This is a genomic window from Pseudomonas sp. P4795, from assembly GCF_048822895.1.
Classification (GTDB): Bacteria; Pseudomonadota; Gammaproteobacteria; order Pseudomonadales; family Pseudomonadaceae; genus Aquipseudomonas.
Genome location: NZ_JBMFBT010000001.1, coordinates 346,030 through 401,563, shown reverse-complemented (window position 1 = coordinate 401,563; position 55,534 = coordinate 346,030). Strand labels below are relative to the sequence as shown.

54 protein-coding genes (2 of these 54 running past the window's edge) are annotated in these 55,534 nt (G+C 59.4%); 26 read left to right on the top strand and 28 right to left on the bottom strand.

Going from position 1 to position 55,534, the window contains the following annotated elements; translation table 11 throughout:
* Window positions 1-2,351: the 3' portion of an FAD-binding and (Fe-S)-binding domain-containing protein gene (locus ACOI8A_RS01720; RefSeq protein ID WP_420649682.1), read on the top strand. Its footprint begins 673 nt before the window's first position; 2,351 of the gene's 3,024 nt are visible here — the last part of the coding sequence; its start codon lies beyond the left edge, outside the window; it ends in the stop codon at window positions 2,349-2,351.
* Here the strand turns inward: ACOI8A_RS01720 and ACOI8A_RS01715 are convergent, their stop codons facing one another.
* Entirely contained in the window at window positions 2,352-3,743 is a 1,392-nt protein-coding gene (locus ACOI8A_RS01715; protein ID WP_420649683.1) for an aldehyde dehydrogenase family protein, read from the bottom strand. It abuts the gene before it with no gap.
* Between the two features lie 103 nt (window positions 3,744-3,846).
* On the opposite strand from ACOI8A_RS01715, the gene ptrR reads away from it, so the two are divergent.
* Window positions 3,847-4,728, top strand: a complete 882-nt coding sequence (gene ptrR, locus ACOI8A_RS01710) for a putrescine utilization regulator PtrR (protein WP_420649777.1) — start codon at window positions 3,847-3,849, stop codon at window positions 4,726-4,728.
* A gap of 85 nt (window positions 4,729-4,813) precedes the next feature.
* Complete coding sequence (locus ACOI8A_RS01705) at window positions 4,814-5,158, top strand: gamma-glutamylcyclotransferase family protein (protein WP_420649684.1); 345 nt, start codon at window positions 4,814-4,816, stop codon at window positions 5,156-5,158.
* A gap of 119 nt (window positions 5,159-5,277) precedes the next feature.
* Here ACOI8A_RS01705 and ACOI8A_RS01700 read toward each other — a convergent pair whose 3' ends face one another.
* The gene (locus ACOI8A_RS01700; protein WP_420649685.1) at window positions 5,278-6,096 is read right to left on the bottom strand and encodes an alpha/beta fold hydrolase; all 819 of its coding nucleotides are present in this window, start codon (window positions 6,094-6,096) and stop codon (window positions 5,278-5,280) included.
* Window positions 6,097-6,883: 787 nt separating this feature from the next.
* On the opposite strand from ACOI8A_RS01700, the gene ACOI8A_RS01695 reads away from it, so the two are divergent.
* The 3 genes from ACOI8A_RS01695 to ACOI8A_RS01685 all read left to right on the top strand — a co-directional run bounded on the left by ACOI8A_RS01695 (window position 6,884) and on the right by ACOI8A_RS01685 (window position 8,280).
* The gene (locus ACOI8A_RS01695) at window positions 6,884-7,225 is read left to right on the top strand and encodes a hypothetical protein (protein WP_420649686.1); all 342 of its coding nucleotides are present in this window, start codon (window positions 6,884-6,886) and stop codon (window positions 7,223-7,225) included.
* A gap of 38 nt (window positions 7,226-7,263) precedes the next feature.
* Window positions 7,264-7,620 (top strand): hypothetical protein, encoded by a 357-nt coding sequence (locus tag ACOI8A_RS01690; RefSeq protein WP_420651252.1) that lies wholly within the window; start codon window positions 7,264-7,266, stop codon window positions 7,618-7,620.
* 189 nt (window positions 7,621-7,809) lie between these two features.
* Window positions 7,810-8,280, top strand: a complete 471-nt coding sequence (locus ACOI8A_RS01685) for a hypothetical protein (protein ID WP_420649688.1) — start codon at window positions 7,810-7,812, stop codon at window positions 8,278-8,280.
* 45 nt (window positions 8,281-8,325) lie between these two features.
* Here ACOI8A_RS01685 and ACOI8A_RS01680 read toward each other — a convergent pair whose 3' ends face one another.
* Together ACOI8A_RS01680 and ACOI8A_RS01675 are read right to left on the bottom strand one after the other, a co-directional pair.
* Window positions 8,326-9,369, bottom strand: coding sequence for an LLM class flavin-dependent oxidoreductase (locus ACOI8A_RS01680; RefSeq protein WP_420649689.1), 1,044 nt, complete (start codon window positions 9,367-9,369; stop codon window positions 8,326-8,328).
* Window positions 9,370-9,437: 68 nt separating this feature from the next.
* On the bottom strand, window positions 9,438-9,923 hold the full coding sequence (locus ACOI8A_RS01675; protein ID WP_420649690.1) for a flavin reductase family protein: 486 nt from the start codon (window positions 9,921-9,923) through the stop codon (window positions 9,438-9,440).
* Between the two features lie 325 nt (window positions 9,924-10,248).
* Between ACOI8A_RS01675 and ACOI8A_RS01670 the strand changes: the two genes are divergently transcribed.
* On the top strand, window positions 10,249-11,349 hold the full coding sequence (locus ACOI8A_RS01670; RefSeq protein WP_420649691.1) for a polyamine ABC transporter substrate-binding protein: 1,101 nt from the start codon (window positions 10,249-10,251) through the stop codon (window positions 11,347-11,349).
* A gap of 17 nt (window positions 11,350-11,366) precedes the next feature.
* On the opposite strand, the gene ACOI8A_RS01665 is transcribed toward ACOI8A_RS01670, so the two are convergent.
* The 3 genes from ACOI8A_RS01665 to ACOI8A_RS01655 form a co-directional block, all read right to left on the bottom strand.
* Entirely contained in the window at window positions 11,367-12,335 is a 969-nt protein-coding gene (locus tag ACOI8A_RS01665) for a TerC family protein (RefSeq protein WP_420649692.1), read from the bottom strand.
* Window positions 12,336-12,470: 135 nt separating this feature from the next.
* Window positions 12,471-14,177, bottom strand: a complete 1,707-nt coding sequence (locus ACOI8A_RS01660) for an amidase (protein ID WP_420649693.1) — start codon at window positions 14,175-14,177, stop codon at window positions 12,471-12,473.
* A gap of 126 nt (window positions 14,178-14,303) precedes the next feature.
* Window positions 14,304-15,092: an AraC family transcriptional regulator gene (locus ACOI8A_RS01655; RefSeq protein WP_420649694.1), complete on the bottom strand. Its 789-nt coding sequence runs from the start codon at window positions 15,090-15,092 to the stop codon at window positions 14,304-14,306.
* 84 nt (window positions 15,093-15,176) lie between these two features.
* Here ACOI8A_RS01655 and ACOI8A_RS01650 point away from each other — a divergent pair, with 84 nt between their 5' ends.
* Entirely contained in the window at window positions 15,177-16,175 is a 999-nt protein-coding gene (locus tag ACOI8A_RS01650; protein ID WP_420649695.1) for a bile acid:sodium symporter family protein, read from the top strand.
* An 11-nt stretch (window positions 16,176-16,186) separates the two neighbouring features.
* On the opposite strand, the gene ACOI8A_RS01645 is transcribed toward ACOI8A_RS01650, so the two are convergent.
* Window positions 16,187-17,116, bottom strand: coding sequence for a LysR family transcriptional regulator (locus ACOI8A_RS01645; protein ID WP_420649696.1), 930 nt, complete (start codon window positions 17,114-17,116; stop codon window positions 16,187-16,189).
* A gap of 131 nt (window positions 17,117-17,247) precedes the next feature.
* On the opposite strand from ACOI8A_RS01645, the gene ACOI8A_RS01640 reads away from it, so the two are divergent.
* Window positions 17,248-17,523 carry a DUF2798 domain-containing protein gene (locus tag ACOI8A_RS01640; RefSeq protein ID WP_420649697.1) on the top strand — a complete coding sequence of 92 codons (276 nt, stop codon included), beginning with the start codon at window positions 17,248-17,250 and terminating at the stop codon, window positions 17,521-17,523.
* A gap of 363 nt (window positions 17,524-17,886) precedes the next feature.
* On the opposite strand, the gene ACOI8A_RS01635 is transcribed toward ACOI8A_RS01640, so the two are convergent.
* Both ACOI8A_RS01635 and ACOI8A_RS01630 read right to left on the bottom strand, forming a co-directional pair.
* Window positions 17,887-19,065 carry a cystathionine gamma-synthase gene (locus ACOI8A_RS01635; RefSeq protein WP_420649698.1) on the bottom strand — a complete coding sequence of 393 codons (1,179 nt, stop codon included), beginning with the start codon at window positions 19,063-19,065 and terminating at the stop codon, window positions 17,887-17,889.
* Window positions 19,062-20,438: a pyridoxal-phosphate dependent enzyme gene (locus ACOI8A_RS01630; protein ID WP_420651251.1), complete on the bottom strand. Its 1,377-nt coding sequence runs from the start codon at window positions 20,436-20,438 to the stop codon at window positions 19,062-19,064. Before ACOI8A_RS01630 ends, ACOI8A_RS01635 begins: the two co-directional genes overlap by 4 nt.
* A gap of 226 nt (window positions 20,439-20,664) precedes the next feature.
* Between ACOI8A_RS01630 and ACOI8A_RS01625 the strand changes: the two genes are divergently transcribed.
* Complete coding sequence (locus ACOI8A_RS01625; protein ID WP_420649700.1) at window positions 20,665-20,925, top strand: ParD-like family protein; 261 nt, start codon at window positions 20,665-20,667, stop codon at window positions 20,923-20,925.
* Window positions 20,922-21,713, top strand: coding sequence for a type I methionyl aminopeptidase (gene map / locus ACOI8A_RS01620; protein ID WP_420649701.1), 792 nt, complete (start codon window positions 20,922-20,924; stop codon window positions 21,711-21,713). The genes ACOI8A_RS01625 and map overlap by 4 nt, the downstream gene beginning before the upstream one ends.
* Window positions 21,714-21,839: 126 nt before the next feature.
* Here map and ACOI8A_RS01615 read toward each other — a convergent pair whose 3' ends face one another.
* The 5 genes from ACOI8A_RS01615 to ribBA all read right to left on the bottom strand — a co-directional run bounded on the left by ACOI8A_RS01615 (window position 21,840) and on the right by ribBA (window position 27,096).
* Window positions 21,840-22,994: an ABC transporter ATP-binding protein gene (locus ACOI8A_RS01615; protein ID WP_420649702.1), complete on the bottom strand. Its 1,155-nt coding sequence runs from the start codon at window positions 22,992-22,994 to the stop codon at window positions 21,840-21,842.
* A 17-nt stretch (window positions 22,995-23,011) separates the two neighbouring features.
* Window positions 23,012-23,821: an ABC transporter permease gene (locus tag ACOI8A_RS01610; RefSeq protein WP_420649703.1), complete on the bottom strand. Its 810-nt coding sequence runs from the start codon at window positions 23,819-23,821 to the stop codon at window positions 23,012-23,014.
* 6 nt (window positions 23,822-23,827) lie between these two features.
* A complete protein-coding gene (locus tag ACOI8A_RS01605; RefSeq protein WP_420649778.1) occupies window positions 23,828-24,772 on the bottom strand; it encodes an ABC transporter permease in 945 nt (314 codons plus the stop codon).
* Window positions 24,769-25,794 (bottom strand): ABC transporter substrate-binding protein, encoded by a 1,026-nt coding sequence (locus ACOI8A_RS01600; protein WP_420649704.1) that lies wholly within the window; start codon window positions 25,792-25,794, stop codon window positions 24,769-24,771. The genes ACOI8A_RS01605 and ACOI8A_RS01600 overlap by 4 nt, the downstream gene beginning before the upstream one ends.
* A 192-nt stretch (window positions 25,795-25,986) precedes the next feature.
* Window positions 25,987-27,096: a bifunctional 3,4-dihydroxy-2-butanone-4-phosphate synthase/GTP cyclohydrolase II gene (gene ribBA / locus ACOI8A_RS01595; RefSeq protein WP_420649705.1), complete on the bottom strand. Its 1,110-nt coding sequence runs from the start codon at window positions 27,094-27,096 to the stop codon at window positions 25,987-25,989.
* Window positions 27,097-27,161: 65 nt separating this feature from the next.
* Here ribBA and ACOI8A_RS01590 point away from each other — a divergent pair, with 65 nt between their 5' ends.
* Window positions 27,162-27,455, top strand: a complete 294-nt coding sequence (locus tag ACOI8A_RS01590; protein WP_420649706.1) for a DUF1330 domain-containing protein — start codon at window positions 27,162-27,164, stop codon at window positions 27,453-27,455.
* An 18-nt stretch (window positions 27,456-27,473) separates the two neighbouring features.
* On the opposite strand, the gene ACOI8A_RS01585 is transcribed toward ACOI8A_RS01590, so the two are convergent.
* From ACOI8A_RS01585 to ACOI8A_RS01555, 7 genes are all read right to left on the bottom strand, one after another.
* On the bottom strand, window positions 27,474-28,037 hold the full coding sequence (locus tag ACOI8A_RS01585; RefSeq protein ID WP_420649707.1) for an NUDIX hydrolase: 564 nt from the start codon (window positions 28,035-28,037) through the stop codon (window positions 27,474-27,476).
* A gap of 1 nt (window position 28,038) precedes the next feature.
* On the bottom strand, window positions 28,039-28,803 hold the full coding sequence (locus ACOI8A_RS01580; RefSeq protein WP_420649708.1) for a GntR family transcriptional regulator: 765 nt from the start codon (window positions 28,801-28,803) through the stop codon (window positions 28,039-28,041).
* A gap of 57 nt (window positions 28,804-28,860) precedes the next feature.
* Entirely contained in the window at window positions 28,861-29,250 is a 390-nt protein-coding gene (locus ACOI8A_RS01575) for a carboxymuconolactone decarboxylase family protein (protein WP_420651250.1), read from the bottom strand.
* Window positions 29,251-29,387: 137 nt separating this feature from the next.
* Entirely contained in the window at window positions 29,388-29,873 is a 486-nt protein-coding gene (locus ACOI8A_RS01570) for a flavin reductase family protein (protein WP_420649710.1), read from the bottom strand.
* A 12-nt stretch (window positions 29,874-29,885) separates the two neighbouring features.
* Window positions 29,886-31,367 (bottom strand): aldehyde dehydrogenase, encoded by a 1,482-nt coding sequence (locus ACOI8A_RS01565; protein WP_420649711.1) that lies wholly within the window; start codon window positions 31,365-31,367, stop codon window positions 29,886-29,888.
* Window positions 31,364-32,197 (bottom strand): alpha/beta fold hydrolase, encoded by an 834-nt coding sequence (locus tag ACOI8A_RS01560; RefSeq protein ID WP_420649712.1) that lies wholly within the window; start codon window positions 32,195-32,197, stop codon window positions 31,364-31,366. Before ACOI8A_RS01560 ends, ACOI8A_RS01565 begins: the two co-directional genes overlap by 4 nt.
* 31 nt (window positions 32,198-32,228) lie before the next feature.
* Window positions 32,229-32,819, bottom strand: coding sequence for an amino acid synthesis family protein (locus ACOI8A_RS01555; protein ID WP_420649713.1), 591 nt, complete (start codon window positions 32,817-32,819; stop codon window positions 32,229-32,231).
* A gap of 326 nt (window positions 32,820-33,145) precedes the next feature.
* Here ACOI8A_RS01555 and ACOI8A_RS01550 point away from each other — a divergent pair, with 326 nt between their 5' ends.
* Together ACOI8A_RS01550 and ACOI8A_RS01545 are read left to right on the top strand one after the other, a co-directional pair.
* A complete protein-coding gene (locus ACOI8A_RS01550; RefSeq protein ID WP_420649714.1) occupies window positions 33,146-34,189 on the top strand; it encodes a WD40/YVTN/BNR-like repeat-containing protein in 1,044 nt (347 codons plus the stop codon).
* On the top strand, window positions 34,186-36,570 hold the full coding sequence (locus tag ACOI8A_RS01545) for an efflux RND transporter permease subunit (protein WP_420649715.1): 2,385 nt from the start codon (window positions 34,186-34,188) through the stop codon (window positions 36,568-36,570). The genes ACOI8A_RS01550 and ACOI8A_RS01545 overlap by 4 nt, the downstream gene beginning before the upstream one ends.
* A gap of 173 nt (window positions 36,571-36,743) precedes the next feature.
* On the opposite strand, the gene ACOI8A_RS01540 is transcribed toward ACOI8A_RS01545, so the two are convergent.
* Together ACOI8A_RS01540 and ACOI8A_RS01535 are read right to left on the bottom strand one after the other, a co-directional pair.
* The gene (locus ACOI8A_RS01540) at window positions 36,744-37,463 is read right to left on the bottom strand and encodes a FadR/GntR family transcriptional regulator (protein ID WP_420649716.1); all 720 of its coding nucleotides are present in this window, start codon (window positions 37,461-37,463) and stop codon (window positions 36,744-36,746) included.
* Window positions 37,464-37,664: 201 nt separating this feature from the next.
* A complete protein-coding gene (locus tag ACOI8A_RS01535; protein ID WP_420651249.1) occupies window positions 37,665-39,401 on the bottom strand; it encodes an IlvD/Edd family dehydratase in 1,737 nt (578 codons plus the stop codon).
* A 194-nt stretch (window positions 39,402-39,595) separates the two neighbouring features.
* Here ACOI8A_RS01535 and ACOI8A_RS01530 point away from each other — a divergent pair, with 194 nt between their 5' ends.
* The 8 genes from ACOI8A_RS01530 (at window position 39,596) to ACOI8A_RS01495 (ending at window position 46,241) form a co-directional block, all read left to right on the top strand.
* The gene (locus ACOI8A_RS01530; protein WP_420649718.1) at window positions 39,596-40,918 is read left to right on the top strand and encodes an MFS transporter; all 1,323 of its coding nucleotides are present in this window, start codon (window positions 39,596-39,598) and stop codon (window positions 40,916-40,918) included.
* A gap of 58 nt (window positions 40,919-40,976) precedes the next feature.
* Window positions 40,977-41,969, top strand: a complete 993-nt coding sequence (gene araD1 / locus ACOI8A_RS01525) for an AraD1 family protein (RefSeq protein WP_420649719.1) — start codon at window positions 40,977-40,979, stop codon at window positions 41,967-41,969.
* A 9-nt stretch (window positions 41,970-41,978) separates the two neighbouring features.
* Window positions 41,979-43,559 (top strand): aldehyde dehydrogenase (NADP(+)), encoded by a 1,581-nt coding sequence (locus tag ACOI8A_RS01520; protein ID WP_420649720.1) that lies wholly within the window; start codon window positions 41,979-41,981, stop codon window positions 43,557-43,559.
* A 154-nt stretch (window positions 43,560-43,713) separates the two neighbouring features.
* Window positions 43,714-44,007 carry a DUF5629 family protein gene (locus ACOI8A_RS01515; RefSeq protein WP_420649721.1) on the top strand — a complete coding sequence of 98 codons (294 nt, stop codon included), beginning with the start codon at window positions 43,714-43,716 and terminating at the stop codon, window positions 44,005-44,007.
* Window positions 43,994-45,169, top strand: a complete 1,176-nt coding sequence (locus ACOI8A_RS01510) for a lactonase family protein (protein ID WP_420649722.1) — start codon at window positions 43,994-43,996, stop codon at window positions 45,167-45,169. Before ACOI8A_RS01515 ends, ACOI8A_RS01510 begins: the two co-directional genes overlap by 14 nt.
* Before the next feature lie 156 nt (window positions 45,170-45,325).
* The gene (locus ACOI8A_RS01505) at window positions 45,326-45,505 is read left to right on the top strand and encodes a hypothetical protein (protein WP_420649723.1); all 180 of its coding nucleotides are present in this window, start codon (window positions 45,326-45,328) and stop codon (window positions 45,503-45,505) included.
* A 269-nt stretch (window positions 45,506-45,774) separates the two neighbouring features.
* Window positions 45,775-45,987 carry a hypothetical protein gene (locus ACOI8A_RS01500; protein WP_420649724.1) on the top strand — a complete coding sequence of 71 codons (213 nt, stop codon included), beginning with the start codon at window positions 45,775-45,777 and terminating at the stop codon, window positions 45,985-45,987.
* The gene (locus tag ACOI8A_RS01495) at window positions 45,984-46,241 is read left to right on the top strand and encodes a hypothetical protein (protein WP_420649725.1); all 258 of its coding nucleotides are present in this window, start codon (window positions 45,984-45,986) and stop codon (window positions 46,239-46,241) included. The genes ACOI8A_RS01500 and ACOI8A_RS01495 overlap by 4 nt, the downstream gene beginning before the upstream one ends.
* A gap of 1 nt (window position 46,242) precedes the next feature.
* On the opposite strand, the gene ACOI8A_RS01490 is transcribed toward ACOI8A_RS01495, so the two are convergent.
* From ACOI8A_RS01490 to ACOI8A_RS01480, 3 genes are read right to left on the bottom strand one after another with little or no spacing between them, the layout of a single operon-like run.
* A complete protein-coding gene (locus ACOI8A_RS01490) occupies window positions 46,243-46,839 on the bottom strand; it encodes a glutathione S-transferase (RefSeq protein ID WP_420649726.1) in 597 nt (198 codons plus the stop codon).
* Entirely contained in the window at window positions 46,836-50,477 is a 3,642-nt protein-coding gene (locus ACOI8A_RS01485; protein WP_420649727.1) for an AAA family ATPase, read from the bottom strand. The genes ACOI8A_RS01490 and ACOI8A_RS01485 overlap by 4 nt, the downstream gene beginning before the upstream one ends.
* Window positions 50,474-51,718 carry an exonuclease SbcCD subunit D C-terminal domain-containing protein gene (locus ACOI8A_RS01480; protein ID WP_420649728.1) on the bottom strand — a complete coding sequence of 415 codons (1,245 nt, stop codon included), beginning with the start codon at window positions 51,716-51,718 and terminating at the stop codon, window positions 50,474-50,476. The genes ACOI8A_RS01485 and ACOI8A_RS01480 overlap by 4 nt, the downstream gene beginning before the upstream one ends.
* A 251-nt stretch (window positions 51,719-51,969) precedes the next feature.
* Between ACOI8A_RS01480 and ACOI8A_RS01475 the strand changes: the two genes are divergently transcribed.
* From ACOI8A_RS01475 to ACOI8A_RS01460, 4 genes are all read left to right on the top strand, one after another.
* Window positions 51,970-52,386, top strand: coding sequence for a hypothetical protein (locus ACOI8A_RS01475; protein ID WP_420649729.1), 417 nt, complete (start codon window positions 51,970-51,972; stop codon window positions 52,384-52,386).
* A 51-nt stretch (window positions 52,387-52,437) separates the two neighbouring features.
* Entirely contained in the window at window positions 52,438-52,785 is a 348-nt protein-coding gene (locus ACOI8A_RS01470; protein WP_420649730.1) for a hypothetical protein, read from the top strand.
* Window positions 52,786-53,305: 520 nt separating this feature from the next.
* Window positions 53,306-53,509 carry a hypothetical protein gene (locus tag ACOI8A_RS01465; RefSeq protein ID WP_420649731.1) on the top strand — a complete coding sequence of 68 codons (204 nt, stop codon included), beginning with the start codon at window positions 53,306-53,308 and terminating at the stop codon, window positions 53,507-53,509.
* Complete coding sequence (locus tag ACOI8A_RS01460; RefSeq protein WP_420649732.1) at window positions 53,506-53,958, top strand: hypothetical protein; 453 nt, start codon at window positions 53,506-53,508, stop codon at window positions 53,956-53,958. Before ACOI8A_RS01465 ends, ACOI8A_RS01460 begins: the two co-directional genes overlap by 4 nt.
* Before the next feature lie 190 nt (window positions 53,959-54,148).
* Here ACOI8A_RS01460 and ACOI8A_RS01455 read toward each other — a convergent pair whose 3' ends face one another.
* On the bottom strand, window positions 54,149-55,534 hold the 3' portion of the coding sequence (locus tag ACOI8A_RS01455; protein ID WP_420649733.1) for a BatD family protein. 258 nt of this gene lie beyond the right edge of the window; 1,386 of the gene's 1,644 nt are visible here — the last part of the coding sequence; the start codon falls outside the window, past its right edge — the gene reads right to left on this strand; its stop codon occupies window positions 54,149-54,151.

Genomic DNA, 55,534 nt, shown 5'->3' with positions numbered 1-55,534 from the left:
GCGAGCTGATCAAACAGACCTTCCCCGATCTCAACCGTTGCCTGACTGGCTACGACCTGGCGCACCTGCGCGAGGCTGACCAGCGCTTCAACATCAACAGCGTGCTGTGCGGCGCCGAAGGTTCGCTGGGCTTCGTGGTCGAGGCGAAACTCAACGTGCTGCCGATCCCCAAGCACACGATGCTGGTGAACATCCGCTACGCCGGTTTCATGGACGCGCTGCGCGACGCACGCGCGCTGATGGCGCTCAAACCGCTGTCGATCGAGACCGTCGATTCGAAAGTGCTGCTGCTGGCGATGCAGGACATCGTCTGGCACGGCGTTGCCGAGTATTTCCCCGAGAGCGCTGAACGACCGACGCTGGGCATCAATCTGGTGGAATTCTGTGGCGACGACCCTGAAGAACTGCAACAGCGGGTCGCAGACTTTATCGAGCATTTGTGCAGCGACAACACTGTCGAGCGGTTGGGGCATACGCTGGCGGTCGGTCACGCGGCGGTGAACAAGGTCTACGGCATGCGCAAGCGCGCGGTAGGGCTGCTCGGCAACGTCGCTGGTGAGGCGCGGCCGCAGCCGTTTGTCGAAGACACTGCCGTGCCGCCGCAGCACCTGGCCGAGTACATCGCCGAGCTGCGCGAGCTGCTCGACAGCCACGGTTTGCAGTACGGCATGTTTGGCCACGTCGATGCCGGCGTGTTGCACGTACGGCCGATTCTCGACATGAAAGATCCGCAGCAAGCGGCGCTGGTGCGGCCGGTGTCCGATGGCGTGGCGGCGCTGACTCAACGTTATGGCGGCCTGCTGTGGGGCGAGCATGGCAAAGGTCTGCGCTCGGAATACGTGCCGGCATTCTTCGGCGAACTGTATCCGGCGTTGCAGGCGCTGAAGGCTGCGTTCGACCCATTCAACCAGTTCAACCCCGGCAAGATCGCTACACCGAATGTCCCCGGTGCAGCGTTGCTGAAGATCGACGAAGTAACCCTGCGTGGCGAACTGGATCGGCAGATCGACGAGAAAGTCTGGCAGGACTATGGCGCGGCCATGCACTGCAACGGCAATGGCGCCTGCTACAACTTCGATCCCGACGACGCGATGTGCCCGTCATGGAAAGCCACCCGCCAGCGCGCGCAATCGCCCAAGGGCCGCGCTTCGCTGATCCGCGAATGGCTGCGCTTGCAGGGTGCGGCGGGGGTGGATGTATTGTCCGTAGCCGTGCGCCGACCGGCGTTTTTCTCATCCCTGGTGCAGCGCTGGCGCAACAGCCGTGGGCCAGGCGCTGACTTTTCCCATGAAGTGTATGACGCGATGGCCGGGTGTCTGGCGTGCAAATCCTGCGCGGGGCAATGCCCGGTAAAGGTCAACGTCCCGGATTTTCGTTCGCGCTTTCTCGAGCTGTATCACACACGCTATCTGCGACCGCTGCGCGATTACTTGATCGCCTCGCTGGAATTCACCATCCCGCACATGGCGCGGGTGCCGCTGCTTTATAACGGCTTGATGGGCGCTGCGCTGGTTCGCCGAATACTTGAGCGTGTCGGAGGCATGGTCGATGTGCCGCTGCTCAGCCGCTTCGATTTTCACGCGTCCATACGCCGCTGGCAGGTCCAGCCGGCTTCAGTGGCGCGGCTGTCGGCGCTGACTGCGGCGCAACGCGAACGCAGCGTGGTGCTGGTGCAGGATGCGTTCACCCGCTACTTCGAAGCGCCGCTACTGGCGGACTTGATCGAGCTGATTTCGCGTCTCGGCTATCAGGTGTATCTGGCGCCGTTCAGCGCCAATGGCAAGCCGCTGCATGTGCAGGGTTTCCTCTCGGCATTCAATCGCGCGGCGTTGCGCAATGCCGGGCAACTGCGGGAACTGGCTGAGATTGGGGTGCCGCTGGTAGGGCTGGATCCGGCGATGACGCTGGTCTATCGCCAGGAATATCTGAAGGTGCCGGGCATGCAGGATTGCCCGGAAGTGGCGCTGGTGCAGGAATGGTTGCTGAAGGTCATGCCGGAGCGCGCCGGCAACCAACAAACCTTCCGTCTGTTGGCGCACTGCACCGAGAAAACCAACGCGCCGGCTGCGACGCGTCAGTGGGAGCAGGTGTTCGAACGGGTTGGGTTGAAGCTGGCGACTCAGGCGACCGGTTGCTGCGGCATGTCCGGCACCTACGGACATGAAGCACGCAACCGCGAAACCTCGGCGCTGATCTTCGAGCAATCCTGGGCCAAACACGTCGCGGTACCGGTGGAGCAGGGTGAGGCATTGGCCACCGGCTATTCGTGCCGCAGTCAGGTCAAGCGTGAGGCGCAGCAAACGCTGCGCCATCCGTTGCAGGTATTGCTGCAAGTCCTGCGCAGCGCTTGATCAGCGGCGATCCAGCCACACCGTCTGCGCGTTGCAGAACTCGCGCACGCCGAAGTGCGATAGCTCGCGGCCGAAGCCACTTTTCTTCACGCCGCCAAAGGTCACGCGCGGATCGCTGGCCGAGTAGCCATTGATGAACACGCCACCGGTTTCCAGTTCGCTGGTCAGTTGCTGCGCCAGTTCGACGTTGGCGGTGTAGATCGTTGCGGTCAGGCCGAAATCGCTGTCGTTGGCCAGGGCCACGGCATGCGCGCAATCGCGGGCGGTGATGATCGAGGCGACCGGGCCGAACAGTTCCTGTTTGAACGAGGTCATCTGATCGGTGACATCGGCCAGCACGGTTGGCTCGTAGTAGTTGCCCGGGCCTTGCGCCTTGCCGCCGCCGAGCAGCAGGGTCGCACCTTCTTCCAAGGTATCGCGCACTTGCTGATCCAGCTCGTCACGCAGGTCGAAACGTGCCATCGGGCCGATGTAGGTGTCGGTGGACAATGGATCGCCAACCACCAGTTTGCGCGTGGCTTCGACAAACTTGCGGGTGAATTCTTCTACCACGCCTTGTTCGATGATCAGCCGCTTGGCAGCGGCGCAGACCTGACCGGAGTTCTGATAGCGACCGATCACGGCGGCTTGCACCGCTTCGTCGAGATTGGCGTCATTGAGCACGATAAATGGATCGGAACCACCGAGTTCCAGCACACATTTCTTCAGCGCGGCACCGGCCTGCGAACCGATGGCCATGCCGGCGCGCACGCTGCCGGTCAGGGTGACAGCGGCGATGCGTGGGTCAGCGATGGCGCTGGATACGCCGTCCGGGGTGACGTTGATCACTTCAAATACGCCATCGGCGAAACCGGCGCGGATGAAGGCGTCGCGCAGCAAATAAGCGCTGCCCATCACGTTCGGCGCATGCTTGAGCACGTACGTGTTGCCGGCCAGCAGGGTCGGCACTGCGCCGCGCAGCACTTGCCAGATCGGGAAATTCCACGGCATCACCGCCAGGATCGGCCCGAGCGGGCGATATTCGATGCGCGCCTTGCCGCCTTCAACCTGGGTCGGTTCGGCGTCGAGCATGGCCGGGCCGTGTTCGGCGTACCACTCGCAGAGCTTGGCGCATTTCTCGACTTCGCCACGCGCCTGGGCGATCGGCTTGCCCATTTCCTCGGTGATCATGGTGGCCATGGCTTCGGCGCCATCGCGCAACGCACCGGCGAGGGCGGTCAGCAGGCGCGAGCGATCCTGCAGTGGCTTGCGTTTCCACTTGTTGAAGCCATAAGCGGCGCGGGTCAGCGCGGCGTCCAAGGCTTCGGCAGATTCGAATGCGTAGTGGCCGATCTGCTCGCCGTTAGTCGGGTTGATCGAGATAGCGTGGGTCTGGCTGGAGATCGGGCTCATGGCATGGTCCTGCAATGTGAGTTGATGGGCCCAGAGTAGGCTGGTGTTTGTTTTCTGGAAACTGAATAATAAAGATCGTTTCTTTCACGTTTGGAGAATGACTGTGGATCTGGTGCAGCTGGAAATCTTCAAAGCCGTTGCCGAATACGGCAGCATCAGCGCGGCGGCGCAGCAGATTCATCGCGTGCCGTCGAACCTGACCACGCGGATCAAACAGCTCGAAGAAGACTTGGGCGTCGATCTGTTCATTCGCGAGAAAAGCCGACTGCGCTTGTCGCCGGCCGGTTGGAGTTTTCTCGAATACACCCGGCGCATTCTCGATCTGGTGCAGGAAGCGCGAGCGACGGTGGCGGGGGAGGAACCGCAGGGTGCATTTCCTTTGGGCTCGCTGGAGAGCACGGCGGCGGTGCGTATCCCTGGCCTGCTCGCGGCGTACAACCAGAAGCATCCGAAGGTTGATCTGGATCTGTCGACCGGACCTTCCGGAACGATGATCGACGGCGTGCTTTCCGGCCGGCTGGCGGCGGCATTCGTCGACGGTCCGGTGCTGCATCCGGCGCTCGAAGGTGTGCCGGCATTCGAAGAGGAAATGGTCATCATCGCGCCGCTGCATCACGCGTCGGTGCAGCGCGCCAGTGACGTCAACGGCGAGAATATCTACGCCTTCCGCTCCAACTGCTCGTACCGTCATCACTTCGAAAAATGGTTCAGCAGCGACGCCGCGGTGCCCGGCAAGATCTTTGAGATGGAGTCCTACCACGGCATGCTCGCCTGCGTCAGCGCCGGTGCCGGTCTGGCACTGATGCCACGCAGCATGCTGCAAAGCATGCCCGGTTGCGCGACGGTCAGCGTCTGGCCGCTGGCGGCGGATTTCCGTTTTCTGACGACCTGGCTGGTGTGGCGCCGGGGCACGGTGTCGCGCAGTCTGAGCAGTTTTGTGCGCTTGCTTGAAGAGCGCGGAGTGGTGCGCGAAAAAGCTGATTGACACTTTGTGTCATGGCTCGGTTAGTATCGCCATATACAAACGTATACAGCGTATGAATCGCGCCATTTGATTTCGGGAATCACTCATGACCAACCACACCGTGCTGCTGTTCTCCTACGGCACGCTTCAAGACACCGCTGTGCAACTCTCGAACTTCGGACGTGAGTTACACGGCCGCGCCGACAGCCTGCCGGGCTATAAGCAGACCATGGTGGAGATCACCGACCCTGCGGTGCTCGCCACCAGCGGCAAAACCCATCACCCGATTGTGCAGGCCAGTGGCGACATCAAGGACGAGATTGCCGGCACGGTGTTCGAGGTCAGCGAACAGGAACTGGCCGCCGCCGATGACTACGAAGTGTCCGACTACAAACGCGTGAGTGTTGTACTGAAGTCCGGCAGCAACGCCTGGGTTTACGTGCAGGCGTGAGGCGCTGTAGTTGTTGCTTCCAGCAGCGGTGAATCCACGTATTCAGCCGACGAAGAAAAGGGGCGCCGACATCGCAGTCGGCGCCCCTTTTCTTCGTAGCGATCAAGCTCAGATCGAACTCAGCGATTGAGGAACGCCAGCAAGTCCTCGTTCAATTCCTGCGCGTGGGTTACGGCGAAACCGTGGGGTGCGCCGGCATAGACTTTCAGCTCGGCGCCCTGGATCTGTTCAGCGGCCAGTTTGCCGGTGGTGGCGAACGGCACGATCTGATCGCCGTCACCGTGGATCACCAGTGTCGGCACGTCGATCTTGGCCATGTCCGGGCGGAAGTCGGTTTCCGAGAATGCGGTGACACAATCAACGGTGCCTTTGAGCGAGGCGAGCAGGGCGATGTTCAGAGTCTGGGTCAGCACGCCGTCGGAGACTTTCTGGCCCTGGTTAGTGCCATAGAACGGCGCGTTGAAATCGGCGATGAATTGCGCGCGATCCTTGAGCAGGCCAGCCTTGATCCCGTCGAAAACCGCTTTTGGAACACCTTCGGCAAAATCGGGTTTCTGGCCGAACAGCGGCGTTACCGCGCCCAGCAACACCAGGCCGGCAACCCGCTCGCTGCCATGGCGCGCGATATAACGGCTGACATCGCCACCACCCATCGAGAATCCAACCAGCGTCACGTCACGCAGATCCAGATGCTCGATCAGTTGCGCGATGTCATCGGCGAAGGTGTCGTAGTCATAACCGGTCCACGGCTGCTCGGACCGCCCGAAGCCGCGACGGTCGAACGCGATCGTGCGAAAGCCGCGGCTGCTCAGGTATTCCATCTGGTATTCCCACATGTCGGCATCCAGCGGCCAGCCATGGCTGAACAGGACGGGCTTACCGCTGCCCCAGTCCTTGAAGTAGATTTCGGTGCCGTCTTGGGTCTGGAAGGTGCTCATGGAAACTCCTTGCGTAGGGAATGCTCGAGGGGCGTGCGTGGCTGCCGTGAGGGCAGGGTTGACTATCGCTGTAATCCGCATCGGTAACTTGTACGCAAGTGCTAAGTTTTCACTGACTGAAGCGAGCGTGTCGGCTCCACGCCATTTCGCGATACCACGTAAGTCTTTTCGACAGGCAGTCGCTTGAGTGCTTTTATCCAAGTCATCCTGTCCATCTACAAAGGTGATGACACAAAAGTGCCCAGATGCAGAGCAACACGTCAGGGGCTCTGGTCTCCGGCTTTGAGAGGGTATCGGCTACAGAAAATGCTATAGCGGCCGATGCATGGCGCGAGAGCTAAGACATAAGCCTCTCAACTGGATCGAAACCACTATGGGAATATTTAAATGAGGTTCATACATGCGTTTCGCCGGTTAGTCATATGTTTGAGTCTTGTCCTCGGCGCCCTGTCGGTGTTTGTCATGATTTCGCTCGTGTTAGTGTCGTTAGTGATGTTTGTTCTGTTTTTGTTTTGTGAGCCGGATTTTGTAGTTATTTTCAAGTGGGCGGGCATGCCGGTAGCATGTTTGTTGACGATTCGATGGGTTTATAAAAGCACAACGATGCTTAAGGCGGTTTTGAGAGGCGATTTCTAGAGCGCAGGTGTGTGGGAGTAGCGTCTAGCCTTTTGTTTAAAGCAGCGATGGTCGAGGGTTTGATTTTTGATTCGAATCCGAGCGCGAATTACGGGCGCAACTAGGGGATTTCGAAATCGACTTCAGGGAGCATGACTAAAGGGGGCTTTAAATGATGAAGGCTACTTCCTATTATTGCTCTCTTCCAGGAAAAAAATGGGCAGATTTATTTTGCGGAAATGGCAAGGTTTCATTGGCGGAGTTAAAGGTGGCGTCCGTGCAGCTTGAAAAAATAATTGAATGTTTTTTTACATACGCAAATGAACAGGGAAAGCCCTATAAGGAATTTCCCTTGGGTACCGAAATAGAGGAATTCGGTGCGCCCTATATTGAGATTTCTGCGTCAGGCAAGCTAGCCCTCGTTGCGAGAGATCGCGGTACGGAGCAGCTCAGGAAAGAAACGATGTCGCCAGAAGTTATGGCCAAGTGGGTATTTGAGCTTTTTAGCTACTAGGCTTCGCCGGCGATGGGCGAAAGACGGAGTGCGCGGTAATGAAATTAAATATCGACTTTCCCGAAAGTATGATTACGGATGACTTGCTAAAACAGCAACGAATCCCGTGCTTTTGTAAAGTTTCTACTCAGTTTGAGATCTTCTTTTCGGATACCGTTCCGGAATCATCTGGCGTTGTATCTGATTGGGATCGCAGAGAATTGGAGTTGCGAGCCATTGCGGGCGCAGGCGGTCATTATACCCACTTCGCTAATGGGTTGATTACATTGAAGAAAATAGGTGATAGCGTTTTCGAAATCGTTGATCTCGAAATATTTTATAGAGCTTTCGGTTGGTGCGCGGTATTGCGTAACGGAAACTACGCCCCTCTTGGGAGTTTCTGGGATGAAGAATAGGCTCCTCACGGATACTGAAATCCGTATTCAATATTGCGAGAGAAGATGGGGACGTGAAAAGAGTCTCGCCGCGCGGCAGATCCGGACCAGCGCATGGAGGTGGTGGGTGCCGTTGTCGATTCAGGCCGGATCGACATATTGCGGTAGTAAACGTGCCGCACTGATATTGATTGCCGGGAAACAACAAGCATGAGCATGAACAAAGCAGCCTATCCACGTTTGAAAGTGTTTCTGATCTTCCTTTTCTCCCCCGCGGTTCCGGGCTTTATCGCTGGCATCGTCAAGACATTTGCGACGATCGCTCACATCACTATGAATCCAAGGCTTATCGGTGAGGTCGCAGGCGCCCAATTGATGTTGATGCCGTTTCTCGCACCGGTACTCGCCGTTCTGATATTTCTGATCCCGTTTCTGTTTTTCTCGGCGGTGATCGCGTTGACTAAGGTCATGATGACCCCACGAGCGTGCATGGCGATTGCACTGTCAGGTGCTTCGTTAGCCACATTGTGGGTGATGCCGTTTATCCTGGCAGTGGTACGCGATCACGACGGCGCAGCAGTCTCGGATCATGCTTGGGAAATTGTTGTACTGTTTCTGACATCGATGGCGACCTGTTGGCTGACCGCACGTTTGGCTCTGCCGGAAACGCAAACGCCCTGAACAGATCAGGGCGCTTCGGTTTGTCAGGTTCGATAGGCGGAACTGTTATCTGAACGCCGGCACCACATGCTTGATAAACAACGCCAGCGACTTCTTCTTCTCCGCATGCGGCAAGCTGTTGTCACACCAGAAACTGAACTCATCCACCCCCAGTTCCTGGTAGTACTTGATGCGCGGAATGATCTCTTCCGGCGTACCAATCATCGCAGTCTTGTGCAGGCTCTCCAGCTCAAACTCCGGCCTTGCAGCAAACTTTTCTTCCGGGCTCGGCGCGAGGAAGCCGTTGACCGGCACTTCCTTGTTGCCAAACCACGCATCGAACGTGCGGTAAAACCGTGAGATCGCTTTCGCGCCAACCTTCCAGCCTTCCGGATCATCAACCCCGTGCACATGCGTGTGACGCAGCACCATCAATTGCGGGCGCGGCACATCAGGATTGTTGTCCAGCGCGGTCTGGAATTTGTTTTTCAGGTCGAGGACTTCTTCGTCGCCCTTCATCAATGGCGTAACCATCACGTTGCAGCCGTTGGCCACCGCAAAATTGTGCGAGTCCGGGTCGCGGGCGGCGATCCACATGGGTGGATTGGGCTTCTGAATCGGTTTCGGCACGCTGGTGGAAGTGGGGAATTTCCAGATGTCGCCGTCGTGCGCGTAGTCGCCCTGCCACAGAGCGCGTACCACCGGGACCATTTCGCGCAGGGCCTGGCCGCCGCTTGAAGCAGGCATGCCGCCGGCCATGCGGTCGAATTCAACCTGATAAGCGCCGCGCGCGAGGCCGACTTCCATCCGGCCGTTGCTGATCACGTCGAGCAACGCACATTCACCGGCGACCCGCAGCGGATGCCAGAACGGCGCGATGATGGTGCCGGCGCCGAGGTGGATGGTGGTGGTCTTGGCGGCGAGGTACGCCAGCAGCGGCATCGGGCTCGGCGAGATGGTGTACTCCATGGCGTGGTGTTCGCCGATCCACACGGTGCTGAAACCGCCGGCCTCGGCCATCAGCGTCAGTTCGGTCAGGTCTTCGAACAGTTGGCGGTGGCTGACGCTTTCGTCCCAGCGTTCCATGTGTACGAACAGGGAAAATTTCATGACGCTACCTCAAATCTTTTGTTATCGGCCGGTCGTGTGCGGGCCTGGTTGTCTGGCAATCGCTTGGATCAGGCAACGAGGGGCAGGGCGCCCATCTTGCCGTGGCAATACACCAGCGGGCCGTGGCTCTGCTGAGGCACGATCAGGTTCTTCACGGCGCCGACCATGATGGCGTGGTCGCCGCCTTCATATTCACGCCACAACTCACACTCGATGATAGCCGTCGCATTGGCGAGGATCGGATTGCCCAGATCGCTCAGCGTCCACTCGATGCCCTGCGCCTTGTCTTTTCCTTTACGCGCGAAGGCATAGGCTTCGCCTTGCTGACTGCCGGACAGCACGTGAATGGCAAAGCGTTTGTTCTTGATCAGGACCGGGTAGGAGTCGGAGCTGTAGTTGGGGCAGAACAGCACCAGCGCCGGGTCCATCGACAGCGAACTGAACGCGCTGGCGGTGAGGCCGACGATCTGACCGTCGTCATCCAGGGTGGTGATGACGGTTACGCCGGACGGGAACGAACCCATGACTTGTTTGTAGACGGCAGCATCGATCATTGAGCAATCCTCGAGTGCGTTGAAACGGGTTTTTATGAGATTTGTAGGTCTGATGGTATACCGTAATACATCGATTGCAAGGGCTTTTTCGATGAAGCGATCAGCGTCGTTTGCGTATCCCGACGGTCACGCAGATTGGCCATTTCGATCCCCTTTTGGCCAACCAACCACTGTGATCGAACCCCGACGTCGGCAAGAATCGAAACTACCGCAACACACTAAAAATATTTGACGCTTGCGCGCTTTGCCCTTGGCTACCGTTACAGCCACTGCCGTGTACAGAACATAAAAACCATCGAACTCACGTCGCATTCGGGGAAACACCATGGTCACGATGAAACGCATTCTGGGCGCCACTGTCTGTGGGCTGACGCTGCTGGCCAGCACCGTACAGGCCGAACAGCGCGAACTGCGGGTGTACAACTGGGCCGATTACATTCTGCCGGCGGTGCCCAAGGACTTCGCGGCGAAAAGCGACATCAAAGTGACTTGGGACACCTTCGACACCAACGAATCCCTGGAAGCCAAGCTGCTGACCGGTAACTCCGGCTACGACTTGGTGGTGCCGTCGAACCAGTTCCTCGACACGCAGATCAAGGCCGGCGTGTTCCAGAAACTCGACAAATCCAAACTGCCAAACTGGAGTCACCAGGATCCGGCGCTGCTCAAACTGCTCGACACCAACGACCCCGGCAACCAGTACGGCGTGCCGTACATGTACGGCACCGTGCTGATTGGCTTCAACCCGGCCAAGGTCAAGGCTGTGCTGGGCGAGAATGCGCCGGTGGACAGTTGGGATCTGGTGTTTAAACCGGAGAACATGGAGAAGCTCAAATCCTGCGGCGTGGCGATGCTTGATTCGCCGTCGGAAATCCTGCCGCTGGCCCTGCATTATCTGGGACTCGACCCGAACAGCCAGAACCCCGCTGACTACGAGAAGGCCAAAGCGCTGATGCTCAAAGTCCGCCCGTACGTGACTTACTTCAACTCGGCGAAATACATGACTGACATCGCCAACGGTGATATCTGCGTGGCCATCGGTTACTCCGGCAGCTTCTACCAATTCGCCAACCGCGCCAAAGAGGCGGGCAATGGCGTGGTGGTCGACTGGCGTTTGCCGAAAGAAGGCGCGCCGATCTGGTTCGATACGTTTGCCATTCCCAAGAGTGCGAAGAACGTGACCGAGGCGCATGAATTCCTCAACAACCTGCTCGATCCGAAGGTCATCGCTTCGATCAGTGACTTCCTTGGCTACCCGAACGCGAACAAGGATTCGATGGGTCTGATCAACAAGGAAATCACCGGCAACCCGAACCTGACGCCGACCAGTGAGGCGCTGAAAACCTTGTACGTGGTGCAGCCGCTGCCGCAGAAAATGGAACGCGTAAGGACGCGGGTCTGGACCAGTATCAAATCCGGTAACTGAGCAGCGCGCCTTTCGGGTTAATCGGACTGTGCCTGGTCTTTGCGGGTGAGGATCAGGCTCAGCGCCACTGACAACAAAATCACCCCGCCGACCACCGCCAGAGACCATTCCACCGGCATGTGAAACCACGGCATCAGTGTCATTTTCCCGCCAATAAATACCAGCACCAGCGCCAGCCCATATTTGAGCAGGTGAAACCGGTCTGCCATGTCCGCCAGCAGAAAATACAGCGCGCGCAGGCCCATGATCGCGAAGATGTTCGAGGTGAAAACAATGAACGGGTCAGTGGTGACGGCGAAGATCGCCGGGATGCTGTCAACCGCGAACATCAAGTCACTGGCCTCGATCAGCACCAGCACCAGAAACATCGGCGTGGCCCAGCGCACGCCGTTCTGACGCACAAAAAACCGTTCACCATGAAAGCCCTTGGTGATGCGCAGATGCCCACGCACCCAGCGCAATAACGGGTTGTTATCCAGATCCGGTTGCTGGTCAGCGAACACCAGCATCTTGATCCCGGTGATGATCAAAAACGCACCGAACACATACAACAACCACGCAAACTGCGAGACCAGCCAGACCCCGGCGAAGATCATTGCCGCGCGCATCACGATCGCCCCGAGCACGCCGTACAGCAGCACCCGGCGTTGCAGCTCCGGTGGCACGGCGAAATAGCCGAAGATCATCACGAAGACGAACATGTTGTCGATCGACAGCGATTGCTCGATCAAATAACCGGTGAGGAATTCCAGGGTTTTCTGTTGTGCAATTTCAGGACCGAATTCGCTATTCAGATACCACCAGAGCAACCCGGCGAAGGCCAGCGCAAGCATGCACCATGCGATGACCCAGCTCGACGCTTCGCGCACTGACACGCGGTGGGCTTTGCGGCCGCCGAAGACGAACAAGTCCACGGCGAGCATGGCGAGGATGAAAATGATGAAGGCACACCACATCCATGGTTCGCCGATGTTGATGGGCTGCATGGCGTTCTCCCGGTTTTTGTTTTGGGGTAGACGGGGCCATGCTAGCCGCGAGTTTGCTGCAAGGAAAAATCGTTTATTTTTGCCCGACTCTTCGTAAAAAACGAAGTATCGCCGTCGGGACTTCCTGTAGGTGCTTTACGTTCTCAGCGGTGGTGTACGCGGGGGCACCAGGCGTTTCGAGCCGGTAGATTCGAACGCCGAAGCCAAACGCAGCAACTCCGAATCATCATAAGCGCGCCCGGCAAACGTCAGCCCGACCGGCATGCCGATATCGGCCATCACGCCCATTGGCACGGTCACGGTTGGCACGCCGAGGTGGCGAATCGCGAGGTTGCCGTTGGCCACCCAGACGCCGTTGCTCCAGGCGATGTCTGCCGAGGCCGGATTCACATCGGCGTCCGCCGGGCCGACGTCGGCGTTGGTCGGGAACAGCACGGCGTCGAGGCCGAGGCGATCTATCCAGTCTTCGAGGTCGATCTTGCGCGTGTGTTCGAGGCCGCGCAGGCCGTCGGGCAGCGTCGGGATCTGGTCCCACGGCGTAATGCCGCGCTCGGCCATGCGCACATATTCGTCCATGCCGGCGGCCAGATCGCCTTCACGGTTGGGCAGGGTGCCAGGGTCGTGCGGGAAGATTTTCGGCCCGTCGACATCCACCAGACGATTGAGCTGCGGATCACCGTTGGCTTGCAGGAATTCATCGAACGCCCATGCCGACAGATCCCAAAGTTCATGGTGCATAAACTCTTTGGAGACGATGCCGCGATTGAACACGGTCGGTGCACCGGGACGATCGCCTTCGCAGTTGGAAACCAGCGGGAAATCGACTTCGATGACTTCGGCGCCGGCAGCTTCCAATGCTGCGCGAGCCTGTTTCCACAGATCGATCACCGAGGCGCGGGTGTTGATGCGCTGCCCGGTCGGGCCACCAATGCCCGGTTCCTCACTAGTGCCAGCCTCGGGGTCAGCGTTGATGTACATGCGCGGCACGCCCAGGCGCTTGCCGGCCAGGGATTCGCTGCTGACCGCCAGCGCGGCGTATGAAGCCGGGCGCACTGACGCAACGCTCGGGATCGGCACCCATGGTTGCAGGCGCCACAGATCGCCCCGAGTGTCGGGGTCTTCCGCGACGACCACGTCGAGCACTTCGAGCAAATCCGCCATGGTGCGCGCGTACGGCACGACCACGTCCATGGTGGGCGTCAGCGGCCAGTTGCCGCGCACCGAGATCACCCCGCGTGACGGCGTGTAGGCGCACAAGCCGTTGTTAGACGCCGGACCGCGACCGCTGGACCAGGTTTCTTCGGCCAGACCAAATGCCGAGAAACTCGCCGCAGTGGCAGTGCCGGCGCCATTCGACGAGCCGGAGGCAAACGGTGCAGTCAGGTAGTCAGCGTTGTACGGGCTCTCGGCCCGGCCATAGACGCCGCGCTGCATGCCGCCATTTGCCATCGGTGGCATGTTGGTCTTGCCCAGACAGATCGCTCCGGCCGCGCGCAGGCGCTCGATGGTGAAGGCGTCACGCTGAGCCACAAGATCGACAAATGCCGGGCTTCCGGACGCAGCGGTCAGGCCTTTGACCAGGTAGCTATCCTTGGCGGTGTAGGGAATGCCGTCCAGCGGACCGAGGGTTTTACCTTTGGCGCGACGAGCATCCGAGGCCTGCGCTTCTTGCAACGCTTCGGGGTTACGCACGACCACCGCGTTCAACGCAGTGGCGGTGTCTGCGCCGTCGTAGGCGTCGATTCTGGCGAGGTAAGCCTGCACCAGCTCGACCGCCGTGGTCTGGCCGGATTCGAGCGCTGAGCGCAGTTGGGCAATGGAAACTTCAGTGACTTCAATCATGTGATTACCGCCGAAGGGTTCTCAAAGGGTTAATCAATGGCAAACGATGTAAAAAATTATTGATGGTAAGACTCTACCCGGAACTCTGCCGAATGGCATGTGCAAAGTCGATAAATATCGGTAATTTCATCGGAAAAATTCTCCGGGTGTCTCACCGAACTGCTGGCGGAACGCGGCGATGAATGCCGAAGTTGAATCGTAACCGCAGGCCAGAGCCACGTCGGTGACGCGTTCACCTTTTTCCAGTGGCGTCAGTGCGCCGAGCAAACGCAAGCGCTGGCGCCATGCGCGGAAGGTCAGACCGGTGTCACGCAGGAACAACCGGCTGAGGGTTTTCTCTGTCACGTCAAACTTTTGCGCCCAATGGCTGAGCGTGGTCGGTTGTTCCGGATGCTGCTCCAGGCTCTGATAGATCTGCCGCAAACGCGCATCTTGCGGCAGCGGCAACATCAGATCGATCTGCGGAGCGTCGGCCAGTTGATCGAGAATCACCTGCGCCAGACGCCCGTGCGGGCCGTTTTGCTCGTACTCCACCGGCACCTGACTGAAGGCTCGGATCAACTCGCGCAACAGGTCACTGACCCCCAGTACATGGCAACGCTCGAGCGCCCATCCCGACACGCTGCAATCGATGTACAGGCTGCGCATTTCAGTGTGCGGCGAGCTGAACACCCGGTGCGGCATGCCCGCCGGAATCCACACCGCACGCTCCGGCGGCGCGACGAAGCGGCCGGCGGCGGTCTGCACTTCGAGCACACCTTGAATCGCATAAGACAACTGCACCCACGGATGACTATGACGGCGGGTCAGGGCGCGATTGGGCAGCGATTCGGTGCGCCCATACAGTGGACGCGGCAGGCTTGGCAACCCGGGAATGCTGCGTCTGACGCTCTTGTCGTGTCCTTTAGGCGGCATCTGCGGGCTCTTCGGCGTTAGTCGGTAATTCTCAAGCACGTTAGAGTCGCTTTCACGTACTGGCAACCCCCGGATGAGCAAACCATGAACCGCCCCAGATTCCTGCCCGACAACTTCACCCTGACCCTGATCGGCGTGGTGCTGCTGGCCAGCTTCCTGCCGGCCAGCGGCCAGGTCGCGGTCGGCTTCGGCTGGCTGACCAACCTCGCCATCGCGCTATTGTTTTTCCTGCACGGCGCGAAGCTGTCGCGCGAATCGATCATCGCCGGCGCCGGTCACTGGCGTCTGCATTTGCTGGTGTTCAGCCTGACCTTCGTCCTGTTTCCGCTGCTGGGGCTGGCGCTCAAACCGCTGCTCGCGCCGATGGTCGGCGACAACCTGTATATGGGCATGCTTTATCTGTGCGCGCTGCCGGCTACGGTGCAATCGGCTATCGCGTTCACTTCGCTGGCGCGCGGCAATATTCCGGCGGCGATTTGCAGTGCGGCGGCATCGAGTCTGTTCGGGATTTTCCTCACGCCGTTGCTGGTGACCTTGCTGCTGGACGTACACGGTGACGGCGGTTCGACCCTCGATGCGATCCTGAAAATCAGCGTGCAATTACTGCTGCCATTCATTGTCGGCCAGATCGCCCGGCGCTGGATCGGCGCGTGGGTCGGGCGCAACAAGAACTGGCTGAAATTCGTCGATCAGGGTTCGATTCTGCTGGTGGTATACGGCGCATTCAGCGAGGCGGTAAACGAAGGCATCTGGCATCAGATTCCTGTTCTGGAATTGCTCGGGTTGGTGCTCGCGTGCTGCATTCTGCTCGCGCTGGTGTTGCTGGCATCAACGCTGCTGGGCAAGGCGTTCGGTTTCAATCTGGAAGACCGCATCACGATTCTGTTCTGTGGCTCGAAAAAGAGCCTGGCGACCGGTGTACCGATGGCTCAGGTATTGTTCGGCGGCGCGACCATTGGCGTGCTGATTCTGCCGCTGATGCTGTTCCATCAGATTCAATTGATGGTCTGTGCGGTGTTGGCGCAGCGTTATGCGCAACGGCAGGAGTCGGTGCCGGAACTGATGGCTCAGGTCGATCCTTGATGTAGCCCCGGCTAAACGTTGTAGCCTGGCCAGCGCGTTTGCAAACGCTCAATCAAGTAATCGATGAACGCCCGGGCCTTGGGCGTCATCGCCTCGCGATCCTGCACGCAGGCATAGATATCGAGCGGCTCGGCATGGGCGTAGGTTGACGCGTCGCGCTGCTCGAACAGTGCGACGAGTTGGCCGCTTTCGATATAGGGCGCCGCCACGAATTCAGCCAGCCGTGTGATGCCTGCGCCATGAATCGCCATCTGCGCCAGTGCATCGATGTCGTCACTGATTGCAGTCGCATTGATCGGAGCATCGAAGCGCTGTCCGTCGCGGACAAATCCCCAGCGCAGAAAACGTCCGTCCAGCGGGTAGCGGAACGCCAGGCACGCGTGCCTGTGCAAGTCTTCAGGTATCTGCGGTCGGCCTGAGCGTTGCAGATAAGCAGGCGCCGCGCAGACGATGAACGGCACCGATGCAACCTGGCGCGCGACGATGGCATCCTCAAGCTGCGGCTTGATCCGCAGGCTCAGATCAATACCATCCTGAATGTGGTTGATTTTGCGGTCGGTGGTTGAAAGCTCCAGCATCAGTTGCGGATGCTTTTCAGCGAACCCCGCAATCACCGACGCCAATACATGCCGACCGAATGCCGAAGTCGAGGCGATACAAAGACGTCCCTGAAGTTGCGCTTGCGTGCTGCTGATTGCGCATTGCGCCGATTCCAGATCATGGGCAATGCGTCTGACTTTCTCGTAGTACAACGTGCCGTTTTCGGTGAGCGCCATGCTGCGCGTAGTGCGTTGCAGCAACCGCGTATTGAGGTGGGTTTCGAGGCGGGTGATGGTCTGGCTGACGGCCGCAGCGCTGACGCCGAGCTGTTTCGCGGCGCCGACGATGGAGCCTGCTTCGACTACTTTGATGAAACTTTCGATTGCTCCAAGCAGATTCATTGCGCTTCCGTCAGGTCATGGCATTCGTAAGAAACCGTTTATAAAGCACTCACGGATAAGCGTCTAGTTGCCGGTTTTTCAAGTTGGTAAGGTGCCTGGCACTTATCAATACAAGATCATCAGGGCCTGACATGAATTCGACTGATACCTCGAAAACTGCATTCCTACTTCAACGCAAGCTTTCGTCCCGCGCGACGCCTTACGTGTTTGCGCTGTATATGGCGACGATCATGGCGTTCCTGATGTCGCTGGTGATTACCGCGGCCAACTCCGGAATCGAGGGCGATTACCTTGGCAATGCGCTGCACGCGTACAAGCTCGCCATGCCCGTGGCATTTCTGTGCATTCTCGTGGTTCGGCCGATTGTGGTGAAGCTGGTTGCGCTGACTGTGCATCCTCATCGTTGAAGCAGTTGCGATAGTCGGTTCACTTCCTTGGCCGCCAGCGCTAGAAGGAAATCAGTCTAAAAACGCGCAGGCGAATCTCGGAGCTTTTACTAAGCTCAATGATGTAGGCGAAGACGCAGACTGATGCGCAAGCGGATAGCGAGGGCGCGTGGGGCGCGCTCCGAAGGGGACACGGTTAGAAAGATCTCCGCGCTGAGATCCAGCCCTTATGCCGTGTGAAGCAGCAGAGCCCGGATGGAAGCAAAATTGATTGATTGGTGCCTGTTGTGGGAGTCCCGATAAACCTCGTAAGCCAGAGACCAGCACTGGCCGCCTACTCAAACACCAAAGCCCGCATTTGCGGGCTTTGACGTTTTTGCAGGTTTAGATTGTCGCCAGCGCCTGGGCCAGATCGGCGCGCAGATCTTCTACGTCTTCCACGCCCACCGACAGACGCACCAGACCATCACCGATGCCGAGCTTGGCACGGGTTTCGGCCGGAATGGTCGCGTGGGTCATGATCGCCGGATGCTCGATCAGGCTCTCCACGCCGCCGAGACTTTCGGCCAACGCGAAGATCTGCACGTTCTCGAGGAAGCGGCGCGCACCGGCCAGATCGCTGTTCAGATCGAGAGAAATCATCCCGCCGAAACCACGCATCTGACGCTTGGCCAATGCGTGCTGTGGATGCGATTCCAGCCCCGGATAGTAAACACGCTTGACCTGCGGCTGCTGCTCCAGCCAGCGCGCCAGATCCAGTGCGTTGCTGCAATGGCGTTCCATGCGCAGCGCCAGAGTTTTCACGCCGCGCAGAGTCAGGAATGCGTCGAACGGGCCGGCGATTGCGCCAACGGCGTTCTGCAAGAATCCCAGACGCTCGGCCAGTTCGGGATTGTCGCCAACTACCGCGATGCCGCCGATCACGTCGGAGTGGCCGTTCAAATACTTGGTGGTCGAGTGCAGCACGATGTCGAAACCCAGTTCCAGCGGACGCTGAATCCATGGGCTGGCGAAGGTGTTGTCGGCCACGCAGATGATCCCGCGCGCACGGCAGATGCGGGCGATGGCGGCGAGGTCGGACAGGCTCAGCAAAGGGTTGGTCGGGGTCTCGACCATGACCATGCGCGTGTCGTCCTGTAACGAGGCTTCGAAAGCCGACAGGTCTGCCAGATCAACAAAGCTGAAGCGGTGCCCGGCGCTGCGCTGACGGACCTTGTCGAACAGGCGGAAAGTGCCGCCGTACAAGTCATTGCCGGAAACGATGTGCGAACCGGCATCGAGCAGTTCCAGCACGGTGGAAATCGTCGCCAGCCCGGAAGCGAAAGCGAACGCCTGAGTGCCGCCCTCCAGATCCGCCACGCAACGCTCCAGCGCAAAGCGCGTCGGGTTGTGCGAGCGGCCGTAGTCGAAACCTTTGTGCACGCCAGGGCTGTCTTGCAGATACGTCGAGTTGGCGTAGATCGGCGGCATCAGCGCGCCGGTGGTCGGGTCAGGGGTCTGCCCGGCGTGAATCACGCGGGTGGCGAAACCCTGCGCCGGGGCGTTCTTGTCGTGCTGACTCATGCGAGGGATCTCCGTAATTGGTTGAGCATGTCGACGTGGGTGATCAGGCCATGGAAGCCCGATTTGTCGGCGATGATTGCCACCAGACCGCGGCTGAGCACGGCTTTGAGCTCGGCCAGCGAGGCGTCCGGGGCGAGGGTTTGCAATTTTTCGGTCATGGCGCTGGAGACGGTCTGGCTGAAACGCTCAGCGTCTTCGTGCACACGCAACAGGATGTCCGATTCGTCAATCACACCGACCAGTCGCTTGCCATCAACCAGCACCGGCAGTTGCGAGACATCGGCCAGGCGCATGCGCTGGAATGCGGTCAACAGCGTATCGTCCGGGCCTACGCTGACCACTTTGCCGTCTTCGAAACGGCGCGCGATCAGGTCGCGCAGGTCGCCGTAGCCCTTGCGTTGCAGCAGGCCTTGATCGGTCATCCATTGGTCGTTGTAGACCTTCGATAAATAACGCGTGCCGGTGTCGCAGACAAAGCTCACCACGCGTTTCGGCACGGTCTGTTCGCGGCAATAACGCAGCGCAGCGGCGAACAGCGTGCCGGTCGACGAGCCGCCGAGAATGCCTTCGGCGCGCAGCAATTGGCGGGCGTGATCGAAGCTCTCTTCGTCGCTGATCGAATAGGCGTGGCGCACGCTGGACAGGTCGGCAATCGAGGGAATGAAATCCTCGCCAATGCCTTCGACTGCCCACGAACCGGCAGTGCCGATGTCGCCGCTGCGGCTGTATTCAGCCATCACCGAACCGACCGGGTCCGCCAGGACCATTTCCAGATCCGGTTGTACGCGCTGGAAGAATCGCGTCAGCCCGGTCAGCGTGCCGGCAGAGCCCACGCCAACGACGATGGCGTCCAGATCGTGTTCAGTTTGCGCCCAGATTTCCGGCGCGGTGCTGCATTCGTGGGCCAGCGGGTTGGCCGGGTTGTTGAACTGGTCGGCGAAAAACGCGCCGGGAATGTCCTTGGCCAAACGCGCGGCGACATCCTGGTAATACTCGGGATGACCCTTGCCGACGTCCGAGCGAGTGATGTGCACTTCGGCGCCCATCGCCTTGAGGTGCAACACCTTTTCGGTAGACATTTTGTCCGGCACCACCAGCACTACACGGTAGCCTTTGGCGCGACCGACCAAAGCCAGGCCCAGACCGGTGTTGCCGGCGGTGGCTTCGACGATGGTGCCGCCGGGAGTCAGGCGACCATCGCGTTCAGCGGCGTCGATCATTGCCAGACCGATACGGTCCTTGATCGAACCGCCGGGGTTTTGCGATTCGAGTTTCAGGAACAGCGTGCACAGGCCGGTATCAAACCGGGTCACGCGAACCAACGGGGTATTGCCTATCAGCCCAAGTACGGCAGGGCGTGAATCCTTCGACATCTTTGTCACCTCATTGTGTGTGGTGATTTATCGCGTTCCGATCGCGGAAAAATCTCGCGAGCAACATAAGCCCGCCTGTCACCCGCCGCAACCGAAGTCGCGCCGTATATCCGGCTATTTCGTTCTAACCATAGAACTGAAAACGTCCGCGCGGCGGCGGATTTGCAATCTTTCGTCAACCTTGGCTAATATACGATCCATATACATTTCATATCGAGTAACACTTGTGGGCATCGTAAAAATTTCCGAGGAGATGCACGAAAATCTGCGCATCTCCAGCAACGCGCTCAGCCGCTCGATCAACGCGCAGGCCGAGCACTGGATGCGCATCGGCATGCTCGCCGAGCTGCACCCGAATCTGGATCACCACGCGATCTGCCGTTTGCTGATTCGTGCGGAACAGGCCGGCGGGCTCGATCTGCAACAACTGTGTGCGCTGGCGGATGCTGCGCAGGAAATCTCGCTTCAGGAAGGCGCCAAGGCATGAAAAACCCGATCAAAATCAACACCCCGGCCGACATCGCGCAATCGCGCGCAGCCGGCAAACTGGCGGCCGAAGTGCTGGCGATGCTGGTGCCGCACGTCAAGGCTGGCGTGACGACCGATTATCTCGATCAACTGTGCAATGACTACATCGTCAATGTGCAGAAAGCGGTGCCGGCCAACGTCGGTTATCACGGCTTCCCGAAAACCGTCTGCGCGTCGGTCAACGAAGTGGTGTGCCACGGCATTCCATCGGGCCGGGTGTTGAAGGATGGCGACATCGTCAACCTCGACATCGCGGTGATCAAGGACGGCTGGTTCGGCGATACCAGTCGCATGTACGTGGTGGGCGAGGCCACGCCTGAAGCGCAGCATCTGATCAGAACCACTTACGAAGCGATGTGCGCCGGCATCCGCGTGGTGCGACCGGGCGCGACCTTGGGGGACATCGGTCATGCGATCCAGAGCCTGGCCGAGAAGGAAGGTTTCAGTGTGGTGCGCGAGTATTGCGGGCACGGGATCGGCAAGGTCTATCACGACGAGCCGCAGGTGCTGCATTACGGTTTTCCGGATCAGGGGTTGAAGCTGAAAGCGGGGATGATTTTCACCATCGAGCCGATGCTCAACGCTGGCAAGCGCCATGTGAAAAGTCTGGCGGATGGCTGGACGGTGGTGACCAAGGATATGTCACTGTCGGCGCAGTGGGAGCACATGGTGGCGGTGACGGAGGATGGGTTTGAAGTGTTGACGGTTTGGCCGGATCAGATCGAAGGCTTCGCCCCAATCAACTGAACACCACAAACCCCCTGTAGGAGCTGCCGAAGGCTGCGATCTTTTGATCTTGTTTCTAAAGATCAAAGTCAAAAGATCGCAGCCTTCGGCAGCTCCTACAGTTGGATCGTGTTTGGTGGATGTGCGTCAGTGCGCGCCGGCCGCTTTGTTTAGATCGCTTTCGCTCCATTCGGTGTACACGCAAGCATCCGCCGTCGCCCACCGCACCTGCACCGCATCCCCAGCCTGCAACGGCATCCCCGCCGCCGACAGCGCCTTCACCGTCATCGAAGTCCCCCCCGAAGTCACCACACTGCACGTCTGGCTCTCACCCAGAAACAACACCTCAACCACCTTGGCCGACACCTCATTCCAGCCCGCCGCCAACGGCTGATCGATCGCCTGCTGCGCGCTCAACGCCACAGCTTTCTCAGGGCGCACCATCAGCAACACATCCTGATCGGTCCGCAAGCCAGCCGTGAGGCGGATCGACAACGGCTGCCCTTCAAAATCCGCCGCCGCATTGCCCTGCGCTTTGAGCTTGAGGAAATTCGAGTTGCCCAGAAACGAGGCGACAAACGCATTCGGCGGATTCTGGTACAGGTCGTAACCGCTGCCCAAACCGACAATCTTGCCGTGACTGAAAATCGCGATGCGCTGGGATAAACGCATGGCTTCTTCTTGATCGTGGGTCACGTAAACGATGGTGATGCCCAGACGCCGATGCAGTTGGCGCAGTTCATCCTGCAAGTCTTCGCGCAGCTTCTTGTCCAGCGCGCCGAGCGGTTCGTCCATCAGCAGAATGCGTGGTTCGTAGACCAACGCGCGGGCGATGGCCACGCGTTGTTGTTGGCCGCCGGACAGCTGCGAAGGGCGGCGATGGGCGAATTGTTCGAGCTGCACCAGTTTCAGCATGGCGTCGACACGCTTCTCACGTTCAGCAGTGGCAAGTTTGCGGATCGCCAGCGGGAACGCGATGTTGTCGCGCACCGACAGATGCGGGAACAGCGAATAACGCTGGAACACCATGCCGATGTCGCGCTTGTGCGGCGGGACATTGACCAGCGACTGGCCGTTGACGAGGATCTCGCCGCTGCTCGGCGTTTCGAAGCCGGCGAGCATCGACAGCGTGGTGCTTTTGCCTGAGCCGCTGGAGCCGAGGAAGGTCAGGAATTCGCCGTCCTTGATGTCCAGCGAGATGTCGTCCACGGCGGCAAAGTCGCCGTAGTGCTTGTTCAGATTGCGCAGGCTGACGAGGGGTTGGTCGTTCTGCTGGGATGGGTCTTTGATCACGGCACTCATGTCGTACTCCTCAGGCCTCAGGCGCTGATTTCATTGCGCCGGCGCAGGGCGGCGGCGATCACCATCACCAGCACCGACAGGGCGATCAGCAGCGTCGAAGCGACGGCGATCACCGGAGTCAAATCCTGGCGCAGGGTGGTCCACATTTTTACGGGAAGGGTTTGCAGGGTCGGGCTGGCCATCATCACGCTGAGCACCACTTCATCCCACGAAATCAGGAAAGCGAAGAGGGCGCCGGCGACCATGCCCGGACGGATCGCCGGGAACGTCACCTTGAACACCGCTTGCAGGCGTGACGCGCCGCAGATCACCGCTGCATCTTCAATCGACTGATCGAACAGCTTCAGCGAGTTGATGATCGAGATGATGGTGAACGGCAGCGCAACGATCACATGGCTGACGACGAAGGCGAACATGGTCCCGGTGTAGCCAAGCTTGAGGAACAGCGCGTACACCGCCACGGCGATGATCACCAGCGGCACGATCATCGGCAGGGTGAACAGCGCGTAGAGCATTTCCCGGCCTGGGAAACGTCCGCGCACCAGCGCAAACGCAGTCGGCAAACCGAGGGCCACGGCGAAAATCGTCGTCAGCACTGCGACCTTGAGGCTAGCCAGGGCTGCGCTCATCCAGTCGGGATTGGAGAAGAACTGGACGTACCATTTCAGCGTCCAGCCCGGCGGCGGAAACACCAGCCACTGCGACGAGCCGAATGACAGCAGCACGATGAACACGATTGGCAACAGCAGGAACACGCCGATCAGGCCAGTGGTGGCGTAGAGGCCGAAACGCATCCGGCGGCTCATGGCATTGGGTGTCAGGAGCATCTCGGCTTACCTCGCGTTGCTGGCGCCAACCGGGGATTCCGGTTGCAGCTTCAGGTAGAAGTAGAACAGCACCAATGTGATCGCGATCAGCAACGCGGCGCCGGCACTTGCCAGGCCCCAGTTGAGGAACGATTGCACCTGCTGAATGATGAACTCCGGCAGCATCATGTTCTGCGCCCCGCCGAGCAGCGCCGGGGTGACGTAGTACCCGAGCGACATGACGAACACCATCAACCCGCCGGACGCCAGCCCCGGCCGACACAGCGGCAGGAATACCCGGAAGAAGTTGGTCCACGGACTCGCGCCGCAGATCGATCCGGCCTGCAGAATCATCGGGTCGATGGCCTGCATGGTCGCCTGCAACGGCAGCACGATGAACGGAATCATGATGTAGCTCATGCCGATCACCACGCCGGTCAGGTTGTGCACCATTTCCAGCGGCTGATCGATGACGCCCATCGCCATCAAGGCTTTGTTGATCACGCCCGAGGCCTGCAGCAGCACCAGCCATGAATAGGTGCGGGCGAGCAGGCTGGTCCACATCGACAGCAGCACAATGTTGAGGATCCAGCGACCCCAACCCCGCGGCACCAGGGTAATTGCCCAGGCCAGCGGAAAGCCCAGCAGCAGGCTGAACAGCGTCACCAGCCCCGCCACCGAGAAGGTGTTGAGCAGCACTCGTGCATAGGCCGAGTTGGCGAACAGTTGTTCGTAGTTGCCAAGGCCAGGCACAGGTTCGAGCACACCGCGCAACAGCAAGCCAATCAACGGCGCGAGAAAGAACAGGCCGAGGAACAGCAGTGCCAGCAGCAGATTACCGGCGCCGCGCCAGCGTTGTCTGAGGGACGGGGCTTGCGCCATTGCACTCGCCTTGCCTGAGGCCGAACCGGCAGCGCTCGCTGCGCTCCCGGTGGCAGTGGAGGGACGGGACGCCGTGGCCGCCATTTTCATTTGACCAGCCATTCGTTCCACCGTGTCGCGATGGCCGGACCGTTCTTGGCCCAGTACGCGAAATCAAGAGTGATCTGATCCTTAGCGTAGGCAGTCGGCAGGTTCGGGGCCAGCGTCGAGTCCAGACGCGCCACGCTGTCGAGGTTGACCGGGGCGTAAGCGGTCAGGTTGGAGAAGTCGGCCTGGCCTTTGGCACTGCTGGCGTTGGCCAGAAACTTCATCGCCGCGTCCTTGTTTTTCGAACCCTTTGGAATCACCAGAATATCGGCCATGACCAGGTTCTGTTTCCAGCTCACGCCGACCGGTGCGCCGTCTTCTTGCAGTGCGTGGACGCGACCGTTCCAGAACTGACCCATGCTCGCTTCACCGCTGGCCAGCAACTGCTGCGACTGCGCGCCGCCGCCCCACCAGACGATGTCTTTCTTGATCGTGTCGAGTTTCTTGAAGGCGCGATCCAGGTCCAGCGGGTAGAGCTTGTCCGCTGCTACACCGTCAGCGAGCAGGGCCAGTTCCAGTACGCCGGGGCTTGGCCATTTGTAGAGGGCGCGTTTGCCGGGAAAGGTTTTGGTGTCGAACAGGGCGCTCCAGTCCTGCGGCTTGTTGGCGCCGAGTTTGCCCTCGTTGTAGCCGAGCACGAAGGAGAAGAAGAACGAGCCGACGCCGTGATCGCTGACGAAACGCGGGTCGATCTTGTCGCGCTGAATGACGTTGAAATCGAGGGGTTCGAGCAGGCCTTCAGCGGCGGCACGCAGGGCGAAATCGGCTTCGACATCGACCACGTCCCACTGCACGTTGCCGCTCTCGACCATGGCTTTGAGTTTGCCGTAGTCGGTCGGCCCGTCCTGCACGACGGTGATGCCGCTGGCCTTGCTGAACGGATCGGCCCAGGCCTGTTTTTGCGCATCCTGGGTGCTACCGCCCCAGCTGACAAAATTCACGCTCTCGGTGGCCATCGCGGTCTGGCCGGTTACGCTGAGCAGTCCCGCGAAAAAGATCGCGGTTGCAGCTTTGTTCAACACCATGTTCACGCCCTCATTGTTGTGTTTTTGAGCGGGCTTGCGTTGTTGCCCGCCTGTCGGGAGCAGTAGCCGGACGGTTTTTCAGGTCATCCGGTCTATGGAATATCATATTATGGTATTCCAAACTTTGTGCAAGGGTTTTGCCTTACCGGCTATCTGGGTTTTTCATCCCAGGGGATCACCGATTTCTGTGGGTTATTCGCTGAAGGGAATGCTCTCGACCACTTCCAGATCGTAGCCAGTCAATCCGGCATATTTGAGCGGCGGACCGAGGTGGCGCAGTTTGCCGACTCCCAGGTTCTGCAAGATCCGCGCTCCCGTGCCCACTTCAGAATAGATCCGCGATTGTGAGCGACTGAACTGCCGTGGCGGCTGGGTCAATTGCGGCACGCGCTCCAGCAGCGCCTGGGAAGACTCATGATTGGCCAGCACCACAACCACGCCATGACCCTCGGCCGCGACTCGTTGCAGCGCTGCCCACAACGTCCAGTTGCTCGGCCCGCTGTAGTCAGCGCCGACCAGATCACGCAACGGATCGATCACATGCACGCGCACCAGCGTCGGTTCCTCGCGGCGCAGCTCGCCCATGACCATCGCCATGTGCACGCCGCCCTCTATGCGATCCTCGAAGGTGATCAGACGGAAAGTCCCATGCACCGTCGGCAGCTCGCGCTCGCCGATGCGTTCGATGGTGTGCTCGGTGCTCAGGCGATAGTGGATCAGGTCGGCAATGGTGCCGATCTTGATCCCGTGTTTGCGCGCGAATACTTCCAGATCCGGGCGGCGAGCCATGGTGCCGTCGTCGTTCATCACTTCGACGATTACCGAGGCCGGAGTAAAACCCGCCAGTCGCGCCAGATCGCAACCGGCCTCGGTGTGCCCGGCGCGGGTGAGCACGCCACCTTCCTTGGCGCGCAGCGGGAAGATGTGGCCGGGTTGCACCAGATCCTGCGCGCAGGCGTTCGGCGCGACAGCGGCAGCCACTGTGCAAGCACGGTCGGCGGCGGAAATTCCGGTAGTCACGCCAACTGCTGCTTCAATGGAGACGGTAAACGCCGTGCTGAACACGCTGCCATTGCTCGGCACCATCTGCTCCAGACCGAGGCGCTGGCAATGATCGTCAGTCAGGGTCAGGCAGATCAAACCGCGCGCTTCACGCGCCATGAAGCTGATCGCCTCGGGCGTGCAACGGTCAGCGGCCAGCAGCAGGTCGCCCTCGTTTTCGCGGTCTTCGTCATCCACCAGCAGGACCATTTTGCCGAGGCGATAATCTTCGATGATTTCTTCGATGCTGTTGAAGGCCATGCCGGACTCCCGATGATTGTGAAATTCGTGGTATACCATAATACAAAATCAACCAAGAGGTCACTATGAAGGCGTACTGGATTGCTCACGTAGATATCATCGATCTCGATCACTACAGCCAATACACCCAGCGCGCACCGAAGGCGTTTGCCGAGTACGGCGGGAGGTTTCTGGCTAGAGGCGGGCGCAGCGAGGCGCTGGAGGGGAGGTCGACGCCGCAGCGCAGCGTGGTGATTGAATTCGATTCATATGAGCAAGCGGTCGCGTGTTATCGCTCAGCGGCGTATCAAGAAGCCAAGCGTTACCGCGAAGATTGGGCGAAGGCAGACATCATCATCGTCGAAGGTATGGCGCCATAAGCAAACACGGCAACGCGCTCAACGCATGAAGTGAATCTTGCCGCTGTCGTCGTTGCCCATGTACATGCCATACACCCCGGCCTGGCGTTCCTCGATGTAGCGTTCGAGGATCTGCCGGATCGCCGGGTAGTAGATCTGCTCCCACGGAATATCTTCCGGGGCGAAGAATTTGTAGTCGAGGGTTTCCGGGCCGAACTGGCCGGTGATCTCCAGCGCGAGCGCGCGGAAGATGATGTACACCTCGCTGATTTTCGGCACGCTGAAAATCGAGTACGGCGAGAGGATTTCCGCGCGCACGCCGCTTTCTTCCCAGACTTCGCGCAGCGCCGCTTGTTCGGTGGTTTCGCCACTTTCCATGAAGCCGGCGGGCAGGGTCCAGGTGCCCGGGCGCGGAGGGATCGCCCGTTGGCACAACAGGTATTTGCCGTCCTGCTCGATGATGCAGCCGGCGATGATCTTCGGGTTCACATAGTGGATGTAGCCGCAGCCACGGCACATCAGGCGCTCGTGCGTATCGCCCGGCGGTAGCTGCTGATTCAGATCAGGGCCACCGCATTTCGGGCAAAAGCTCGGGCTGAACATGTCAGTGACCTATGCGTGGTTCTTTCAAAGGGATGGGCAGAGTGATCGGCGGCGTTTTTGCAGCAGTGCCGTCGGTTTCTTCCTGTTTACTCTTGAGATAATCGAGCGCCACGGCAGCCGCCGCGCGCACGTGATCGACACAGGCCTGATGCGCCACCAGCGGATCGCCGCTTTTGATCGCTTCGACCATTTTTTCCATTTCCTGATTGCTCGCGCCACGTCGGTTTGCCTGGGAAACCGAGGTCGCGCGCAGGTAGCTGATGCGCGCCTGCAACTGCCGCAGTTGCGTGGCCGCAACGTGGTTGCCGGAGCCTTCAAGCAGTACGTCGTAGAAACCCTGAACGGAGTCAATCACCTGTTGCAACTCGCCGTCCTTCAGCGCCTTGCGGTTCTCTTCGAGGGCTTTTTCCAGGGCTTTGATGTCCTTGGCCTTGGCGCGCAAGGTGAACAGCTGCACGATCAAACCTTCGAGCACGCAGCGCAATTCGTAGATGTCGACGGCATCGGCGAGGGTGATGATCGCAACACGCGGGCCTTTGGCATCGGCGAATTCCACCAGACCTTCGGACTCGAGGTGACGCAAGGCTTCACGCACCGAGGTACGGCTCACACCCAGGCGATCGCACAGATCGCGTTCGACCAGACGATCGCCCGGCAGCAGCTGAAAATTCATGATGGCGCTGCGCAGTTTATCCAGCACGATTTCGCGCAGGGTAACGGGGTTGCGATTGACCTTGAAGCTGTCGTCGAGTGGCAGGCGTTTCATGGGGTCCGCTCTTTCTATGGCTGTCCATGCCAGACGGGCATCAAAACAGCCGAGGGTTTAACTGGAGGCCTCGGCGTCGGCTTCGGCGAAGGCTTCACGGGCCAGCCGGAAACTGTCCACGGCTGTCGGAACTCCGCAATAAATGCCGACTTGAAGCAGAATTTCGCGTATTTGCTCACGACTAAGCCCGTTACGCAAGGCGCCACGCACATGCAGCTTGAGTTCGTGCGGGCGGTTGAGCGCCGAGATCATCGCCAGGTTGATCATGCTGCGCTCCTTGAGGGACAAACCCTCACGTCCCCAGACATGGCCCCAGCAATATTCGGTGACCATTTCCTGTAGCGGGCGGGTGAAGTCGTCGGCGTTGTCGAGGGAACGCTGGACGTAGGCTTCACCGAGCACCTGAGTGCGGATTTTCAGGCCCTTTTCGTACTTCTCGTTACTCATCATTCCTCCTCAAACCACTACCCCCTGTAGGAGCTGCCGAAGGCTGCGATCTTTTGATTTTGATTTTTTAAAGCAAGATCAAAGGATCGCAACCTCGTTGCACTCGACAGCTCCTACAGAGGATTTGTGTGAATCCGTCAGGCCAGTGTCGGCAGTGGCCCGAGCTTGCCTTTGTGATAAATCATCGGCGTCACCGGTTCTGCCGGCAGGATCAGGTTCTTCACCGCGCCAACAATGATCGCGTGATCGCCACCGTCATATTCGCGCCACAGCTCGCACTCGATGATCGCCGTGGCTTTCGCCAGGATCGGATTGCCGAGTTCGCTCAAGTGCCACTCGATGGCCTTGGCTTTGTCCTTGCCCTTACTGGCAAAGGCATAGGCTTCGGCCGTCTGGTCGGCGGACAGCAGATGGATCGCAAAACGCTTGCTGTCGCGCAGCACGGGGTAGGTGTCGGAGGCGTAGTTGGGGCAGAACAGCACCAGCGCCGGGTCAATCGACAGCGCACTGAAGGCGCTGGCGGTGATGCCGACGATGCCGCCATCCGGGTCGAGGGTGGTGACCACCGTGACCCCGGACGGAAACGAGCTCATGACGTCTTTGTAAATGCCGGGTTCGATCATTTTTCAGGACTCCTAGCGCATCACAAACGGATCAGGCATTGGCGCCTGGGAGAGGTTGATCCACACCGTTTTCAGTTCGGTGTAGGCCAGCACCGAGTCGATGCCGCTTTCGCGTCCATAGCCACTGTTCTTGAAGCCGCCAATCGGTGCCATCGCCGAGACCGCGCGGTAAGTGTTGACCCAAATGATCCCCGAACGCACGTCGCGCGCCAGGCGATGAGCCCGCCCCAGATCGCGGGTCCAGATGCCGGCGGCGAGGCCGAACTGTGAGTCGTTGGCAATCGCCAGCGCTTCGGCTTCGTCTTTGAAGCGGATCACCGAAGCCACCGGGCCAAAGACTTCTTCCTGCATGATCTTCATCGAATTGCTGTCGCATTCGAACAGCGTCGGTTCGTAGAACCAGCCGTCGCCAAGCCCCGTCGGACGCTTGCCACCGATGCGCAAACGCGCGCCCTCGGCAATTGCATCGGCAACCAGACCTTCGACTACCGCCAACTGCTGAGCGGTGGCCATCGGGCCCATTTCGCTGGCGTCATCCTGCGGGTTGCCGATGCGAATGCGCTGGGCACGTTCGACTAGACGGCCGACGAATTCGTCATAGATTTCGTCCTGCACCAACAGTCGCGAGCCGGACACGCAGCTTTGGCCGGACGCTGCGTAGATCCCGGCAATCGCGCCGTTGATCGCGCTGTCGAGGTCAGCGTCGGCGAAGATAATGTTCGGCGATTTGCCGCCGAGTTCCAGCGACAGCTTGGCGAAATTCTCGGCGCTGCTGCGCACCACATGCCGCGCCGTGGCCGCGCCGCCGGTGAAGGCGATCTTGCGCACCAGCGGATGGCGGGTGAGGGCGGCACCGGTGCTTGGGCCGTAGCCGGTGACGACGTTGACCACACCCGGCGGAATCCCGGCTTCGAGGGCCAGCCGCGCCAGTTCCAGAATGGTCGCCGAAGCGTGCTCGGATGGCTTGATCACAATCGTGTTGCCCGCGGCGAGTGCCGGGGCGAGTTTGATTGCGGTCAGATACAGCGGGCTGTTCCACGGAATGATCGCCGCGACCACGCCCATGGCTTCGTGCACCGTGTAGGCAAACAGGTCGGGCTTATCCAGCGGCAGTGTGCCGCCTTCAAGCTTGTCTGCAAGGCCTGCGGTGTAGTGAAAGAATTCCGGCAGATAACCGACCTGACCACGGGTTTCGCGAATCAGTTTGCCGTTGTCGCGGCTTTCCAGCTGCGCCAGTTGTTCCCTGTTCTCGCTGATCAGATCACCGAGACGCCGCAGCAGCTTGCCGCGTGCGGTGGCGGTCAATCCGCGCCACGCCGGGTTGTCGAATGCGGTCTGTGCCGCCTGCACGGCGCGTTCGACGTCGGTTTCATCGGCGTCGGGCAGTTCGGCCCAAGGCTCGGCGAGCGCCGGGTTGAGACTTTCGAAAGTCTTGCCGGAGAGGGCGTCGACCCATTCTCCGCCGATGCACATCTGGAAGCGTGCGAGCGTCATGCAACGATCCCCTTTATATGATTTTGTCGGGCGTATGCGCTGTCGAGAAATTCCATCAGCATCTGGTTGACCAGACGCGGTGACTCTACCGGCATCATATGCCGTTGCTCGGCCAGCACGGCAACCTTGGCGCCGGGAATGCGGGCGGCCAATTGCTCGGCCATTTCCGGGGTGGATCCGGGGTCGAGCTCGCCGGTGGCGATCAGCGTCGGTGCCTGGATGCTGGCGAGGTCGTCGACGCGGTACATGTCCTGGGTGGCGAACAATTCGTAGGTAGTCAGATAGCCCTGCGGATCGTTGTTCGCCAAGGTCTGGCGCAGTGCGGCGATCTGTGCCGGATTAGCCGCTTGATACTCACGGCTGAACCAGCGCGACAACGCCGCTTCGGCATTCGCATCCGGCCCATGTTCGGCAGCCTGAGCGGTGCGCGCGATAACCCCGGCGCGTTGTTCTTCGCTGCGGTTGAACACGCTATTGAGCACCACGAGGCTTTTCAGCCGCTCCGGGTAATGCAGGGCGAACGCCCGCGCCACCAGACCGCCCATGGAAAAGCCGATCACCGAAGCTTCAGGCAATTGCAGGTGGTCGAGCAGCTCCAGCAACTGATCGGCATAACCGAGCAGGGCAGTGCCGCTGGCCGGTCGCGGACTGGCGCCATGCCCGAGCATGTCGTAGGCGATCACCCGGTATTGCGTGGCCAGGCCAACGACTTGGCCGCCCCACATTTCTTTGTTCAGGCCCACGCCGTGGATCAACACCACGGGTTGGCCAACGCCTGTCGCCAGATAACTGGTGCCGGCCGGGGTGAGTTCAGCGTTGAGCCGAATCATGGAGCGCTCCTGCAATGCCTTCTTATTGTGATTACTGGGCTTTTTCGGCGGCCAGTTCTTCCAGATCGATGTAGCGATTGCCGATGCGCGGGTGCAGGCGACCACCGTCGGCGCAACCGAGCACCACGACGATTTCGTCGGCGCGCGGCGCGTCTTCGATCTGCATTTCCAACGTGATGTAGTGCGAGCGCAGGCCTTCGTCATCCTTGTGCATCATCGGGATCTGAATCGACGTGCCCGGGCCGCCGCGCTTGTTGGTGAAACTCAGGTAACTCTTGGCCTTGACCGCTTCGCGATAGTGGTTGCCGAAGCGCAGGGTGTGGATCACCGCCGAGGCGTGTTCGATCTCGCCATCCGCGCCGACCACCGCGGCTTTGCCGTACGCCTTAATCTTGTCGGCGCCACCGATGATCGCCACCAGACGCTCGACCATCATCGCGCCGAGGTCCGAGCAATTGGCGCGGATCTGCGGTTTGAGGTCTTCGACAAAGCCGTTACCCACCCAAGGGTTTTTCATCACCACGGCGAGGCCGACCATGGTCACCGGGGTGTCGGATGCCTTGCCGCCTTCAATAAAGGTCTGGTCGACGTAGCTGACGATCTTGCGGATTTCGAAACTCATGAGCTGCTCCGTAGGGATAAACAGTGTCTGTGCGTCTGATGGTATACCATAATACCTATCGTGCAAGTCCCTCAGCGCAAGAATCCCGCCATCAGTCGGACGAATGCCCGCGCATTCACCCGCAGCCATAAGCAGATTGGTTAACAAAAGATAACGTTGCGCCGATTGTCAGACGTTTCTAATGCCCGATAGGATGGGCCAGCTTCCGACGGCGCTCTGGATTGCGGGTTTCAGGTCTATGCTTGAGACCAGTCAGTTATCAGGGAACAGCCTTGCGGCGCCCTTTAAGGCCCGATGGCCTAACAATAATAAATAGGGGAAGGTCTATGAGTCGTTGCCGCCCGCCGGCGTTACGCAACACCGCGTTGCTGGCCACAGCACTCACTCTGCTGGGTTTTGCCTCGCTGTCGGCACCGGTGCTGGCTGCCGAAGCGCCGGCCGACGTGGTCTATTCCACCGAATCGGTCAAAGCCGCGAAAAGCCTGATGCTCGATGTGGTTCACGCAGGCAAGCGCCTGGTGGCGGTCGGGGATCGTGGGCACATTCTCTATTCCGATGATCAGGGCAAGACCTGGACTCAGGCCAAAGTGCCGAGCCGCCAGCTGCTCACGGCGGTATTTTTTGTCGACGACAAGCACGGCTGGGCCGTAGGACACGACGCGCAGATTCTCGCCAGCGAGGATGGCGGCCAGACCTGGAACAAACAATTCGAAGACCTCACACGCGAATCGCCGCTGCTCGACGTCTGGTTCAAGGACGTCAACAGCGGCTTTGCCGTTGGCGCTTACGGTGGGCTGATGGAAACCACCGACGGCGGCAAGAACTGGGCAGACGCCAGCGACCGCCTCGACAATGAAGACCAATTTCATCTCAACGCCATCGCGGCGGTGAAAGACGCCGGGCTGTTCATCGTCGGCGAGTCGGGCAGCATGTTCCGCTCCGCTGACTGGGGGCAGACCTGGGAAAAACTCGAAGGCCCGTACGAGGGCTCGTTGTTTGGTGTGATCGGCACTGCGCAACCCTCGACCCTGCTGGCCTACGGTCTGCGCGGCAATCTCTATCGCTCCACCGATTTCGGCAGCAGCTGGGAGCAGGTCGAACTCAAGGCTGCGCGCGGCGCGCTGGAGTTCGGTCTGTCCGGCGCCACGTTGCTTGAAGACGGTTCAATCGTGATCGTTGGCAACGGCGGTTCAGTGGTCAGCAGCAGCGACAACGGTGAGACGTTCAGCGTGTTCAACCGTCCGGACCGCATTTCGCTGTCCTCTGTCACCGCTGCCGGCAACGGCAACCTGATTCTGACCGGGCAGGGTGGCGTGCGCATCACTTCGCCGAACGGCGCCGAGATTAATAATAAGAAGGCGGGGCTATGACTTCCTTGAGTAATCATAATCAGGACAAGGCGACGTTTCTCGAACGCCTGATTTTCAATAACCGACCGGCAGTCATCGTCATCTGCCTGCTGGTGAGCATTTTCCTGTTCTGGCAGGCGACGCTGATCCGCCCGTCCACCAGTTTCGAAAAGATGATCCCGCTCAAGCATCCATTCATTGAAAAGATGATGGAACACCGCAACGACCTGGCGAACCTCGGTAACACCGTGCGTATTTCGGTGGAAGCCAAGGACGGTGACATCTTCTCCAAGGAGTACATGGAGACTCTGCGGCAGATCAACGACGAGGTGTTCTACATCTCCGGCGTTGACCGTTCTGGCCTCAAGTCGCTGTGGAGTCCGAGCGTACGCTGGACCGAAGTCACCGAGGAAGGTTTTGCCGGCGGCGAAGTGATTCCGCAGAGCTACAACGGCTCGCAGGACAGCCTCGATCTGCTGCGCAACAACGTCCTCAAGTCGGGCCAGGTCGGGCGGCTGGTGGCTAACGACTTCAAGTCGAGCATCGTCGACATCCCGCTGCTGGAGTCCTACCCGGACCCGCAGGATCAGGGCAAGTTGCTGGCGCTGGACTACCGCAAGTTCTCCCATGAACTGGAAGACAAGATTCGCGACAAGTTCGAAGCGCAGAACCCCAACGTCAAGATCCACATCGTCGGTTTTGCCAAGAAGGTCGGCGACCTGATCGATGGTCTGGTGATGGTGGTGATGTTCTTCGGCATCGCCTTCGTCATCACCCTGATCCTGCTGCTGTGGTTCACCAACTGCCTGCGCAGTACCGTCGCGGTGCTGAGTACCACGCTGGTGGCGGTGGTCTGGCAGTTGGGTCTGATGCACTTCTTCGGCTTCGGGCTCGATCCGTATTCGATGCTGGTACCGTTCCTGATCTTCGCCATCGGTATTTCCCACGGCGTGCAGAAGATCAACGGCATCGCGCTGCAATCCAGTGAGGCCGACAACGCCCTGACCGCTGCACGACGCACCTTCCGCCAGTTGTTCCTGCCGGGGATGATTGCGATTCTGGCCGATGCGGTCGGCTTCATCACGTTGCTGATCATCGATATCGGGGTGATTCGCGAGCTGGCCATCGGCGCTTCCATCGGCGTGGCGGTGATCGTGTTCACCAACCTGATCCTGCTGCCAGTGGCGATTTCCTATGTCGGCATCAGCAAACGCGCCATTGAGAAGAGCAAGAAAGACGCGCACCGCGAACATCCGTTCTGGCGCCTGCTGGCGAACTTCGCCAACCCGAAAGTCGCGAAGATTTCCGTGGTGCTGGCGCTGATCGCCTTCGGCGGCGGCCTCTGGTACAGCCAGAACCTGAAAATCGGCGACCTCGACCAGGGCGCGCCGGAACTGCGTCCGGACTCGCGCTACAACAAGGACAACAACTTCATCATCAGCAACTACTCGACCAGTTCCGACGTGCTGGTGGTGATGGTCAAGACCAAGTCCGAAGGCTGCTCGCGCTACGAAGCGATGGGGCCGATCGACGAACTGATGTGGAAGATGCAGAACACCGAGGGCGTGCAGTCAGCGATCTCGCTGGTGACCGTGTCCAAGCAGATGATCAAGGGCATGAACGAGGGCAACCTGAAATGGGAAACCCTGTCGCGCAACCCGGACGTGCTGAACAACTCCATCGCGCGTGCCGATGGCCTGTACAACAACAGTTGCTCGCTGGCACCGGTGCTGGTGTTCCTCAACGATCACAAGGCTGAAACCCTTGATCGTGCGGTGCATGCGGTGCAGGAGTTCGCCAAGGAAAACAACAAGGACGGCCTGGAGTTTATTCTCGCCGCCGGTAACGCCGGGATTGAAGCCGCCACCAACGAAGTGATCAAGGAATCCGAACTGACCATTCTGATCCTGGTGTACATCTGTGTGGCGACCATGTGCATGATCACCTTCCGTTCATGGGCGGCGACCTTGTGCATCGTCCTGCCGCTGGTGCTGACCTCGGTGCTGGGTAACGCGCTGATGGCGTTCATGGGCATCGGTGTAAAAGTTGCAACCCTGCCGGTGGTGGCGCTGGGTGTGGGGATTGGCGTGGATTACGGCATCTACATCTACAGCCGCCTGGAAAGTTTCCTGCGTGCCGGGCTGCCGTTGCAGGAAGCCTATTACCAGACGCTGAAGTCCACTGGTAAAGCAGTGCTGTTCACCGGCCTGTGCCTGGCCATCGGCGTGTGCACCTGGATCTTCTCGGCGATCAAGTTCCAGGCGGACATGGGCTTGATGCTGACCTTCATGCTGCTGTGGAACATGTTCGGTGCGCTGTGGCTGCTGCCGGCATTGGCGAACTTCCTGATCAAGCCGGAGAAGCTGGCGGGGCAGAAGGGTAATTCGTTGTTTGCGCATTGATTTGAGCTAGAAACAACAAAGCCGCAACCTTGAGGGTTGCGGCTTTTTTTGTGGATCAGGATCAAAAGATCGCAGCCTTCGGCAGCTCCTACATTGCCCGCGTACATCCGAAATTTTGTGGTGCACCCATACCCTGTAGGAGCTGCCGAAGGCTGCGATCTTTTGATGTTGCTTTAAGAAAGCTCGGTTCCAAGCACCACACTCAACGCACTCCGCGCATCATCCAACTGCACCAACGCCGCATGCCGTGCCCCCAACGCATCCCGATTCTCGATAGCCGTCAGAATCGCCTTATGCCGCGGCAGCGCCAGATCATGCAGATTCGGCCGCTGATTCGAATGCTTCAACGCCTCGGCAATCGCCACCGACAGCATGTTGCACAGATTTGCCAGCAAATCGTTGTGCGTGGCATCGGCAATACGGCTGTGGAAATCCAGGTCCGGTTGCAGCAAAGCTTCCGGCGTCGGCGCCGCTTCCATGCGTTGGTAAGCTTCGTCGATCAACGCGATATCGGCATCGGTCGCATGCTGGGCGGCGAGGGCGGCGGCGGCCGGTTCGATGATGCTGCGCACCGTGGTCAGCACGTTGAAGAACTCATTTTGCGGACTGCTTTGCATCAGCCAATGCAGTACGTCGGGGTCGAGCATGTGCCATTCGCGGCGCGGTTTGACCACGGTGCCGACGCGCGGCTTGGAGTACACCAGACCCTTGGCCACCAGCACTCGGGTAGCTTCACGCAACACCGGTCGGCTAACTGCGTACTCCTCGCAGAGCAAGGCTTCGGCGGGCAGTTTGTCGCAAGGCAAAAAGCGTCCGGAAACGATCTGCATGCCCAGTTCCTGGACGATGCGCGAGTGCATGCTTTTGCGGTCGGAGGGTTTGCGGTAATCCATGGGGAACGGCGCGATCCTGTGCGATGGAAGTGCCGCGCATCATAGCAGGCGTGGCGGGCAATCATCAGACCTGAAATCTGCGAATACCCTGTGGCGAGGGAGCTTGCTCCCGCTGGAGTGCGAAGCGCTCCCATTTATACGTCTGCTTCGCAGCCGAACGGGGGCAAGCCCCCTCGCCACAGGTTTTGTGGTGTTGTTTTATCAGTGCGAGTGTCGCGGCACTTCAGCCCCTCGGCAGCCGACCAGGAAATCAAAGTCGCAACCCTGATCCGCCTGCAGCACGTGCTCGATGTACAGCTGACGATAACCGCCCACCAACAATTGCTGCGGTGGTTGCAGATCAGCCATGCGCGCCGCCAGTTCGGCATCCGGAATATCCAGATGCAAGCGTCCATTGGCGCAGTCCAGCTCGATCCAGTCGCCTTCTTTCACCGTCGCCAAAGGCCCGCCGGCCGCTGCTTCCGGGGCAACGTGCAGCACAACAGTGCCGTACGCAGTGCCGCTCATCCGCGCATCGGAAATACGCACCATGTCAGTCACGCCCTGCGCCAGCAGTTTCGCTGGCAGCCCCATGTTGCCGACTTCAGCCATGCCCGGATAACCCTTCGGCCCGCAGTTTTTCATCACCAGAATCGAGTTGGCATCGACATCCAGCTCCGGATCGTTGATCCGCGCCTTGTACATGTCGAAGTTCTCGAACACCACTGCACGACCGCGATGTTGCATCAGCTCAGCACTCGCAGCGGACGGCTTGAGCACTGCACCCAGCGGCGCCAGGTTACCGCGCAACACGAAAATCCCGCCGTCGGCACGAATCGGATTGTCGATAGTGCGGATCACTTCGTCTTCGCCATAGATCGGCGCGTCCTTGGTGTTCTCGCCGATGGACTTGCCGTTGACCGTCAACGCGTCCGGATTGGGAATCAGATTGGCTTCACCGAGGCGACGCAGCACCGCCGGCAGTCCACCGGCGTAGTAGAACTCTTCCATCAGGAAACGCCCGGACGGTTGCAGATCGACGATGGTCGGCATGCCACGACCGATGCGCGTCCAGTCATCCAGATCGAGCTCGACGCCGATGCGCCCGGCAATGGCTTTCAAGTGGATCACGGCGTTGGTCGAACCACCAATTGCAGCGTTGACCCGAATCGCGTTTTCGAAGGCTTCCTTGGTCAGGATCTTCGACAGTTTCAAATCTTCACGCACCATCTCGACGGCACGCATGCCGGACATGTGCGCCAGCACATAACGTCGGGCATCGACAGCCGGAATCGCCGCGTTGTGCGGCAGGGAAGTGCCGAGGGCTTCGGCCATGCAGGCCATGGTCGAGGCGGTGCCCATGGTGTTGCAGGTACCCGCCGAGCGCGACATGCCGCCCTCGGCTGCGAGGAAATCGTCGATGGTGATGGTGCCGGCCTTGACCTGTTCGCTGAGCTGCCAGACCACGGTGCCCGACCCAATGTCCTTGCCCTTGTGCTTGCCGTTAAGCATCGGCCCGCCGGTAACGACGATCGCCGGCACGTCGCAACTGGCCGCGCCCATCAGCAGTGCCGGAGTCGTCTTGTCGCAACCGGTGAGCAGCACTACGCCGTCAATCGGGTTGCCGCGAATCGCTTCCTCGACGTCCATGCTCGCCAGATTGCGGGTGAGCATGGCGGTGGGGCGCAGGTTGGATTCGCCGTTGGAGAACACCGGGAATTCCACCGGGAAACCACCGGCCTCGATCACGCCGCGTTTGACGTGCTCGGCGATCTGCCGGAAATGCGCGTTGCACGGCGTCAGCTCCGACCAGGTGTTGCAGATGCCGATGATCGGTTTGCCGTGAAATTGATGGTCGGCGATGCCCTGATTCTTCATCCAGCTGCGGTACATGAAGCCGTTTTTGTCGGCCGTGCCAAACCATTGGGCGGAGCGCAGGGTGGGTTTCTTATCAGACATGATCGATTCTCTTATTGTAATACTATTGTTTGCGAGCTTCGGCCTAACATAAGCTAAAAATCGACGGTTTGGAAGTGTTGTTGGGTAATTAGTATTACTATATAGTCGTTTTCGACGGAGGGATTGGCCCTGGTGGTTTTCCGCGAGAGGCGTCCCCCGAGGTTCTATAACAACAACAATCGGAGACCGATCTCATGAGCCAGGAACTGCGGCTTATCCGGCGTATCACGCTGAAACTGATTCCCTTCCTGATCCTGCTGTACCTGATCGCCTATGTGGATCGCTCCGCCGTCGGCTTCGCCAAACTGCACATGGGCGCTGACATCGGCATCGGTGATGCGGCATACGGCCTCGGTGCCGGTCTGTTCTTTATTGGTTACTTTCTGCTGGAAATCCCCAGCAACCTGATGCTCGAACGCTTCGGCGCGCGGCGCTGGTTCGCACGAATCATGATCACCTGGGGCGCGATCACCATCGGCATGGCCTTCGTCCAGGGGCCGCACAGTTTCTACGTGATGCGCTTTCTGCTCGGCGCGGCGGAGGCGGGGTTCTTTCCCGGCGTTCTGTACTACATCACCCAATGGTTCCCGGTGCGCCATCGCGGCAAAATCCTCGGGCTGTTCATCCTTTCCCAACCCATCGCGATGATGATCACCGGCCCGGTCTCCGGCGGCTTGCTAGGCATGGACGGCATCCTCGGTCTGCATGGCTGGCAGTGGCTGTTCATCGTCATCGGCACTCCGGCGATCCTGCTGACCTGGCCGGTGCTGCGCTGGCTGCCGGACGGCCCGCAACAAGTCAAATGGATGGATCAAGCCGAGAAGGACTGGCTCAGCGGCGAGCTGAAAAAGGATCTGCAGGAGTACGGCCAGACTCGTCACGGCAACCCGTTGCATGCGCTGAAAGACAAACGCGTGTTGTTGCTGGCGTTGTTCTATCTGCCGGTGACCCTGAGCATTTACGGTCTCGGCCTGTGGCTACCAACGTTGATCAAACAGTTCGGCGGCACTGACCTGGTGACCGGTTTCGTGTCTTCGGTGCCGTACATTTTCGGCATCATCGGTTTGCTGATCATCCCGCGCAGTTCCGACCGATTGAATGATCGCTACGGCCATCTCGCGGTGCTTTACGTGTTGGGCGCGATTGGTCTGTTTCTGAGTGCCTGGCTGTCATTGCCGGTAGCGCAACTGGCGGCGCTGTGTCTGGTGGCGTTCGCACTGTTTTCCTGCACGGCGGTGTTCTGGACCTTGCCGGGGCGGTTCTTTGCCGGGGCCAGTGCAGCGGCCGGGATCGCTTTGATCAACTCGGTGGGCAACCTCGGTGGCTACATCGGCCCGTTCGTGATTGGTGCGTTGAAGGAGTACACCGGCAACCTTGCTTCGGGCTTGTATTTCTTGTCGGGGGTGATGGTGTTCGGGTTGATTTTGACGGGTGTGGTTTATCACTTGCTGGAGCGCAAACACGTGCTGCCAGTCGAGCAATTTGCCGCCAGTGCCAGAGGCGCAACCCGCACCTGATCCCTGGCTCCCACAGGGTTTTGCAGTGTTTTGAAGGCTTGTTTACAGGAGAAAATCCATGCATCTGGTTCAATTCGAATTGAGTAACCGCGAGCGCCGGGTCGGTGTGGTCGAGAACGGTGTGGTGCGCGAAGTGCAGAATGCGCGCAGCGTGCGTGATCTGGCGCTGTCCGCCATCGAAGCCGGCAGCAGCCTTGAGCAGCAAGTCAAAATCCACGGCCTGGGCATCAGCCACGACTACGCTGAGCTGCTGCAAGACCTGCGCATCCTGCCGCCGCTGGATCACCCGGACCCGGCGCACACGCTGGTCAGCGGCACCGGTCTGACGCACCTCGGCAGCGCTTCGGCCCGCGACAAGATGCACCAGCAGGCTGGCGATGAGGCAGCCATGACCGACACCATGAAAATCTTCAAATGGGGCGTGGAGGGCGGTAAACCGGCAACGGGGCAGGCCGGCGTGCAGCCGGAGTGGTTTTACAAAGGCGACGGCAGCATCGTTGTGCGTCCCGGTCAGCCATTCCCTTTGCCACCGTTTGCCGAAGACGCCGGCGAGGAGCCGGAGATGGCCGGTCTTTACATCATCGGCCACGACGGCAAGCCGTATCGCCTCGGTTTCGCGGTGGGTAACGAGTTCTCCGACCACATCATGGAGCGCAAGAATTACCTGTACCTGGCGCACTCGAAATTGCGCAGTTGCAGTTATGGCCCGGAACTTCGCACCGGCGAATTGCCTCAACATCTGGCAGGCACCAGCCGCATCCTGCGCGACGGCGAAGTGCTGTGGCAGAACGAGTTCCTCAGTGGCGAGGCGAACATGTGCCACAGCTTGGCGAACCTCGAATACCACCACTTCAAATACAGTCAGTTCCTGCGTCCCGGCGACGTGCACATTCACTTCTTCGGCACCGCGACCCTGTCGTTCGCCGATGGCATTCGTACTCAGCCCGGCGACGTGTTCGAGATCAGCCAGGCCGAATTCGGCGCGCCGCTGATCAACGGCATCGTTCCGGTTGACGCGGTTTTTCAACCGGACAGCATCGGCACCCTTTAAGGAGATCCCATGACTCAGATTCTCGGTTACAACTACATTGGCGGTGAGCGCAGCGCGGGCGGCAACGTCAAATTGCACAGTGTTGACGCCAGCACGGGCGAGCAACTGCCGCACGATTTCATTCAAGCCTCCGCTGAAGAAGTCGACGCCGCCGCCAAAGCCGCCGCTGCTGCTTACCCGGCCTATCGCAGCCTGAGTGCCGAACGCCGCGCGCAGTTCCTCGATGCAATCGCCGATGAGCTGGATGCGCTGGGTGATGATTTCGTCGCCGTGGTTTGCCGCGAAACTGCGTTGCCGGCCGGACGCATTCAAGGCGAGCGCGGTCGCACCAGCGGCCAGATGCGCCTGTTCGCCAAAGTCCTGCGTCGCGGGGATTTCTACGGTGCGCGGATCGATCTGCCATTGCCGGATCGTCAACCGTTGCCACGTCCGGATCTGCGCCAGTACCGCATCGGCCTCGGCCCGGTCGCCGTGTTTGGCGCGAGCAACTTTCCATTGGCGTTTTCCACTGCCGGAGGCGATACCGCTTCGGCGCTGGCCGCCGGTTGCCCGGTGGTATTCAAAGCGCACAGCGGCCACATGGCCACCGCCGAACTCGTCGCCGATGCGCTGATCCGTGCGGCGGAAAAAACCGGCATGCCGGCCGGCGTGTTCAACATGATCTACGGCGGTGGGGTTGGCGAATGGCTGGTCAAGCATCCGGCGATTCAGGCCGTGGGCTTCACCGGTTCGCTCAAGGGCGGTCGGGCGCTGTGCGACATGGCCGCAGCACGCCCGCAACCGATTCCGGTGTTTGCCGAGATGTCGAGCATCAACCCGGTGATCGTGCTGCCGCAAGCGTTGGCTGCACGCTCGGAAACGGTGGCTCGCGACCTCACCGCATCGGTGGTGCAGGGGTGCGGTCAGTTCTGCACCAATCCGGGTCTGGTGATCGGTATTCGCTCGCCGCAGTTCACGGCGTTTGTGCAGCAAGTCGCTGGGTTGATCGGCGATCAACCGGCGCAAACCATGCTCAATGCCGGCACGCTCGGCAGTTATGGCAACGGACTGCAAAAACTCTTGGCTCATTCAGGGATCGAGCATCTGGCCGGCAATCCGCAGCAAGGCAATCAGGCCCAGCCTCAATTTTTCAAGGCTGACGCAAGCCTGCTGATCAATGGCGATGAAGTGCTGCAGGAAGAAGTGTTCGGCCCGACCACAGTGATCGTCGAAGTGGCGGATCAGGCGCAACTCAGCGCTGCGTTGAACGGCCTGCACGGGCAACTGACGGCGACCATCATTGGCGAGCCGGCGGACTTCGAACAGTTCGCTGAACTGACGCCGCTGCTGGAACAGAAGGTCGGGCGGATTTTGCTCAATGGTTATCCGACTGGTGTCGAGGTGTGCGATTCGATGGTGCACGGCGGGCCGTATCCGGCGACGTCCGATGCGCGTGGCACTTCGGTGGGTACGTTGGCGATTGACCGCTTCCTGCGCCCGGTGTGCTTCCAGAACTATCCGGACAGCCTGCTGCCGGAAGCACTGAAAAACGCCAACCCGCTGCGCATTCAACGCCTGGTGGACGGAAAGCCATCGCGCGACGCGATCTAAACCACAACCAATCCCCTGTAGGAGCTGCGGCACGCTGCGATCTTTTGATCTTAAAAAACAAAGTCAAAAGATCGCAGCGTGCCGCAGCTCCTACAAGGGGATCGGCGTGCTTTGGGCTATCATTGCCCCTTTCCCCCTAGAAAGACTGTTTGCCATGACTGCCCAAACCCTTCTCGACGTCCTCGAACACTGCGACATGGTTGAAATCGATGGCTTGCATGCCTTCGAATTCTCCCTCGATGAAGACGACAACCTGCACATCGAATGCATTGACGGTCGAGCGGCCAAGCACTGGGAATTCACCCCGGCGCAGGTCAGTGCCGCCACGTTCGACACGGATTTGCAGAGCTGGCTGATTGTCGGCGATTCCGGCGAGCACCGTCTGGTGTGCTCGGAAGCGTTCGGCGGCAGCAACGACGACGAGGAACAACCGAATGAAGATGCGTAACTTCTGGCCATTGCTGATGGCCGGCAGTGTCGGCGCGATGGGGCTGTCCACGGCCTCGGCCGAGAGCTTCCAGTTGCTGGTCGGTTCGTACACCGCCGGCAGCAGCCAAGGCATTTACCGGATGAATTTCGACAGCGCCACCGGCCAGATCGACGCCAAGCCGCTGCAAGTAGTCGAAAGCGAAAACCCGTCGTGGCTGACGATCTCCAAAGATCAGCGTCACCTGTTCGTGGTCAACGAAAACGGCCCGGGCCAGAAAGATCCGGTCGGCCGCGTCAGCAGCTATGCCATCGATTCCAAGACCCATGCGCTGAGCCTGATCAGTCAGGTGCAGAGCCTGGGCAACGAGCCAACTCATTCGAGCCTCAGCGGCGATGCCAGCCACTTGTTCGTTAGCAACTACTCGGTGGTCGAAGATCCGGGCGGCACCCTCGCGGTATTGCCGGTTGGGACTGACGGCAAGCTGAAGCCGGTGGTGCAGATGAGCGCCCACCCGGCCAGTCGCGTCAATCCTGAACGTCAGGCGTCGAACCACGTACATTCCACGGTTTCTTCGCCCGACGGCCGCTACGTGTTCTCCAATGATCTGGGCGCGGACAAGGTGTTCATCTACCAGTTCGACCCGAAGGCCAATCCAGAGCTGCCGCTGACTCCGGCGAAAGCTGCTTCGGTGCAACTGCCACCGGGCAGCGGGCCGCGTCATCTGCTGTTCAGCGCCGACGGCAAACATGCCTGGCTGAGCATGGAAATGAGCGCGCAGGTCGCCGTGTTTGATTACCAGGACGGCGTGCTGACCCAGACGCAAATGATCGACCTGGCAGCCGGCCAGCCGACTTCGGACAAAGCTGCCGCGGCGCTGCATGCGTCTGCTGACGGCAAATTCCTCTATGTCAGCAACCGTGGCACCGCCAATCAGTTGCTGGTGTTCGCCATCGACCCGGCGACCGGCCAGCTCAAAGAACTGCAGCGACGCTCGGTGGAAGGTGATCACCCGCGCGAGTTCAGCCTCGATCCGAGCGGCAAGTTCTTGCTGATTGCCAACCAGAAAAGCAACGCAATCATCGTGGTCGAGCGCGACGCCAAGAGCGGTCTGCTCGGCAAAACCGTGCAGAAGCTGCCGATGGACGCGCCGAGCGACCTGAAGTTTCTAGTGCGTCAATAAGCCGCAGGCCCCGGATCGCGGGGCCTGCGTCTTTGTATTAATCGCGCTGATAACAGCTAATGCTACAAAAGATTTCAAGCGAGCAACCCTCGAGCGTTAAGTTGGCTTCACCGCCCAACCGGGCAAGCAAGCCAACCGAACACGAGGGTTACCGCCATGAACTTCAATCTCTTCTCGATCATCGCCGCATCCGCCATCTCCGCCACCGTTGCGTTGCCAGCCAGCGCCAACGCTGAAATCAGCGACAAAAAATCCCACGCCCAGAGCTACACCCAGAAATACCTGCAACAGAGCGCCAACTTCTACGCGGCGCTGGATCACAAAATCCAACACTGAAATTCTTTCGCAGAACTCCTGATCCCTGTAGGAGCTGCCGAAGGCTGCGATCTTTTGATCTTGTTTTTTAAGAGCAAAATCAAAAGATCGCAGCCTGTGGCAGCTCCTACACGTATGGGTTTTGCGCATAGATAGGTTTTGTTTAAGGGCGGAATAGACCGGCTTAATGATCAATCAGGCTGATGGTTACTATGGAAATCGCTGAGTGGTTAGCCGGGTTTTTTTGATCGATTCTGTGGACCTCGAAACATGTCCACGGAGCACAGATCATGGCCCATGCAATCATCACTTCTGCCAAACGCGGCGCCTACCTGGCCATCGGTCTGTACCTGGTCATGGTGCTGTTCGTCAGCTTCGCATCGCAGTCGCAACACAGCTTTGACGCGCCGATCGAGGTCGCACATCCCGGCATCCAGTTCGAACACCGCTCGCAAAATGCAGCGGTGGACGGTGCTGAACTCGCAGGAGTCGCCGGGGCATGAAAGGCTACAGATTATGGGTCATCGCCGGTCTGGCGTTCATGACCAATGGTGCATCGCTGTTGGGCATCGGTCAGGGCTCGGTCGGCTCACTGGCCCGGACGATAGAAGCCAACCACAGCATTGCGCATAACATCGAACGGGTTAATACGCTGGGATTGCTGGCCGGCAATCCACCGATCAAAACCCCAGCCAGTTTCCTCGGCCCGTTCGAAGTCGATTGCTCGGCACTCGGCATGTGCGCCGTCCTCGCCTGAATCATTTTTTCATGATGGATGTGAAGAGGCCGGACTGGAGAAAACGTTCAAGCCAGGCCTGCAAGCGAACATACGGCGTCTGCGCAAACCACTCGCGATCAACATGGGCGAACTGGCGCACGAATGGCAGCAGTGCGATATCCGCCAGACACGCATGGTCAGCCAGCAAGTAATCGCGATCCTTGAGCAACTCATCCAGCTTGGCCAAAAACAACTCACCCTCGCCACGATAAATCTCCATCGGCTGCTCGGGATAACGCTCGGCGTACTTGTAGCGATTCAAATGCACCTTGAACACCTGATCATTACCCTCGATCAGCTTGTCCATCCACAGCGCCCCGAACGAATCATCCTTGAGCAACCAGTCATCCGGATCGTTCTGCGCCAGCGCCCAGCGCATGATTTCCAGACTCTCTTCAATCACCCGACCATCCGCATCCAGCACCGGCACCGTACCCTTGGGCGAGATCGCCAGCATCTCGGCCGGTTTGGCCTTGAGGCTGACCTCGACAATGTCCACGGTCACGCCGGAATAACGCAGCGCCATCCGCGCGCGCATCGCGTACGGGCAGCGGCGGAACGAATACAGCGTATTCATTTCACCTCCAGCGTGCTCAGGCCATTGCCTTGGCGCTGCACCTGAATCTGCACCGGGATCCGTTCGTGCATTTCCTGTACGTGGGAAATCACCGCGACCTTGCGCCCCTGCGCCTGCAAGCCGTCGAGCGCGTCCATCGCCAATTGCAGCGATTCCGGATCGAGACTGCCGAAGCCTTCGTCGATGAACAGCGATTCGATCTTCAGTGTGCTCGACGCCATTGAGGCCAGACCCAGCGCCAGTGCCAGCGACACGAGGAAGGTCTCGCCACCGGACAGCGAATGCACCGAACGCAGTTCGTCGCCCATCTCGGTGTCGAGCACCAGCAGGCCGAGCATGCTGCCACCGCGTTTCAGGCGATAGCGTTTGACCAGTTGGCGCAGTTGCACGTTGGCGTGATGCACCAGCAAATCGAGGTTGTAAGCCTGAGCGATCTTGCGGAAGGTGTCGCCGGTGGCCGAGCCGATCAACGCATTCAGGCGGGCCCAGCGCTGATACTCGGCATAGGCGTCGGCGATCTGTTGCGCCAGCGCCTGATTGGCGTTTTGCCGACGCTGATCCTCGGCCTGCTCGGCGCGCAGCTCGGCGCATTGTTGTTCGCTGATGACGCACTGGTTCTGCAGATCATTCAGTGCGACTGTCAGTTGCTCGGCTTCCAGATTGCCGTTGTGTTGCGCCTGATGCGCGAGCAACTGGCGTTCGCGCTCCTGCACCAGAACCCTGGCCTGTTCGATGGCTTTTTCATTGTTCTGCAAGCGCTGACGCAGCTCGCTGACCTGCGCGTCATCGACCCGCAGCAGTTCTTGAAGGCCGCCGTCATCCAGCTCCGGATGACCGGCCCGCCATTGCGCGATCTTGCTGGCGAGTTCGCCGTGTTCGCTTTCCAGTGCGAGCAAACGTTCCTGCTGCGCCTCAAGCTCGGCAGCTATTTTCACCCGTTGAGTGCTTACGCTCTGTAGCTCTTGAACCGTGCCAGCCTCGGTAGTGCGCGCGGTTTCCACAGCCTGTTCAAGCTGTTGTTGCCAGTGTTCAGCGCTGCGGTGTTCGCCGAGCAACTGGGCGAGTTTCTGCTGGCTGACTTGTTGCTGTTCGTTGAGTGCCTGGAACTGCTGTTCAGCAGTTTGCAGCTGTTGCACGCGGGACTGCTGGCGGTCTTGCTCTTTTTCCAGCGTCTGCTGACGCTGTTGCTGCTCGGCCAGTTCTTCTCTCTGCTGATCGAGTTGTGCCAGACGCTCGGCAATCTCGCGGTCAAGTTGCATGAAGGTCGCTGCCGGTTCGACGCGTAACGCTGCAAGGGTGTCGGCCGGCAGCAGGCTGGCAAATGCGCTGAGTTCTTCGTCCAGACGCTGACGATCATTACTCAATTGCTGCTGCTGATTGCTCAGGTGTTGAGCCGCTTGCTGGTGCGCAGTTTCGGCCTCGCGCAGCTGTTGCGTCAGGCGCGCGGCGTCCTGTTGCAGGGTGAGGAGGGCGCTCTGGCGCTGCTCGTCCTGGCTGATGCTCTGGTTCAACTGGCTGTTTTGCTGGGTCAGCCAGGCGTCACGTTTTTGCGCATCCTGATTGAACAGTGATGCAGCCAACGGATGCGCTTCAAGACTCGGCGTGAGTGCTTGCTGCTGGCTCGCCAGTTGTTCCTGCTGCTGCAACAGTTCCTTCTGTCGGGCGATCACGCCACCGACTTCAGCACGCAGCTCGGTGAGCTTTTCCTTGAGCTGATCCACCGCGTTCTGCGCGTTGGCCTGTTCGTTTTCATCATGGCGACCGAGGCTTTGCAGTAGCGCTTCGGGCTGATGATACGGATGCTCATGGCTGCCACAGACCGGGCAGGGCTGATCATCCTGCAACTGCGCGCGCAACTCTTCGACACTGGCACTGCGCGCCAGACGCTGACGCTCCAGCAATTCGCGGGTGACGTTGAGCGTTTGCTCGGCGATGGTCAGCTCGGCTTTGGACTTGACCCCGTCCTGGGTCAGGCGCTCGCGTTCTTCCTGTGCCGCGAGTTGCCGCTGTTGCAGCTCGGCGTTGCGCTGATCCAACTCCTGCTGAGTGGCCCACAGCCGCGACAGGTCTTCGATGGCACGCAGGTGTTTGCGGTTGTCCTGCAACAATCCGCCGAGCATGCCGATCTGTTCGGCGACAGCGTTCGGCTCGGCTCCGGCTTCCTTGAACAGGACTTCCAGTTGCTGCTTCTGCGTAGCGAATTCTTCGGCGCTGCGCGTGGCGGTTGCTTCTAGCGTCGCCAGTTCACCCTGGCCGTTGTTCAAGCGATTGCCGATCAGCATTAACTGCTGCAAACGGTCGCGATAAGCGTTCCACGCATCGCTCAGTGGTGCCAGATGCAGACTTTGCTCAAGCTCGACGGCGATGCGCTGCAAGCGCTCGCCGACTTCAACCTGCTTGTGTTGCATTGCTTGAATCGCACTTTGGCCTTGGGTGCAGGCCTGTTGCGCATTCTGTTGGGCTTCGCCACTTTGTGCGGCGTCTTTGATCAGACGGGCGAGGGTGCTTTGCTCGTCGAACGCCTGGCGCACCAGCGGGGCACTTTCGGCTTGCTGTTTTTGCGCTTCGCTGAGGGCGACTTGAGCGGCGGCGAGGTTCAGATCGAGCTGCGTCTGACGCTCGCTCAACTCAGCGTGTTGCTGGGTATGCGTGGCAATCTGCGCAGCCAGTGGCGTCAGCAGCGCATCGATTTGCGCTTTGCGCGCAAACTGATGCCGTTGCGGCGCGAGTTGTTCCAGGCGCGTGAGCTTCAGGCGTTCGCCGACCAGGCTGTCACGCTCCAGTTCAGCGCTTTGCAGTTGCTCGGCGGCAGCCTGTTGCGCGTCCTGTAGCAGGCGCAAATCCTTCAGCCAGGTGTGTTGCTGCTCAAGCTGCTTGAGCTGCGCCTGCTGCACTTTGAGTTGCTGCTGAGCGGCGTTGAAGCGCTCGTCGAGTTCGGCGCGGGCTTCGGCGGTCAGCGGCGTGACGCCAGTGGCCTGATCCTGCAACAGCTTGTGCGCTTCGCGGGCCTCTTTGGCCTTGTCGAACGCGCGACGGCCGAGGCGAGTGTAAAGCGCGGTGTCGGTGAGTTTTTCCAGCAGTTCGCTGCGGTCGTTGTCGTCAGCCTTGAGGAAGGCGCTGAACTCGCTTTGCGCGAGCAAAACGGCACGGGTGAACTGTTCGAAATTCAGCCCCAGCGCCGCTTCGAGTTGCGCCTTGTACTCGCCTTTCTGACTGGCCAGCAGTTGATCCTGATCGATGTCACGCAGGCTTTGCCGACTGGCTTGCAACTTGCCACCGGCCTTCTCGCGCGCGCGATTGGCCTCCCAGCGCGCCCGGTAACGCCGACCATTTACACCAACAAAATCGACTTCCGCGTAGCCTTCACCGGTGCCGCGCCGCAGCAGGGTGCGCGGGTCGCCAGTGGCGATTTCACCGTCGGCGTCCGGCACTTTGGCGTCACGGCTGGTGTTATTCAGGCGCGGCACCGTGCCGAACAGCGCCAGACACAGCGCATCGAGCAAGGTACTTTTGCCGGCGCCGGTCGGACCGGTGATTGCGAACAGGCCGGCGCTGGCCAACGGTTCAGCGGTGAAATCGATGTCGAACGGGCCGGCCAGCGAGGCGAGGTTCTTCAAACGAATGGCGAGAATTTTCATGGTTGCTCGTCCTCCATCTGCACGTCTTGCAGCAGTTCGGCGAAGTCCTTGAGCGTCTGTTCATCGACCTCGCTGCCGTAGTTGTCGAGCCAGGCGCGGCTGAACAATTCCTGCGGCGAGAGCTGATCGAGCTCAATCAACGCGCTGCCATCCTCCGCACCATCCGGGCCACCGTTACCGGCGTACTCGGCAGCGATGCGCACCAGACGCACGGCTTTGCCTTGCAACGCACCTTCGATTTGATGGCGCAGATCCGGCTGCGGCTCGTCGAGCGTCACGCGCACTTCCAGCCACGGTTGGCGCTGGGTTTCAGCCAGCAGGTCGATGTTCGGCAGATCTGCCAGTTGCAACAGAATTTCTGCCAGCGGCATCGGGCCGATGCGTTGCAGATTGACCGCGCGCGGGATCAGTTTCGGTTCGACGCTGACCAGGGTTTCGCCGTCGAGCAAGACGTCAAGAATTTGATGCTGATAGCCAATCTCGGAGAACGACAGCGGAATCGGCGAGCCGCTGTAGCGAATGCGTTCTTCGCCGTTAACCTTCTGCGGTTTGTGCAAGTGGCCGAGAGCGACGTAACTGATACTCGGCCCGAACAGGCTGGCGGGCAGCGCCTCGGCGTTGCCAATGATCAGGCTGCGCTCCGAGTCTTCCGAAACCGAACCGCCAGCCATGTGCGCATGGCTGATGGCAATCAACGCCTGACCCGGCTTGCGCTTGGCGTTGGCGGCTTCGATCAGCCATTCATGTACCTGACCGATGCCACGCAGGTAGTTGTCGCCCAAGTGCGCGCCGGTCACTTCGGCGGGCCGCAGGAACGGCAGCGCCAGGCACCACGCGGCGATCTCGCCTTGTGCATTCGGCAGCGGCAGCAGCAGGCGTTCGGCATCCAGTTGCCCGTCATCCAGCCACAGCACCCGGCCCAGCGCGTGCGTGCGCAAACGCCGCATCAATGGCGCGGGCAGTTCGATGCGCGAGCCGGAATCGTGGTTGCCGGCGATCATCACGATGGTCAGCAACGGCTGCTGCTCGTGGGCGCTGACGATGAAGTTGTACAGCGCTTCCTGGGCTTTGACCGGTGGATTGACCGTGTCGAAGATGTCGCCGGCAATCAGCAGCACATCCGGCTGCGCCAGTTTCAGTTGGCCCAGCAGCCATTCGAGAAAGCACGCATGCTCGAAATCGCGCTCCTGGCCGTGCAGGTTTTGCCCAAGGTGCCAGTCGGAAGTGTGAAACAGACGCAAGGCGGACTCCGTAACAGAAAGAGGTGATGGCCGCAGATGGAGAGGGCGGTGAAAGAGGGGGAGAGTTTACTGGCAATCGGGTCAGGTTGCCCGAAGGGGATGAAAATCAAAAGATCGCAGCCTGCGGCAGCTCCTACAGGGGAAATGTATTCCAGATTGTAGGCGCTGCCGCAGGCTTTCGTCACAGGATAGATCGCATCAAGAACAACGGGTTACCCTGTTGACGGGCCATAAAGAAATCAAGGTAAAAAATGCAACTTATATTTTATTACGCCAGCGGAGGAATTCATCCTCAGTTGCAACGGCCTGTTTTTTACGCTTCGGCAGCGGTGCTTCCGAATCAGGAGGGTGGAGATCGATATGATCTCTACGCATGCAGCGTTCTTATCGCAATCGCTCAAACCCCCGCCAGTTGTGATCGCCTTATGAAGGCCATTGCGTCTGTTGAGGCAGGTGCCGATACTTCCATAGTGGAAGGTGGAAACGATGTGCTGCTGAACATTGATGCGTCAGGTATACAGGTCGATATTTTAGCCAATGACGAATGGGTGGGGCAGCCGGATAGTCGATTCACGCTACAAGAGTGGCGCAAGATTCTGGATAAATGGAAGTACCTTTTAGGGCTGCCGAAGGACTCGGAAGACGTAATCCTGCTGACGTTGCCCTAGCGGAGTTGGGGGCAGATGCCAGGTTGATGAAGAACATACGAGGCATAACCATTGAGTAATATCCAAGCGCTGAATGCATTTTTGCGCGAGTACGTCTATGTGGAAGCCCTTCATCTGGACTCAGAGGATGGGCTTTCCAGTTACAATTTATTGATGACACTGGCGGAGTCTTCGCTTCCTGGGGCAAAGAATATAACCATCGTTTTTTACAACGTAGGTGGTTTGAAAATACGGGAATTTGGTGGCGGCTTGACGCAGTTCATGGATCTTTGCGTGTCGAGGGTTGAGGGCGGACTGGACCGTATTCGGTACGAGCTGGTTGATGAGGAAGACGAAAAAATAGCCTTTGACTTTCACACCTTCAACTTGCTGAGCGACGATCAGGACAGCATCGAATAAGGGGGGCGCGCCGGCAGGCTGCTATGTACCAAGTGATCTTGGAAGGTGTTCCACCAGACTACGTCCACGGTTGGCAGCTCGATCGAGCCGCTGCGACTTGGGCACCAGCGCCCCGCGTTCTTCCCGACTGGAAGTAAATAGTTATGCCTAAATTTGCTTGTGTTTGCGGCCATGTAATCAATCTGTCTCATGGTACGTCTGAGTCTGAATTCTCTCTGGTTTCCGAACGAAAAATAGATGAAATTGGAAATGCGCTCTCAACTCATTCGCTATCAGGTGAGGAGTTTTACGAAATGATCGACGGAGGTGCAGTTGCGGTTTATCGGTGCCCGAAATGCGATCGACTACATGTGGATCAAGGTGAGGGCGAGTTTTCGTCCTATATAAGAGAAGTAAGCTAGTACGTTAACTTTGAATTACCTCCGAAGCCGAACGTCTGTTGAATCATGTGCTGATATATGACGTTTTCTCGCATTGCACGGATAAAGTTTCGGATAGCATTTTTTTACAGGTTTGTAATGTGATCGAATTGGCTTGGCGAATGGTACTGAAGGAGAAATTTCCGGAGAAATCATTCTGTGTCGAAGCGGAAAACTCAGAGCAGAATTATGGTCCGGTGATTACGTTTTATCAGGTTGGTCGATGGTTGGGTATTTTTGAATCGGGTAGAAAAATAGATCTGTCCCATTTACTTTCGCCTGCTTTTGAATGGAGAGGTGCATGAGTTTTGACATACTGCTGGAATCTGACCCCTGTGATCATTTCGGTGTTCAGGCATTGCGCGGGCTGTTGAGACTTGGGGGCGTACAAGAAAGCTTCTTCTCGCCAGTGTCCTATTGGGGAAGGCGCGGATATTTAGGTAGTTGGTACGCATCACTCTGCGTGGGTCTTGAAAAAAGACAGCACTCGGTCTTGGTAACTTCGATGCTTGATCCAGAGAGCTCGAATTTTCTGATGGTATGGGTTTTGTATTATGTAGGTGAGTTCGCCCACATCCAAAACCACGTTGTTTTTCTAGATGAAGTTGGTGACGGTTTTGACGTGAGTGATGTTAATTCTTACGTTGGGCCGCGCGAAGTAGAGGACGAAGATGGCGATAAAATTTCAGAATGGATTGTGCCGTTGGCCGACGTCGTTGAGTTCAAAGACCGTTTGAAGGCGGAGTGGAGCTAAATCCACGCGGCTCGTTTCGACGCAGCAACTCGATTTCCCCGGCTCATACCGAACACGCTCAGCCGCTAAAAGATCGCAGCCTGCGGCAGCTCCTACAGATCCGGGTCTACACCGTAATTACGGGGTGAACACCGACCATAATGTAGGAGCTGCCGCAGGCTCGGGCCGCGATCGGACGATCTTTTGATCTTTACTTCGGATAAAGCGGCGGCAACCCGCTGTCACCCACCGGATCCTGTACCCGCTCCGCCGCCGGTATCGCACGAATCGCCCGCCATAAATCTTCGCCTTGCCAATGCTGGCCGGTTTCGCTGTAGAGCGCACCGTTGAGGCCATCCAGCGCATCCGACAGCGGCACAAACCGCGCCGCCATATCCGCCAGCGTTTCCGGCTGCTGCCGCGCCCAGGCATCCAGCGCCTGCCGCGTTGCGTGCGGGTCGTTGGCCTGACTGGCACGCTTGATGTCGTCCATCAATGTGCGGGGGCTGGGGCCGGTTTGCGCGGCGCGCAAAATCGCCGGTTGCCAGCGCGCGCGCCACCACAGGCCGAAGCCGAGCAGGGTAGTGCAGGCCAGCACGAACGTGCTGAGTTTCCACCACCACAGCGCTTCACTGTCGGCGCCGCCGGCCATTTGCTGGTTACCGGCCGGGGTGTCGACTTGCATGCTCGGATTGTTCAGCACTTGCAGGGTGCGCGCCGGCAGGCTGCTGTGTTCCAGGTGATCTTCGAAAGTGTTCCACCAGACCACGTCCACCGTCGGCAGCTCGATGGCGCCGCTGCGATTCGGCACCAGCGCTTCACGTTCCTCGCGACTGCCGATCAGGCCACGCTCGCTGTTTTGATTGGTCAGCACCGGTTGATCCGGGTAGCGGCGCAAACCGTTGGCCTCGGTCGCGGGCAGCGGCGGTAATTGTGAGCTGGCCTGGCCTTCGACCCTGAGCGTCAGGCTGCGGGTCAGGGAGTCGCCGACTTGCGTGTGGTCCGGTTCCGGGCTCCAGCTCTCGCTCAGGCTCAAGCTGCGCGCCGGTAGCCACGGCGCATCACTCGGATAAGTCATCGGTTTGGGTTTGACCGTCAGCGGAATCTCCACCGAGCTGATGCGCATCAGCTTGCCCGGTTTCGGCCCTTGCGCCGCCGTAGCGTCCTGCGACGGCTGGGCGTCGACCAGTGTGGCGCTGAAGGTTTGCGGCGCGATAGTCAGCAGACCGCTGTGTTGCGGGTAGATCGCGTAGCGCATCTCGATCACGCCGTGACGCACACCGTTGATGTCTTTCTCATAGGTGCGCATCTCGCCCAGCTGTTCGATGCGCGCATCGGCGATCTGCAACGGGGTCAAGCTGCTGTCGTCATACAGCGACACCGAATGGTAGATGCGCAGGGTCAGAATCACCTGGGCCTGCACATACACGCTGGACTGATCGAGACTGGCCTCGATGAACACCGGGTCCTGCGCATTTTTGTCTTCGCGGGTGTCGCTTTCAACTACTTGCACTGTGATCGGCTGAGTTTGCGTTTCACCCAGTTGCAGCGACGGGATGACCACGCTGCCGTTCTGCTTGGGCAGCAGGGTGATGAT

What these genes read in the sequence shown, in the direction of transcription:
- ACOI8A_RS01715 (WP_420649683.1), bottom strand. Translation starts at nt 3,743, where the DNA reads ATGAGCCCGATCTCCAGCCAGACCCACGCTATCTCGATCAACCCGACT.
- ACOI8A_RS01705 (WP_420649684.1), top strand. Translation starts at nt 4,814, where the DNA reads ATGACCAACCACACCGTGCTGCTGTTCTCCTACGGCACGCTTCAAGAC.
- ACOI8A_RS01700 (WP_420649685.1), bottom strand. Translation starts at nt 6,096, where the DNA reads ATGAGCACCTTCCAGACCCAAGACGGCACCGAAATCTACTTCAAGGAC.
- ACOI8A_RS01695 (WP_420649686.1), top strand. Translation starts at nt 6,884, where the DNA reads ATGATGAAGGCTACTTCCTATTATTGCTCTCTTCCAGGAAAAAAATGG.
- ACOI8A_RS01690 (WP_420651252.1), top strand. Translation starts at nt 7,264, where the DNA reads ATGAAATTAAATATCGACTTTCCCGAAAGTATGATTACGGATGACTTG.
- ACOI8A_RS01685 (WP_420649688.1), top strand. Translation starts at nt 7,810, where the DNA reads ATGAGCATGAACAAAGCAGCCTATCCACGTTTGAAAGTGTTTCTGATC.
- ACOI8A_RS01680 (WP_420649689.1), bottom strand. Translation starts at nt 9,369, where the DNA reads ATGAAATTTTCCCTGTTCGTACACATGGAACGCTGGGACGAAAGCGTC.
- ACOI8A_RS01675 (WP_420649690.1), bottom strand. Translation starts at nt 9,923, where the DNA reads ATGATCGATGCTGCCGTCTACAAACAAGTCATGGGTTCGTTCCCGTCC.
- ACOI8A_RS01670 (WP_420649691.1), top strand. Translation starts at nt 10,249, where the DNA reads ATGGTCACGATGAAACGCATTCTGGGCGCCACTGTCTGTGGGCTGACG.
- ACOI8A_RS01665 (WP_420649692.1), bottom strand. Translation starts at nt 12,335, where the DNA reads ATGCAGCCCATCAACATCGGCGAACCATGGATGTGGTGTGCCTTCATC.
- ACOI8A_RS01660 (WP_420649693.1), bottom strand. Translation starts at nt 14,177, where the DNA reads ATGATTGAAGTCACTGAAGTTTCCATTGCCCAACTGCGCTCAGCGCTC.
- ACOI8A_RS01655 (WP_420649694.1), bottom strand. Translation starts at nt 15,092, where the DNA reads ATGCCGCCTAAAGGACACGACAAGAGCGTCAGACGCAGCATTCCCGGG.
- ACOI8A_RS01650 (WP_420649695.1), top strand. Translation starts at nt 15,177, where the DNA reads ATGAACCGCCCCAGATTCCTGCCCGACAACTTCACCCTGACCCTGATC.
- ACOI8A_RS01645 (WP_420649696.1), bottom strand. Translation starts at nt 17,116, where the DNA reads ATGAATCTGCTTGGAGCAATCGAAAGTTTCATCAAAGTAGTCGAAGCA.
- ACOI8A_RS01640 (WP_420649697.1), top strand. Translation starts at nt 17,248, where the DNA reads ATGAATTCGACTGATACCTCGAAAACTGCATTCCTACTTCAACGCAAG.
- ACOI8A_RS01635 (WP_420649698.1), bottom strand. Translation starts at nt 19,065, where the DNA reads ATGAGTCAGCACGACAAGAACGCCCCGGCGCAGGGTTTCGCCACCCGC.
- ACOI8A_RS01630 (WP_420651251.1), bottom strand. Translation starts at nt 20,438, where the DNA reads ATGTCGAAGGATTCACGCCCTGCCGTACTTGGGCTGATAGGCAATACC.
- map (WP_420649701.1), top strand. Translation starts at nt 20,922, where the DNA reads ATGAAAAACCCGATCAAAATCAACACCCCGGCCGACATCGCGCAATCG.
- ACOI8A_RS01615 (WP_420649702.1), bottom strand. Translation starts at nt 22,994, where the DNA reads ATGAGTGCCGTGATCAAAGACCCATCCCAGCAGAACGACCAACCCCTC.
- ACOI8A_RS01610 (WP_420649703.1), bottom strand. Translation starts at nt 23,821, where the DNA reads ATGCTCCTGACACCCAATGCCATGAGCCGCCGGATGCGTTTCGGCCTC.
- ACOI8A_RS01605 (WP_420649778.1), bottom strand. Translation starts at nt 24,772, where the DNA reads ATGAAAATGGCGGCCACGGCGTCCCGTCCCTCCACTGCCACCGGGAGC.
- ACOI8A_RS01600 (WP_420649704.1), bottom strand. Translation starts at nt 25,794, where the DNA reads ATGGTGTTGAACAAAGCTGCAACCGCGATCTTTTTCGCGGGACTGCTC.
- ribBA (WP_420649705.1), bottom strand. Translation starts at nt 27,096, where the DNA reads ATGGCCTTCAACAGCATCGAAGAAATCATCGAAGATTATCGCCTCGGC.
- ACOI8A_RS01590 (WP_420649706.1), top strand. Translation starts at nt 27,162, where the DNA reads ATGAAGGCGTACTGGATTGCTCACGTAGATATCATCGATCTCGATCAC.
- ACOI8A_RS01585 (WP_420649707.1), bottom strand. Translation starts at nt 28,037, where the DNA reads ATGTTCAGCCCGAGCTTTTGCCCGAAATGCGGTGGCCCTGATCTGAAT.
- ACOI8A_RS01580 (WP_420649708.1), bottom strand. Translation starts at nt 28,803, where the DNA reads ATGAAACGCCTGCCACTCGACGACAGCTTCAAGGTCAATCGCAACCCC.
- ACOI8A_RS01575 (WP_420651250.1), bottom strand. Translation starts at nt 29,250, where the DNA reads ATGAGTAACGAGAAGTACGAAAAGGGCCTGAAAATCCGCACTCAGGTG.
- ACOI8A_RS01570 (WP_420649710.1), bottom strand. Translation starts at nt 29,873, where the DNA reads ATGATCGAACCCGGCATTTACAAAGACGTCATGAGCTCGTTTCCGTCC.
- ACOI8A_RS01565 (WP_420649711.1), bottom strand. Translation starts at nt 31,367, where the DNA reads ATGACGCTCGCACGCTTCCAGATGTGCATCGGCGGAGAATGGGTCGAC.
- ACOI8A_RS01560 (WP_420649712.1), bottom strand. Translation starts at nt 32,197, where the DNA reads ATGATTCGGCTCAACGCTGAACTCACCCCGGCCGGCACCAGTTATCTG.
- ACOI8A_RS01555 (WP_420649713.1), bottom strand. Translation starts at nt 32,819, where the DNA reads ATGAGTTTCGAAATCCGCAAGATCGTCAGCTACGTCGACCAGACCTTT.
- ACOI8A_RS01550 (WP_420649714.1), top strand. Translation starts at nt 33,146, where the DNA reads ATGAGTCGTTGCCGCCCGCCGGCGTTACGCAACACCGCGTTGCTGGCC.
- ACOI8A_RS01545 (WP_420649715.1), top strand. Translation starts at nt 34,186, where the DNA reads ATGACTTCCTTGAGTAATCATAATCAGGACAAGGCGACGTTTCTCGAA.
- ACOI8A_RS01540 (WP_420649716.1), bottom strand. Translation starts at nt 37,463, where the DNA reads ATGGATTACCGCAAACCCTCCGACCGCAAAAGCATGCACTCGCGCATC.
- ACOI8A_RS01535 (WP_420651249.1), bottom strand. Translation starts at nt 39,401, where the DNA reads ATGTCTGATAAGAAACCCACCCTGCGCTCCGCCCAATGGTTTGGCACG.
- ACOI8A_RS01530 (WP_420649718.1), top strand. Translation starts at nt 39,596, where the DNA reads ATGAGCCAGGAACTGCGGCTTATCCGGCGTATCACGCTGAAACTGATT.
- araD1 (WP_420649719.1), top strand. Translation starts at nt 40,977, where the DNA reads ATGCATCTGGTTCAATTCGAATTGAGTAACCGCGAGCGCCGGGTCGGT.
- ACOI8A_RS01520 (WP_420649720.1), top strand. Translation starts at nt 41,979, where the DNA reads ATGACTCAGATTCTCGGTTACAACTACATTGGCGGTGAGCGCAGCGCG.
- ACOI8A_RS01515 (WP_420649721.1), top strand. Translation starts at nt 43,714, where the DNA reads ATGACTGCCCAAACCCTTCTCGACGTCCTCGAACACTGCGACATGGTT.
- ACOI8A_RS01510 (WP_420649722.1), top strand. Translation starts at nt 43,994, where the DNA reads ATGAAGATGCGTAACTTCTGGCCATTGCTGATGGCCGGCAGTGTCGGC.
- ACOI8A_RS01505 (WP_420649723.1), top strand. Translation starts at nt 45,326, where the DNA reads ATGAACTTCAATCTCTTCTCGATCATCGCCGCATCCGCCATCTCCGCC.
- ACOI8A_RS01500 (WP_420649724.1), top strand. Translation starts at nt 45,775, where the DNA reads ATGGCCCATGCAATCATCACTTCTGCCAAACGCGGCGCCTACCTGGCC.
- ACOI8A_RS01495 (WP_420649725.1), top strand. Translation starts at nt 45,984, where the DNA reads ATGAAAGGCTACAGATTATGGGTCATCGCCGGTCTGGCGTTCATGACC.
- ACOI8A_RS01490 (WP_420649726.1), bottom strand. Translation starts at nt 46,839, where the DNA reads ATGAATACGCTGTATTCGTTCCGCCGCTGCCCGTACGCGATGCGCGCG.
- ACOI8A_RS01485 (WP_420649727.1), bottom strand. Translation starts at nt 50,477, where the DNA reads ATGAAAATTCTCGCCATTCGTTTGAAGAACCTCGCCTCGCTGGCCGGC.
- ACOI8A_RS01475 (WP_420649729.1), top strand. Translation starts at nt 51,970, where the DNA reads ATGCAACTTATATTTTATTACGCCAGCGGAGGAATTCATCCTCAGTTG.
- ACOI8A_RS01460 (WP_420649732.1), top strand. Translation starts at nt 53,506, where the DNA reads ATGAGTTTTGACATACTGCTGGAATCTGACCCCTGTGATCATTTCGGT.